The following is a 57,671-nucleotide window of genomic DNA, read 5'->3' on the forward strand; positions in this document are numbered from 1 at the left end:
TACCAATGACCTGCCTGAAATCAGCTTTGCTGAAGGCAACGATGCCGGTGCTGTGACAGAAGACACGGCCCTGAGCATCAGCGGTCTTCTGACTGCGAGTGATGTCGATACAGATGCCGAGCTGACCTGGAGCATCGCTGGCGAAGAAGAAGGTGTTGCCATCGGCACCTACGGTTCGCTGACTCAGGTTAACGGTGCTTGGCTCTACACCCTGAACAACGCCGCCGAGAACGTGCAGGCGCTGGCACAAGGTCAATCCGAGACTGATAGCTTCACCGTCATCGTTACCGATGAGCATGGTGCTGCTGATAGCCAAACTGTCACCATCACCATCACCGGCACCGACGACTTACCTGAGCTCACTGGTGACATTACCGGCGCTGTTACTGAAGATATCAACGACGATGAAGGCAGCCTGTTTGCTACCGGCCGTCTGACCATCACCGATGTCGACAACGATGTTGCCGAATACGACTTTGATGAAGTTGTTACTGCTAGTAATGGCGCGCTGGGTAGTCTGACTATCGATGCTCAGGGTCGCTGGATCTACAGCGTTGCCAATGAACTGCTGCAGTACCTGAAGCAAGACCAGGAGAAGGTTGAAACCTTCACCGTTACCGCTAGCGGTGGGTTCTCGCAGGTTATTACCATTACTATTACCGGCACCAATGACGTGCCAAATATTACTGGCAGCATCACTGGTGCAGTACAAGAAGACACCAACATAGCCTTCGGCACGCTGTTAACTACTACCGGTCTGCTGAACATTACTGATGCGGATGCGGGCGAGGCGTTCTTCCAGACAGCCGTAACCCCGGCTATTGGTGTGCTGGGCAACCTGGCGATCACCAATCAGGGTGCCTGGAGCTACAGCGTATCCAACAGCCTGGTGCAGGACCTCAACCTGAACGAAGCGCGTGACGAGCAGTTCACGGTTCTTTCGCTGGACGGTACGCCTACAGTCATCACTGTCACCATTACCGGCACCAATGATGTACCCGTGATCAGCTTTGTTGCTGGCAACGCTGCCGGTGCCGTGACAGAAGACACCACCCAGACCGTCAGCGGCGTGCTGACTGCAACCGATGCCGATACCACTGCAGTGCTGACCTGGAGCATCCTCGAAGGAGAAGGCATCTACGGCTCTTTGGTACTTGATGGCAACAGCGGCAACTGGACCTACACCCTAGCAAACGGCACCAATGGTGCTGATAACGCTGTACAAGTCCTCAAGCAAGGTGAAGTCAAAACTGAGACGTTCACCGTTCGTGTGATGGACGAAAACGAAACGTTCGATACCCAGACAATTACCATCACGCTGACCGGCACCAACGACGCACCAGTTATTGCAGCGGGTGGCGACACGGGCAGCATCAGCGAAGATGCTGAAGTGTTGACCGTAACCGGCACCCTGACTGCGACCGATATCGATAATGGCGCAGTACTGACCTGGAGCATTGAGGACGCAGTATCAGGTATTGCCGCCGGTACCTACGGCTCGCTGACTCACGTTGACGGCGATTGGACCTATACCCTAAACAACGCTGCCGATAACGTGCAGGCGCTTAACCAAGGTCAACAAGTCACCGATAGCTTCACTGTCATCGTCACCGATGAGCATGGCGCTACTTACGAGAAAGTTGTCACCGTCACCATCACCGGTACCAACGATGCACCTGTTATCGCTGAAGGCGGTGCCACAGGCAGCATCAGCGAAGACGCTAATGAGCTGACTGTAACTGGCACCCTGATTGCGAGTGATGTCGACAGCTGGGCCTGGCCGCCGACCTGGAGCATCCAGGGCGAAGTATCAGGTGTCGCCACCGGCACCTACGGTTCACTGACTCAGGTTAATGGCACTTGGACTTACACCCTGAATAACGCCGGCGCGAATGTGCAGGCGCTGGCAGAAGGCCAACCAGTCACCGACACCTTCACCGTCATCGTCAGCGATGGGCTTGGCGGTACTGACACCCAAACCGTCGAAGTCACCATCACCGGCACCAACGACGCGCCAGTCATCAACGTAATTACGCCGGTTACTTTGAATGAGCAGAGCAACACCGCTGCTCTGACTTCCACGATCAACGTTACTTTCACTGACATAGACCTGACCGACACTGGCCATAGCGCCAGCATCGCGACGGCCTCGGCCAGCGGCGTGACTCATCCGAGCCTGACCGAAGAAGCACTCAAGACGCTGATCAGCGTGGGTGAAGTGAACAAGCAAAGCGGCAGCGCTGAAGGCAGCCTGTCGCTGAACTTCTCGGCTGCTTCGGGCGTGTTCGACTACCTGTCTGTTGGCGAAGTTGTCACCCTCAGCTATAGCGTTGCAGTGGACGATGGCGACACAGGTACGGATACCCAGACCTTCAGCATCACCATCACCGGCACCAACGACAACCCAGTGGTACTTGAGAGCAGTGTCGTTACTCGTACTGTTACTGAGCGCGACGACGGTGCGATTAACGAAAACTCCGGCAACCTGACCGTCAGCGGCAGCATCAACTTTGCCGACGTTGACCTGAGTGACATCCTGCACGGCGCTGAAATCACCGTTGCACCGATAGGCGACGAAGTGCTCGGCACCTTGTTCCTCAATGGCGGCGTGGATGAAGCGGCGGTTAATCAGGCTGCCGACAGCATCGCCTGGACCTACTCGGTCAACGCTGGCCAGCTCGACAAGCTGAAAGCGGGCGAAACCCTTACCCAAGAGTACGTTGTGCGTATCTCTGATGTGCATGGTGGTTTTGTTGATCAAACCGTCACCATCACCATCGTGGGCACCAACGATGCGCCAATCGTCACCCTGAACAGCAGCAGCGCTGTACTCACGGAAGATACGAGTGCTGTGCCCGTTGATAGCATGTTGACGCTTAGCGCAAGCGGCACGCTGAGCTACTCCGATGTTGACCTTGGCATCACCGACGGCGTGAGCCCTGCCGTGGCGGACAGCCACACCATCGCAGACAGCCTGCAAACTGCAGTCTGGGCGGGTGGCGAATCCACTACGCTGAGCCAACCTCAATTCGACGCGCTGGCAGAGGCTTTCACTACCTCAATCAACACGGTCAGCAAGACCGGCACTTGGAGCTTTGCTCTTGCCAACTCGGCAGTACAGTTCCTCGGTGAGGGTGAGACCCTGACCCTGACCTACAGCGTCGCAGTCACTGACAGCTCGGGCGCTCTCAACAACACCGATAGCGAAACCGTCACCATCACCCTGGCGGGCACCAACGATGCGCCGGTTATTGATGTTGAGAACAGCGATCTTAGCGTCGGCCTGATTGAAGATTCTGTTGCTGATGAAGACGATCTGGAAACTCAGGGTGTTGATGAATCAACCCATCTGGTTGCCACGGGTGCAGTGGTATTCAGTGATCTGGATATCAACGATGAGCACGTAGTTACATTGGTTCTGCAGCAGAATGGCATCGTTTATAGCGGTGCCGATCATGAGAGCCTCGAAAACTTCGACGGTTCGCTTGATATCCAACAGGCGCTTCTTGAGGGTATTACTGCTGGTGCTGACTCGAGCGGCTGGAACTTCGCCATCGCCAACTCGGCCGTGCAGTTCCTGGGTGCTGGCGAGACCCTGACCCTGACCTTCGATCTGAGCGTGACGGATAATTCCGGCGTGCTGCTGAGCAACGTAGCCACTGAAACCGTCACCATCGTCATCACTGGCACCAACGATGCTCCGGTCATCGAGGCGGAAACCGTTCTTACCGCCAGCCTGACTGAAGATGCTGTTGCGGCTGACGATGTGGAAACGCCTGTTAATGAATTAACCCACCTGGTTGCCACGGGTGACGTGGTGTTCAGCGATCTGGATATCACCGATGGCCACGAAGTCGCCTTGGTGCTGGAAGGGGAAGGGGTTGGCATCGTTTACAGCGGTGGTGGGTTGGATACCGACGCTCTCGCTGCAATTAACGGTGCCATTACTGCCAGCGCCGGATTGAACAGCTGGAACTTCGCCATCGCCAACTCGGCCGTGCAGTTCCTCGGTGCTGGCGAGACCCTGACCCTGACCTACGCGCTGAGTGTGACGGATGATTCCGGCGCGGAGAACAACGCAGCCACTAAAACCATCACCATCACCATCACCGGCACCAATGATCAGCCGAGCTTGCTGGTAGGTCCCGCCGATCAGTCGTTGACTGAGGATGCAGCTGTTGTTGAGGGTGTGTTGAGTGCCTTTGGCGCCCTGACTGTTACTGATGCCGACATCACCGACACCCACACAATCGAGTTTGCCTTGGCAAGCGCTACCGTGGAAGGCGATGCCCTAACGGTTGAAGCACTCGCGGCCATCGATACGGCCATCAGCACTGAGGCTTTCGATGGCGAAGGCTTGGAATGGCGAGTTGACATTCTCAACTCGGCCGTGCAGTTCCTCGCTGCCGGTGAAGAACTGGTACTGACCTTCAACGTCACTGCGGTTGATGGTTCCGAAACTGACAATGCCACCAGCGCAGTGCAGACCATCACCATTACCGTCATCGGTACTAATGATGGACCGACCATTGTGGAGGGCAACACCGACGCCAGCGCTGCGGTAACCGAGCGACTGGACGGCAGCGATGATGAGAACGACGGCGATCTGACCGACACCGGCACCATCAGCTTTGCAGACGTGGACCTGAGCGATAGCCACACTGCAACTGTTGGGCTTGTCGTCCTTGATGGCGAAGACCACGTGATTGACACCCCGCTCGGCGAGCTGGCCGTGGGTGCTGTTAACCAGGAAACCAACAGTGTCGACTGGACCTTCACCTTGGCGGCGGGCGTCATTGACGGCATGGCCGAAGGCGAGACCCTGACCCAGGTCTACACCGTGACCATCGACGATGGCCAGCTGGGTAGCGTGACACAGGACATCACCGTCACCATCACCGGTACCAACGATGCACCGACCATTGTGGGCATTGAAACGAATGCTGCAGGCTCAGTTACCGAGAGGGCAGACGGTGCCATCGATGAGAACGACGGCAACCTCACTGACACGGGCGTGATCACCTTTGCTGACGTTGATTTGACTGACACACACAGCGCCAGCATCACCGCGACTGTTGCCACAGATGGCGCCAACAACAGCGTACCGGCACGAGGCACTCTGACCCTGGGTGCAGTGGACCAGGTTACTAATACGCTGACCTGGACCTACACTGTTGCAGCTGGCGTCCTGGATAACCTGGGCGAAGGTGAAACATTGACTCAGGTGTATACCGTTACCATCGATGACGGCAACACCGGCGGCACCGTCACTCAGGATGTCACCATCACCCTGACCGGCACCAACGATGCGCCGACTATCACGGCAGCTTCGGCAGAGATTGACAATATAGAGTATGAAAACACCATCCTTGTACAAGCCGATATGGACGGTACGGTTACGGCATTCAGCCTGGGTGGCAACGTAGTCATCGGCGACGTCGATGCCAGCGACGTGTTGACTGTCAAGCTGAGTGCCATCATGGGCACGCTGAGCGGAGGAGTTAGCGAACTGCAGTTATTCGGTACTGTTGAGGATATCAATACGGCCATCGCTAACCTGATGTTCACTCCGGACAGTGAGTTGGGTGCGGGGGCTGCCTTGCTTGTCGAGGTGACCGATGCCTTCGGTGCAACTGATGCTGCTTTCGTTGAGGTAGCAGTCAAAGACTGGATGAGTGAGGAGTACATCACGCCTCTAACAGCGTATGTTAATTTCACCGCGGCCGATGAGAATGAGCAGGATCTGTTCTTGTTTGGTTATCAGGCTGAGACCATCGTCACTATTGGTGGTGTAGGCGTATCGGCCTCCAAGACAACCGTAGAAGTAGACCCATCTGGTACAGTTATCAGCGGCGAGTTTACCGGCTCGCTTACCTTGTTAGGCTATAGCGCCGACCTCGACGGCAACTCGATCCTGTTCGCCGACGGCTCTGTGCTCAAGACCACCAGCGTCAAGGCGACGCTAGTAGGCAGTGCAGTTGAAGGCGGCGACTACCTCAAGGGCAGCGAGTCCAACGACGTGCTGCGCGGCATGGCCGGTAACGACAAGCTGGAAGGCGGTGGCGGTAACGACACCATCTACGGCGGTATGGGTGCCGACATCATCTACGGTGGTGCGGGCAACGACATCCTCTATGCGGGTGATACCACTGCAAACGATAACGCTGCCGACCTGTTCGTCTATGACCTAGTTGGTGGGTATCAGGGTACTGACCTGATCATCGGCTTCGCCAATGGCCAGGATAAGATCGGCTTCGACGGTGCGAGCATGGCCAACGTAGTCATTGCGGCCAGCGTCGGTTCGATCGCGGTGGTCAAGCTGTACGCTGATGTTCAACATACCGAGGAGCTTGCCACCATCAAGCTGTTGGGTATGGCCGGCAATGTCGGCATTGAAGACTTCAATTTTGGTTCTGTGCCCGTCTAACCCCTAGCATTACGCAGTAACCAGGCCCGGCAGATACCCTCTGCCGGGTTTTTCTATTTTCGGGTTGGCCAAAGCCTGGTGTACAGGTATGACCTGGCACTTGGGTGGTGGTTAAACACGGCGGCCAGAAGGCGGCCGATCAGACGAGCCAACCAGACACAAGGAGAGATGCGATGGCCAATTACGTGCCGATTTCACGGGTGAAACACGCCGGCTTGCACTGGAAAAAACCGACCGATTATGGCTTCGCCCGTGGCGAAGCCCTGCAGCCGCTGGTAGTGGCTGAGTTGCCCAGGGTGGCGCAAAACATGCCTACGGCATTTGTCGTCAGCGGTGATACCTATGTGCCGGTGTTGCTGGCCGGTGTGCAGCCCGGCATCAGTTTGCTGGTTGCCGATGACGGCCGCTGGCTGGGCGGTTATGTGCCTGCGGTGTTGCGCAGTCATCCATTCAGTTTGTTCATGAGTGCGGCCGGCGAATGCGTAGTGTGCGTGGATGCGCACAGTCAACACCTGAGCCAGGACGCCGATGGCTTGCCGCTGTTCGGCGCCGACGGCGGTGCCTCCGCAGCCGTCAACCAACTGTTGCCGCTGCTGGAACGCCGCGAGCAATCCCGGCAGCAGACCGAGTTGGCGTGCAAAGCACTGCAACAGCATGGGTTGCTCATGCCCTGGGTTATCCCCGCAGATGATGCGGCGGGCATGCCCGAGATGCGCGGTCTGTTTCGGGTCGACGAGGCGCGCCTGAATGCGCTGGACGATCAGGCGTTTCTGCAATTACGCCAGGCCCAGGCACTGCCGATGGCCTACAGCCAGTTATTGTCCATGCTGCACTTGCCGCGATTGGTCGGGATGCATCAAGCCTGGTCGCGCAACAGGCAGGTGACCGCCAATTTACAAACGGTAGCCGCTGAGCTGGGCGACAGCCTGAGCAGCGCCGGCGGAACCATCAGCTTTGCCGGTCTGTGACGGTTGTTATGCACGCAACTGAACAAACCGCCAACACGGTCTAACCAACACAACAATTCATCGCCATGTGCGTTCGGCTTGCGGTCGCAGTGTTGGGTTACGCCGCCGCGGCGTTGGAAAATACGTGGTCTGCGCGGCTAACCTACGCGGCCCGACCCAACCTACGGTTTGGTGTGTGGCAATGTGCCGATTTTCGTAGGTTGGGTTAGCGGTGCGTCACGCCATGCAGGCAAACCAACGGTTCCGGCCACCGCGTAACCCAACACGGTCTCGCCAGCACAACAATTCATCGCCATGTGCATTCGGCTTGCGGGTGCGGTGTTGGGTTACGCCGTCGCGGCGTTGGCAAGGGTGTGGCCTACGCGGTCCGACCCTAGGGTTTGGGCTGCGGCCTTGTGCCGAAAAGCATCGCGGCTGAAGCCCCTCCCACGTAAGGCAAGGTGCGTTAGGTTGCCTGCGAAGTTATTCGTCGCCTTGCTGCGCAGTGCTTGCAACTGGTGCAAGGGTGCGCTCAAGGATGGAGATTATTTCGGAGTTCATGCTGCGGTGGTTGGTTTGGGCCACTTCAGCGAGGCGCTCCCTCATCTGGGCTGGCAGGCGGATAACTAACTTCACTGCCGGTTGGCTGGAACTCTGCGGATGTATCATTTTTGCCTCATCAAGTTTTCTGGGGCGCTTGTAACCGTTTCGGGTATCCCTTTGCAGCGCTGGCACTAGCTCCTTATTTGGCATCCGGTAGATTTGGCGTCGGAATAATGGCGGATTCTACTGCCTGTTAACAAAAAGTATAGTGCTTGCCGGCGTGGAGAGCCCGAACGTAGGCGAGAGAAATCGCGGTGATGACACACGTTAATAAAGTCAGCCGGGTAGTGCCTAGCGGTTGTCTCGTTGGAATGAAAACGTGCACGTGCGCATGGCTGTTCAGGGTGTGAGTTGACCGCTTTGGCGGTAGGCTAGCAATTTTATGTGTCGCGTTATTGGGTTTATTTGTAGCTATCTGCTGCGATAAATAGGTTTAAGGAAGCTAATTACCAAGATCGCTGTTTATTTTGGCTGTTGTCGAAAGCGCCTGTGGCGCAAGTGTGTCGCCGCGTGGGCATGCTGGGTTGGATACGGGCATATTGGCGATATAAAGCTCTGTGTCTATCGCGTTTTGGCGGCGCATCCCAGAGGCATTCCGGCCCCAGGAATTTTTTGTTTAGGCGGCTGTAAGGGGCGACAGACGCACGCGAGGTGGCGGGGTGTTGGCATCATAATGACACCTCCGTGATATCATCCCGGGCTGTTTTTGTTACTGAGTCTTTAGGGTCCCGCGCATGAAGCCCCCATCCCAGTCTGACCTGAAAGCTGCCTTGCTTGTGTGCAAGGGGGGCTTTTTCTCTGTTGGTTTTTTCAGCCTGTTCGTCAATTTCCTGATGCTGGTCCCCGCGTTCTACATGCTGCAGGTGTATGACCGGGTGATCGCCACTGGCAGCCATTCGACCTTGCTGATGCTGACCCTGATTCTCACCTTGCTGCTGGTTACCATGGGCGTGCTGGAGTGGGTACGTTCGCGCATTATGGTGCGCCTCAGTACGCGGCTGGATCTGATCCTGGGGCCGCGCCTGTATGACGCCAGCTTCAAGCAGGCGCTCACCTCAGGTGGTATGCAGGCCTCGGCCCAGCCCCTAAGTGACCTCACCGGCTTGCGTCAGTTCATTACCGGCAATGGGCTGTTTGCGTTTTTCGATGCGCCCTGGCTGCCGATCTACCTGGCCGTGATGTTTTTGTTCCACCCCTGGTTTGGTTGGTTTGCCGTGGGTTGTGCGCTGGTGTTGGTGGCCCTTGCCTTCCTCAACGAGCGGCTGACCAACGCGGCGCTGCTGGAGGCCAACAAGCAAAACCTGGCCGCCACTGCCTTCACCCAGAAGAACCTGCGCAATGCCGAGGTGGTTGAGTCCATGGGCATGCTGGGGATGTTGCGTGAGCGCTGGCAGGCGATGAACCACCAGGTGTTGTCCCTGCAGGGCGTGGCGAGTGATCGCGGTGGCAGTATTGCGGCGTTTTCCAAGACCTTTCGTTTGTTGGTGCAGTCGCTGATTCTGGGCTTGGGTGCCTACCTGGCGATCGAGCAGGAGATTACGCCGGGGCTGATGATTGCCGGTTCGATTTTGCTCGGCCGGGCGTTGGCACCGATCGATCAGATGATTGGTGCCTGGAAGGGCTTTTCTGCGGCGCGTGGCCAGTATGCGCGGCTCGATGAGCTGCTTGAACAGGTTGCCGCCGAGCCGGAGCGCATGTCGTTACCTGCGCCGCGTGGCGAGGTAAGCGCAGAAAACCTGGCGGTGGTGCCGCCTGGGGCGCAAAAGCCGGTGCTGGTAGGGCTGAACTTTCACGTGGCGGCTGGTGACGCGGTGGGCATTATCGGTCCTAGTGCGTCGGGTAAATCGACCCTGGCCCGTGCGCTGCTGGGTATTTGGCCGGCCGCACAGGGCAAGGTGCGCCTGGACGGTGCCGACGTGTTTGCCTGGAAGCGTGAAGAGCTTGGTCAGCATGTCGGTTACCTGCCGCAGGATGTCGAGTTGTTTGACGGTTCGATCAACGAGAACATTGCCCGCTTTGGCAGCGTTGACCCAGTGGCCGTGGTTGAGGCCGCCCGCCTGGCCGGTGTGCATGAACTGATTCTCAAGTTGCCGCAGGGCTATGACACGGTGATTGGTGCAACCGGCGGTGGCCTGTCCGGTGGCCAGCGTCAGCGCATCGGCCTGGCGCGGGCGGTGTATCGGCGGCCGCAGTTGATCGTCTTGGATGAGCCCAACTCCAACCTGGACGATGTGGGTGAGCGGGCGCTGTCCGAGGCCATCGTCAAGCTCAAGCAGGCGGGCTGTACGCTGTTTGTGATTACTCACCGCACCAGTGTGCTTAATGCCCTGGACAAGCTGATGGTGCTGCGTGATGGCGCGCTGGCGATGTTCGGCCCACGCGACAAGGTGCTCGCCGAGCTGAGCAAGGCCCAGCAGTCGGCAGCAGCAGTGCGTGCGTAACCCTTTAAAGGATGGAAATGGACGTGAGTAATTCTTCCCCCGCGGGCCTTGCGCCATCGCTGCCGTTGGCGACCAACGATTTGCCTGTGCGGCGTATCGGCTATGCCGTGTTGTTTGTGACGTTCGGCCTGTTTGGTTCCTGGGCAACCTTTGCCCCGTTGAACAGCGCGGCCCTTGCGTCTGGCGTGGTCACGGTCAAGAGCTACCGCAAGACGGTGCAGCACCTGGAGGGCGGCATCGTTAAGGCCATTTACGTGCGTGATGGCGACCAGGTGGCCGCTGGTGATGTACTGCTTGAACTGGACGGCACGCAGGCATTGGCCGAGCTGGAAATGGTGCGCAGTCAGCTGATTGCATCGGTCGCGCTGGGCGCACGGCTGGTAGCGGAGCGCGATGGCCTGGATGTGGTTGATTTCAAGCAGGATGCCAGCAGCGCCGATCAGCGTGTGCTTGAGGCGCAGCAGAACGAGGACCAGGTTTTTCAGGCTCGTCGCTCCGCCCGGCTGGGCGAGACCGGTGTGCTGCAAAAGCGTGTGGTGCAACTCGACGAGCAGATTCGTGGCATTAATGCGGTGATCGCCGGCAAACAGAAGGAGTCGGCTTTTTACGAAGAAGAAGTCGGCGACTTGAGTGCGTTGCTTAAAGAGGGTTTTGTCGACAAGCAGCGCTTGCGTGAGCAGCAACGCAATGGTGTGCGCCTGCTGTCTGAAATCGCTGAGTTACGCTCGTCCATTGCCGGCGCGCGCTTGCAGATTGGTGAGACTGAGTTGCAAATCATGCAGCTCAACAAGGATTTCATCGCGGAGGTGGTTACTCAGCAATCCGAGGTGCAAACCAAGATTTTTGATTTGAACGAGCGCTTCGCCGCAGTTGCCGAGCGTGCCCAGCGTATCCGCGTACGTGCGCCTGAGGCCGGCATGGTGCTGGGCATGCAAGTGCATACGGTGGGCGGGGTGATTGCGCCGGGTACGCCGTTGCTGGATCTGGTGCCGGCCAGCGAGGATCTGGTGGTCGAGGCGCAGATCTCGCCGATAGACATCGACCGAATCGCGCTTGGCAAGTTGGCGGATGTGCGCTTCAGCGCATTCAACAGCGCAACCACGCCGGTGATCGAGGGGCGTCTGGCGCAGATTTCTGCCGACCGTCTGGTCAATGAGCAAACGGGTGTTCCGTATTACCTGGGCCGCATTGAGCTGACCGATAAGGGTCGCAAGGCCCTGGGTGACTTGACGCTGGTGCCCGGTATGCCAGCCGAAGTGCTGATCAATACTGGCGAGCGTACGTTATTGAATTACCTGGTGCAGCCGGCGACTAATGCGTTTGCCCGTTCACTGATTGAGGACTGACCCTGTGCGGCATTTTTTCTGTGGTGTGATGCTGCTCGCGAGTGCGCCTTTTTCCGGTGTGGTATTCGCCGCTGTTCCCAGTCAGGAGCAGGTGGTGGATTTATGGCAGTTGTTTCAAGAGGCCGAGTTGGAAGACCCACGTGTGCTCGCCGGACGTGCACGCAGCGAGGGTGGTGCGTGGCGTGAGCGCGAGGCCTTTGGCCAGTTGCTGCCGCAATTGAGCGCCAGCAGTACGCTCAATCGAACTGCGCAGGACAATGACATCACCCGGCAGATTTATAACGGTGAGCGCTACGCGCTGACCTTGAGTCAGGTGATTTATGACGCACAAACCTGGCACAACTACCGCCGTTACAGCGAGCTGGCACGGCAGCAGGAGGCGGAGTACGCGATTACTCAAGAAGAGGCGACGCTTGATCTGATCGAGCGCTACTTCACCGCCTTGGCGGCTGAGGATGAGCTGGCTCTGGTGTCTGCTGAGTTGCGCGCCACTGAGCGTAACCTGGCACGCGTCAATTCGTTGTATGAGCGCCAACTGGCAATGATTACCGATGTGCTGGAAATCTCGGCGCGGGTGGATTCACTAAAATCCCGCGAAATTGAAGCGCGTAACACCGTAGAGGTGGGCCGCGAAGCACTGTCCGAGATGATTGGGCGTGAGATTACCGAGCGCTTGAAACGTGTCGGTGAGCAGGTCGTGTTTCTGCCACCGGAGTATGACCGTGAATACTGGGTGCAGCAGGCCATGACCGAGAGTCCGGTTTTGCAGGCGCGCAACCGTGCGGTCAGTGCTGCGCAGGCTGCCTTGCAACAAGCGGCAGGTGGGCATAAGCCCAAGGTCAGTTTGAGCCTGAGTGGCCAGCGTAGCGACATCGGTTACGAGAACAGCCAAGCGCAGATCACGGATACCTATGTGGTGAGTTTGGGGGTTCAGGTGCCGCTCTACAGTGGTGGCTCGACCCGTGCGCGGGTTTCAGCCGGCGCTTCCGACTTGATGGTGGCCGAGCAAGAGTTTGAACAAGCCAGGCGCCAGGTGGTGCGTGAGACGCGCTCGGCGTTCTACGACACCCAGGCAGGCGTAAGCAAGATTTCCGCCTCCCGCAAGGCCATGGCCTCTTCGGCAAAGGCCCGTGAAGCTGCCGAGCGGGCGTTTGGTTTTGGCGTGATGAACGCCGTGGATGTGTTGAACACGATCAAGGAAGAGTACGCCGCGCGCCGCGCCATGCTGCAGTCGCAGTACGACTTCATCCTCAGTTCGCTGGTGCTACGTCGCTGGAGCGGCTCGCTGGTACGCGATGATGTACGCAAGGTCAACGAGTGGCTGGTGGATGTCGCGCCTGCTGATCGCGGCTAACCTACGCGGCCCGACCCAACCTACGATTTTGTGGTTTGGTCGCGAATCATGGGCGTGCGCAAATCCGTAGGTTGGGTTAGCGGTGAGCCGCATTGCCCCGGTAAGCCAACGATTATGGCCACCGCGTAACCCTACATGGTTTCGCACAATCATCACCCTGTGCAGCCGGCTCGCGGTCGCGCTGTTGGGTTACGCCGCGCCCCGTAATCGCGGCGTTGGCAAGGGTGTGGTCTGCGCGGCTAACCCACGCGGCCCGACCCAACCTACGGTTTGGTGGTTTGGTCGCGAATCATGGGCATGCGCAAACCCGTAGGTTGGGTTAGCGGTGAGCCGCACTGCCCCGGTAAGCCAACGATTGTGACCACCGCGTAACCCAACATGGCCTCGCGGTTTAGCCTGCGCTGTTGTTTTGCTGGATCATGCGGCCGTACAGTTTTTCCAGTTGCTCCCAGGCAGCGATGGTTTGCGCGCTTTGTGGGCCCGTCTGCGAGTGGATAACAACGGTGGCATGGCGCAGCACTGCAAGCGCTTCGTTGAAGCGGTTGGCCTGCATCAATAGCATGCCCAGGTTATTGCAACTTTCCGCCACAAGCATGTGGTTGGCACCTAAGCGCTTCTCTCTGATGGCCAGGCCTGCGCGTAGTTGCTCTTCTGCATCTTGCTTCATGCCCAGCAGGTTGAAGAGCACGCCCAGTCTGTTGTGGATATCTGCAACGCCAACTGATTCCTCGCCTTCGAGTTGCTGGCGAATGCGTTTTACGCGCAGCAGCAGCGGCTCTACTTCATTGAGTTTGTTGGTCTCTGTGAGTTGGGTCGCCAGGTTGAGCAGGGGGGCGCTGACTTCGAGCGTGTTAGCCGCATTTTTGCGTTCGTAGATTTCAATTGAACGCCGGAAATAGGCTTCTGCTTGCGGAAACTGACCTTCTTTTTTGCGCACCACCGCGAGGCTGTTGTAGGCCTTGGCTGTGGCTGTTGCACCGGTAGGGTAGAGCAGTTCGAGTATGCTGATTTGCTCTGCAAGCTGGCGCTGGGCCTTGGCCATTTGGTTGGTGCGGATGTAAAAGGTGGCGAGTGTGCCGTGTATCCTGGCAACTGCCTCCGAGTTCTTGCCCAAGGCTTGTTGCCGCAACTGCAGTGTCTGCAGTAGGAGTTTTTCGGCATCGCCAGGTTGATTAAGCCGTACCAGACTCTCGGCCAGAGGGACTATCGAGCGCGACAGGTTGTGATGGTTCTTGCCGTAGGCGCGGGTTCTGACGGCGAGGCTGGCGCGGTAGTGCGTTTCGGCTTCGCGGTACTGCTGGTTGAGCATGGACAAGCTGCCGAGGTTGTCATGCGCGCGCGCCAGTGTTTCCAGTTGCGCTGATGCGTTGCCACCGGCTGCTGCCTTTTGCGAGGCAAGTGCTTGCGTACAGATGCTTTTGGCGCCGACCAGATCTCGTTTTTTGAGGGCGGTTTCGCAGTCAGAATTGCTTGCTGCTAAGGCTGCGGGGGCGAGGAGGGCCGCAATGAGTGGCCAGGCAATCGTGTAGTGGGCGCGCTTGAGCAATTCGAGAGTCCATGTGGGCTGTGGTCGCAGGGAGCGATCTTCACATGGATGCGACGGGTGAGCAATCGAGGTGTGCAGTGTGTAGTTGTTGAAACGTAAAAGCCCGGCATTGCCCACTGAAAAGGCGATGTACCAATAGCGTGTTGCGTTCAGTTGTCGCCACAGCATTTGAGGTGGTCTGGGTCTGTAGGGTGCGCCGTGCGCACCAGTGTTCGTTGCCTGCGTTGGTGCGCACGGCCTGGGCGGCCCCGCGTCACCCTACCCGTTGCCAGCTATGCGAAAAGGACTTAGGCCTGAATCTCCCAGGCAACACGCTATTGGGACATAGCCACTAAAAAGCCCGCCAAGTGGCGGGCTTCTGTGTGCGGCAGTTACGTTTACTTGCCGTAGACCGGGAACGTGGCGCAGACCGCTTTAACCTGCTCGCGTACGCGGGCTTCAACGGCTTCATCGCCCAGGTTGGCGAGGATTTCGCAGATCCAGCCGGCCAGTGCGCGGCACTCGTCTTCCTTGAAGCCGCGGGTGGTTACGGCTGGGGTGCCGATGCGCAGGCCCGAGGTGACGAACGGCGAACGTGGGTCGTTGGGGACGCTGTTCTTGTTCACGGTGATAAAGGCGCGACCCAGTGCGGCGTCGGCGTCTTTGCCGGTGATGTCTTGCTTGATCAGCGAGAGCAGGAACAGGTGGTTCTCAGTACCGCCGGAGACCACGTCATAGCCGTTCTCGATAAACACGCTGGCCATGGCCTGGGCGTTCTTGATCACTTGCTGCTGGTAAGTCTTGAATTCCGGCTGCAGGGCTTCTTTAAAGCACACGGCCTTGCCTGCAATCACGTGCTCCAGCGGGCCACCCTGGCCACCCGGGAATACCGCGGAGTTGAATTTTTTCTCCAGGGCTTCGTTGGCGCGCGCCAAGATCAGGCCGCCACGTGGGCCGCGCAGGGTTTTATGGGTGGTGGTGGTGACCACGTCGGCGAACGGCACCGGGTTCGGGTACACGCCTGCCGCAACCAGACCGGCTACGTGAGCCATGTCGACAAACAGGTAGGCACCGACTTTGTCGGCGATGGCGCGGAAGCGCGGGAAGTCGAGGATCTGCGAGTAGGCGCTGAAACCGGCAATGATCATTTTCGGCTGGTGTTCAACGGCCAGGCGCTCGACTTCGTCGTAGTCGATCAGGCCGGTGACGTTGTCGATGCCGTACTGCACGGCGTTGTAGATTTTGCCGGAGAAGCTGACGCTGGCGCCGTGGGTCAGGTGACCGCCGTGGGCCAGGCTCATGCCCAGTACGGTGTCGCCCGGGTTGAGCAGCGCCATATAGACGGCGCTGTTAGCCTGGCTGCCGGAGTGCGGCTGGACGTTGGCGTAGTCGGCACCGAACAGCTGTTTGGCGCGGTCGATCGCCAGTTGCTCGACCACGTCGACGTATTCGCAGCCGCCGTAGTAGCGCTTGCCCGGATAGCCTTCGGCGTACTTGTTGGTCAGCACGCTGCCCTGGGCTTCCATCACCGCTGGGCTGGTGTAGTTTTCCGAGGCGATCAGCTCGATGTGTTCTTCCTGGCGCTGGGCTTCTTGCTCCATCGCGGTAAACAGTTCGGCGTCAAAACGAGCAAGATTCAAATCACGGCTGAACATGGCAAATCCCCTGAGAAAACCAGCTGGGCAGTAGAAAGAGGGTGCGAATTCTACCTCATCTCGGCCGGGCAGGGGTATGCAGTGCAGTCATGTGGCAGACAAGTGGGGTTCATGTGCACAGCGGCCTCGAACAACCCACGCTCTGTAGGGTGTCACTCGCCGCAGGCAGTGCACCATGGCTGCCGCGTGCCGAGCGGACGGCGGCTCGGCTGCCCTACCAGCAGGCAGTGTCCCCTGGTTCGCTATTGCCCCCATTCCCAGCTTAGTCGTGTGTAGAAAACCCAGTCATCCTGGTTTGGCAGGATATCAGCCAAGGCATTTGCATAGGTCATATTCACCGAGAACCCTTCAACACCGCTCCAGCCAAGGCCGACGCCTGCGGCCTTGGGCGTCTGCGTGGGGTTTTTTGAAAGCACAGTGCCTATGTCATAGAACACAAAGGGATCAAGCGTTCCACCCAGCGCACTTAGCCCGCTGTAATGGGCTTCGAGACTGGTCTGAATGCCATAGTCACCGCTGATAAGACCTGGCGCATAACCACGTATCGATGTTGGTCCTCCGACGGAGTAAGCCACGGCCCCAGGAATTGCTTCCTCGTTGGTGTACTGATAATCCATCTGCATCAACCCGTACCAAGCGGATTGATGTGGTCGGTAATAGGCGCTTGCGTCTCCGCTCAGTATTGCAAAACTCTGATCAGTCCCACTAGCTGCCTGGTTCTGCGTGCTCACCCAACCAACCAGTTGCCGACCTGATAATTGCCAGCCCGAGCCCAGCCAAGTGAACTGCGCGCCGGTATTGATTTTGTTGATGTCGTAGTCACTGATGGTCTCTCCAAGTACCGACGTTTTCGATGTCGAATACATAGCCGAGCCCAGCGCGTTGAGCCAAAAATTTCTGCTAGAAATGGCTAGCCAGGAAGCATCCAGCGTCAGGCTGGTTGAGTCTCCCTCAACCGCCAGATCCTGAAAATCACCCGCAGTCACTTCCGACTGGTTGACCGAGAGGCTACCGCCAAGCCGCCACCCGCTTGCCTTGATCGGCGCACTGTAGATTGAAGTGAACGCCTGGTTACCTTCCGACACCAGCGTATAGAGCAACCCCCTGTCGCTCCCGGTGAATACACCTTGGCGGCGATAGATTGCACCCACTTCATTTTCACCGGAGCTCTCGTAGCCATAGTTATCGACAAACAGTTGCACATTATTCTGCAGCGGTTCGTCGACGACCATGACTATGTCGGTAAGACCGAAGTCCTTGCCTGCACGCAGCTCGGCCTGCAGTCGTGCATCGTTGACCCGATTGAACTCGAGAATGTCGCTTTCCAGCACCTTCATATCGACCAGGGTCTTATCTTCGGGAAGCGGCACCCAGCCGCGCACGTAGGGCTCGGGCAGATAGCTATGACCTTCAATAAGCACTTCCCCCAGTTTCCCTTCAACCAGACGGATGATCACAACGCCGCCGGTGACATCCTGCTTGGGCAGCAAAGCAGTCGCCGTATAAATTCCTTTTGCCTGATAGGCCGCATTGATCTCTGCGACCATCCGATTCAGGTCGGATAGCCGCGTTTCCTTGTCTAGGTAAGGCAACACAATAGCTTTCAGCTCATCCGCGGTGAGCAACTCGGACTTGGTAAAACGCACGCTGTTGAGGACAAAAGAAGGTCCCGCGTCGGGAGCTTCGACTTCATCATCAGGAGCAACCAACTGCTCATCACGCTGCTGAATCTGCCTGCGTTCTTGCAAGGTCTGCTCACGACGTTGCAGTTCCCTTTCACGGCCCGCTGGGTCGGCAACCGGCGGGAGAGGCAAGGCATACGCATTCGAGATGAGCAGGCTGAGTAAAATGGCTTGTAGCGATAGACGCCGAAAATTCACGCAATATTCCTAATTGATGGACTACCGTCCGTGATCGGTTGGCTATCTGGAAGAAATTTCCAGAAACTTCTCATCCGCCGGCGGTAAGTCAGCGTCCTCGTTTGAGCTTTGCTCTTCAGTGTTTACGGTACTTGAACCAAAGCTCACGGGGCTCGAATAGTTTGAATAGCTCGAATAGTCAGGCGTCTTGAAGCCGTACTCCAATAGCAGAGGCTCACTGAGCCGTGTCTGCATGATGTACTCCGCGCTCAACCGCTGCAGTGAGAGCTGTTGCAGCTCCTGCGGTATACCCGGCTGATAGAAAAACATCACCAGTGGATCGCGGTACCGAGTCGCGAGCGCATTGGTACGCAGTTCATAGCCCTGGGTGTCCAGCCAGAACTCTGCTCCAGGCGACATCAACTGCCCACTCACATTCAGCGGGCGTGGGTCAAAGTTGTTCAGGCTCAGAGTCAGGCTAGCGGTCTGCATGTTCAAGCTTTCCAGCACCAGCGCCTTGTCCAGATTCAAATCGCCATCCACGCTCAACGAGCCCGTCTTTGACTTGTACTTATCGACATTCAACTTGCCGGTGTTGACTACTCGTACATCGATCTGATTTGCGCTGACACCCTCAAACCCGCTCAACGACATATAGGTATTGGCAGCCCCTTTGCTATCCACGCTGACATCAATGGACGGCGCTTCCAGTACCAACGGCCCTCCGCCATTCAAGTCAATCTGACGAATACTCAAGCCCTGTCTGGATGCCAGCTTGCCCTGATTCATGACGATCAAGTCGCCGTCGATGGCGCCGTCTATCCACAAATATGGATTACCGATCAGTTCGCCAAAGGTCAGGTTGCCATTCACCTTCAACTTGATATTGCCATTGCGCGCCCGCAAGAACGGCGAATAGAGGCCTCGCTCTGCAACAATATTGATATCACCATTCAAGGTTTCTGCCGACAACCAGGGCATGTCAATCACCAGCGGGTCACCAATGCCGGTCACGGCATTTAAGCTGCCCTGAGCATTGGTGCCCGTGGCCCGCAGGTGCACAGCAGTATCTGTGCGGCCGATAATCATGCCGCCACTGTTCAAGCGGACAGCATCAGCGCCATCCCATGCAGTTTGCAATGCGGCCAACTGCATATCGCCTTTGGTGGTGATGCTCATCTGTCCAACCGCGTCGAGACGCGAGGCAGCACCCATTGCCAGCGTGTTCGCATTGATTACCACTGATGCCCCGGCATTTATGCTCGCCTGATCAGCCAGTGCGATCTTGTCGGTTGCGTCGAGCTTGATGAGTTGCGCTGCAGCAATGTCGTCACCGAGAAGCATATCGTTGCCAGCCTGGAGCGTCAGGGCAGCGCTGCTGTTGAGCGCCGCCACTGCCATGGAGCCAGAGGTGCGGATATATGTGTCGCTGGCGGACTGCACAAGAGAGCCGTTGCCCATCGTCAGGCTGGCAGCATCCAGATCAACTCGTCCGCCGGATGCAATCATCGTAGTTGCTGCAATGGATACCGCGGCCGCCGCATCAATATCCACATCATCGGCGCTGGTCACTGCGTTGTTAAGTTCCAGGCTGCCTGCACTGTTTACCGTCACCCGACCGTCAGCTACGACGTTGCCCAAGGCAATATCGCCGACACTACTGGTCACCAGGATGTCACCTGCACTGTTCAGCTGAGAGTCGCTGGCCAGTGCAATCCCGTTGCCCGTCAGTGTTATTGCATCCTTAGTCGATGTCAGGTTCGCAACATCTCTGGCCGCAAGGTTGCCGGCACCCGCATTCAGCAGCAGCGAGGTGCCCGTGACCGCTGAGTTCGCGTCCAGGCCGGTAGCGGCGAGCATATCAATGGCCTGGGCATTCACCGGGCCATCAAGGGTGATGTGGCCCTGCGTCGAGTCGACATCCAGATCACCGCCAAAGGTCAGCGCTTGCAGGGATATGTCGCCGATAGCCGTCAGTGTGGCACCGCCACGGCCTTGCAAAGCCGAGCCGCTGTTCATGCTGACGCTCTGCGCATCGGCGATCAGCTCACCCTGGGCATCCACAATCCCCGAGGTACTCAGTGCGCCACCTGCCAGCAAACTCAGGTCACCGTTGGTGGCAGACAAGTCGCCCACGCTTAGCGCGCCGGTAGTTGTTTTCAGCCGCAGCGAGGTACCCGTGACAGCTGAGTTCGCGTCCAGGCCGGTAGCGGCTAGCATATCAATGGCCTGGGCATTTACCGGGCCATCAAGGGTGATGCGGCCCTGTGTCGAGTCGACATCCAGATCACCGCCAAAGGTCAGCGCTTGCAGGGATATGTCGTCGATAGCTGTCAGGGTGGCACCGCCGCGACCTTGCAAAGCCGAGCCGCTGTTCATGCTGATGCTCTGTGCGTCAGCGATCAGCTCACCCTGAGCATCCACGATCCCCGAGGTGCTCAGCACGCCAGCGGCCAGCAAGCTCAGGTCACCGTGGGTGGCAGACAAGTCGCCCACGCGTAGCGCGCCGGCAGTCGTTTTCAGCAGCAGCGAGGTGCCCGTGACAGCTGAGTTCGCGTCCAGGCCGGTAGCGGCGAGCATATCAATGGCCTGGGCATTTGCCGGGCCATCAAGGGTGATGCGGCCCTGCGTCGAGTCGACATCCAGATCACCGCCAAAGGTCAGCGTTTGCAGGGATATATCGTCGATAGCTGTCAGTGTGGCACCGCCGCGACCTTGCAAAGCCGAGCCGCTGTTCATGCTGATGCTCTGTGCATCGGCGATCAGCTCACCCTGGGCATCCACGATCCCCGAGGTGCTTAGTGCGCCAGCTGCCAGTAAAGCCAGGTCACCGTTGGTTGTCGCCAGTTCGCCAACGCTTAGCGCACCGGCTGTCGCTTCCAGCCTTGCGCTTCCGGCACTGATTGCCGCTGCAGCCAGTTGAATGGTGGAGGCTGATATCTCCAGATCGTCAGATACATTAATCTGCGGCGCTCCGCTGGCGCTTAGCGCACCACCCAGATCGAGGCGCAGGCTGGCGGCAGTCAAGTCGCCGGCAAGATCAACAGCGCCGGCTGACTCCAGGTCAAAACGCTGCTCTACCGTCACATCACCCAGGGTGAAGAGAGTGGTATCTCGCACATTCAACCAGGCATTGGCTGCATCCACGGCGAGCGGGTCAGCCCCGGACAACTTCAGATTCAACCGGCTAGCTGCACTGCCCAGATCATTCGAGCCTACATCCAGCGCGATGCCGGAACCCTGCAGGAAGTGGTTGGCGTCGTAGCCGAGGATATCCTGATCATTGGACAACGACAGAATACCGCCGGCACCCACGGAGCCCACCAGCAAGTTGCCGCCACTGTGGCTCAGGTGCAGGTCACCGGCGGCACCGGCCTGACGCAAAGCACCCGATAGCTGCACGTTCAGGGCTTGAGCCGCCGAGCCGATATCACCCTGGGTGTTAGCCAGATACAAATCATGGGCCTTGAGATTGGTCACCCCGGCTTGCGCCGCGATTTGACCATCCACGATCAGGCGGATGTCGTCCGTGGCCGAGGCCAGTTCACCCAGGATCAGGGATGAGGCCGACTCGATATAGATCGAATCGCGGGCAGCCACATTCAGGGCGGCCGAGGTAGCGACCTTGATCGGGTCAACCTGCTTGACCGTCAGGGTGACCGCGCTATCGGTAAGGACAGTGGAGATGTCTCCCGGGCCTGCCGAAAGCAACGCCGATTTCTGTTCATTGGTGATGGTTGCCGTATTGTCACGCGGCACACTGAACACCACATCGGCCAGGTTCTTGCCAACGCTCCCGTTGCTGGCTTGCAGATGAATATTGGAGGAGACGATGTTGGCCTCACGATCCGTCAGCTGCCCCGACGCATCGGCACTCAAGGCCGCAGCAGAGATACTGATATCCAGCTGACTCTGCTTCCAGGTAGAGCCTTCTACCATCTTGGCGTACCAGTTACTGGCGGCATCAATGTCCAACCGGAAACTGTCGTCATAAGTGCTGGTCAACAGCGCGCCGTAGTCGTAGCCGATCAGCGTGCCTTTTTGCGCCTGTCCAATCGCATCGGCCACATTGGCGTAACTATCCGGCGTTGCCACCTGATCAACGAACCAGGCATCCAGTGCCTGATACTCAGCCTTGACCTTGGCCGTCAGCTGGGCGACGTCCGAAGTGTCATAGCGAATTTTCATGGCATCAAGATAAACAGCATCAATCGCAAAACCACTGTCGCTGTCATCAGTCAGGCGCTGCTTGAGCATCCAGTAGGTGTGGTATTTGCTGTTGAACTGATTCTCGTAGGCAGTCACCGCGCGCTCACCGGCAGTACCGTTGAGCAGGTTCAGCGAGTCCCACACCGAGGCCTCATAGGCCAGTTCCTGTTCTGACTTCTGTTGCTGACCAAGGGCATTGGTCAGATTGCCATTGGCCACCCGGATAACCACTGTGTCATTGGCCTCAATGCGCTCAACCTGCAGATCACCGGTAGCCTGGGAAACCACAATGTCGTTGGCGGCGCGTAGGGAAACGGCTCCGGTAGAGGCGATGTTGAGGTAGTTGTAGGTCGTTGGATCACCCAGCGTACCGAGGCTGCCGATGCTGCCCGACAGACTGGTGAGATCGATGGTGTTGGCCGAAATCAGCGTGTTGCCATCCTTGGCGACAATGTTTTTGTCCACCGTCCCGAGAATGTCGTACTTCGCCGACAGTTTATCGATGGTCAGTGACGAACCCATGGCGGTGGCGTTGAAGCCCAACGAGCCATTATCGGACTGCAAGGACAGTTCGTTGGTGGTGATCGACAGCGAATTGCTGGCACTACCGATATCGCCATTGGCCTGAATACGGGTGATACCAGAGGTTATCGAGGAGGCGCTGGATGCCGTGAAGTCGGCATTGGTAAGGATATTGGTGGTCCCGCTCGGGTTGTAGATATTGCCGGTCAACTGAATCGGTGAATGCGAGTCAACACTGATATTACCTTCCGCCACTCCGGTGAACTGGAAGAGGATCAAATGATCCGCCTTGACGTAGGTGTGCGTATCCATGTCCAGCCGCGTGGGGATACGCACATAGGGATCGGCGTCGGTCAGGCCGGTGCCATAGTAGGAACTGTAGCTGAGGCCCCAGCCGAAACCGGCGGTAGACTCGCTGCCGTAGTCATAGGTCTGCTTGAGATACTGTGCTGCAACGCCGCCGGAACAGGCTTCGGGCTTGGCCGCACAAGTGGTGTAGTAGCTGGTTTCGGTGTTCCAGTCAGTGGTGTACACCCAGTCGCCGACTGTGGTCGGGTATTTCGATAGGTAGCCGTCAGCTGGACGGGTGTAGGTTCGACCGACTGTCGCACCTTCGCGGATGTAGAACAACTGCCCGGCCAGCGGGTTGTAAGTCATGCTCGACGTGGTGCCGTTGCCTCCATAGCTGCCCATGTCGACCGACGAGTTGGGGTCAAGATGCGACACCGCCCAGGCATCGGTCTGATACTGGCGGATCTGGTTGCCCGGGTTGTGGATATACCACTGCGACACCGTGTTCGACTTGTTCAGGTCGGTGATGCGAATCACCCCTGTGGCATCGTCGCCAGCGCTCAGCGTACCGACCACCAGCTTGGTGTTGGAATCGTTGTTGATGGCGATTTGACCCAGGCCATCCTTGACGATGATCTTGCCGTCCGCCCCGGTGGAGGAAATAGCCGCACGGATGGCCACGTAGCCACCGCCGCTGACCGGCACCTCATCGATGCCCAGGGTTCCAGAGGCCACATCGTATTTCAGCTTGATTTCCGAGGTGCCCACTGTTTTGGCTATATCAAAGGTGTAGGTTTTGGTCCGGTAATAGGCGGGATCGTAGTCCGGCAGGAAGAAGATCGGTTGATAGTCCGGATTGACCACCCGTAGGTATTTGGTTTCGCCCGGCGTCAGATTGAGGGTGTCACCCGCTGACAAACCAGCATCCTGCACGAACTGCTGAATCTTGGCGTCGAAACCAGCCCCCACGTTGACCGACCAGCTGTTGTCAGTGCCCACCACGATGGTGCCGTTGATGTCCAGGCGCTTGGCGTTGATGATGACTTTCTCGGCAATAATCGAGGTGCTGGTAGCATCCAGCTGGGTTTTAACCTGAGCATAGCTGGCGGTCTTCGTCAGTTTGCTCTGGTAATCCAGCACCGGCTGGAATCTCCATTGAGAGCCGCCGCGTGAGCTGTCATCCGAGTTGAAATAAAACGTCACTGGATTCGCGCCGTTATATTCAGTGCTATCGCTGAAGCCCCAGTTGAAGTAGATATTCATCTGGTTGTAGCGGTAAGGGGCCGACTGGTAATAGGGGTTCTGGACGCCGCCGATACTCAACGCGCGGCCGACAAACCAGTCATTGAATGCTGTAGTCCCTGTAGCTGTAATTTCCGTCGAATACTTGTCGTTCAGATAAAACTGTACGAAGTCGGTGGCGTTCGCAGGCTTCCATTGCTCGGTGAAGTTAATCAGTGCATTGGGGTCGCGACCATAGGTCTGTTCAAGGTTTGGGTTATTCAACAGCAGACTGCCGTTGTCCACATTCAGGTTGACCGCGTTGGCCTGAATCAGCGCCTGCTGAATCAGGTCGCCTTCGGCAACCGAAATATTGACGCTGGAAAGCAGGTTGGTGATGTTGCCGTTGACGATAACATCGGCGCTCTTGAAGTTCGCTCCGGTGGGTGCGTGATTGACGTAAACGCCGGACTGGCTGCCCGCCTGCTCATCGATAAAGGCACTGCCCAGATTGGCGCCACCGGTGATGAACACATTGCCACCGGTCTGGTTGGCTATCTCCAGATTCGCCAGCATCAGGTGGCGGTCGGAAAGATTGTCGATGGTGATATTCGCATTGCCCTTGGCGGTAAAGCTGGGCGTACTGCCAGCGGCCATGTTGATCGAGCCTGCGGTGAGACTGACATTGCCGGCCGAAGCCCTAACATCGGCAACCTTGATCGCGAAATTTTCATCCGGCGACAAGTCATTAACGATGGCGGACAGCAGCACCACCTGGGTACGCAGATCGTTGATCTCGTTGGCGTAGGGGTTGCTGCCGACACTGACGATTCCGGTGCTATCGGTACCGCTACTGCTACCGGTTTCCACGCCGTCACCGTCACCAAGGGTGGTGCCTTCGGTGACCGTCTGGGTATTGTCCCAGGCTTGCAAGGCCGCGATCCGTGCATTCAGGTCATTGATATAAGTCTGCAGTTCAGTGCGCGATGAGTACTTGTCGGCCTGCTGCTCCGCGCTGCCAAATCGATACAGCTGACGGGTGATACCGCCGGCCTGGTTGATACTCACCGACTGATAGGCATATTGCCCGGCGGTCACGCTGCCGCTGCCATTGAAGGTCAGGAGATTGCTCGCGGTCTTGTTGCTGGAACCGAAGGTGTTTTCGGTGCTGAACAGCGCCAGGTAGGGGTTTTTTTCGACGCCACTGCCCTTAGCACTGAGAGCGCCCTCAATCGCGCCAATGGACACATGGCCATCACTGCCAATCGCAAAGTTATCGCCAAACACCACGTTATTGTCGAGAACGATAACGCCCCTAGCTCTGTTGCCTGCGGGGATTGGTATCGCTGTCCAGTTGTAGATATTGCTGCGGGCATCCGCCACCAGTTGGTTCTGATTCAGACCATCGGAGCCTCGCCCGGCAAACAGGCTGATCTGATCATAGGCATCAATCACAACGTTGTTGCCTAGCGTCAGGGTATTGTCGACATCAATATGAACATCGGCGATACCGCCTGCCACACCGGCGATTGCCCATACGCTGACATTGGCCTCCGCCGCCGCACTGCCGCGCGAATAGGTACCTAGTCCGATCTTGCCCCAGGCGTTGCTTAGCTGCACACCGTCGCTCAAAGTGACGTTATTGCGCGTGACGACATCGACATCTGACTCCGCGCCGGCGCCCTGCAAGGCGCCACCGACTTCGATCACTGCCTTGTCGTAAACAAAGAACTCGGTGCCGGCATCCAGCGAGATGCCATTGCGATAGCCCTCATACATCCAAGCCAGGTCGGAAATCTTCAGAATGGCATTTTCGCCGACCTCTACCGCAGCCAGCAGGTGCTTGATGTTCTGGTTGGACAGGGCCGCGGTACCGTTGGCACCACCGCCTCCAGCGCCGTACACACTGGTGGTGTAACTGGAATCCCATGGCGTTTGAATCTGCCTGGCCTGATTCAGTGCATCGATATTAATATCCAGCGCATTCAGGCTGACATTCTTGCCCAACACCACCTTGGCATTGGTATTGACCTCAACATCCGAAACGGCGCCTGAACCGCCAACCACTGAAACGGTGGTCGAGTCAGTGCCGGCAAAGAAGTTGACTTCATTGGTCGCACGAATGATCACGTTGCCGGCGTCGATCGGTATGCTGCGGTAGCCGCTGAACCAGTCATCGACCAGAACCGCTGCCGCATAATTGCCATTGGCGTGATCACCGGCCTCGACCACGGCTTCTGCCGCACTGCCGGAGACAAAACCACCACCACCAGCGGTGGTGAACGACTGGTTTTCGTTCTGGCTGCTGGCATCCAGGATCAGATCGCCAGTGCGCTCCAGCGTGGCATACGGGTCTTTGCCGAACTCAACCCGGGTCGAACTGAACGACTCGGCCAAAGCGACCTGATAGCCGCCGGCAAAGGCGCCGACAAAGTAACCATCTGCATCGGCAATCTGTACGCCGGTATGCCGGGCGTAGACCTCGAAGTTGGCGTCCGGGATGGTTACGTTGTTGCCAACCCTGGCCACCGACTGGGCGTTGTTGCTGGCCCGGGCTTCGGCGCCGGCCACACCGAGCATCAGACCGCCGGAAGCAGCGAATGCTGCAGCATGGGCTGCTTGATAATCAGCATCGGATCCATCGCCAACTTCACTGCGCACGATCACGTCACCGCTGCCGGTGAAGCGTACGCCATCGGCCACGGTCGCATGGGCTTCGGCATCGGTCATGGCATAGGCGAAGGAGCCGCCCATCGAGTAGCCGCCGGATACCGTCACACCGTAGGCGCTGGAATACAGTTCCGGCACCACCTGCGCAGACAGACTTAGCAGCCCGCTGCCGGTACCAATGGTGCCAAACAGCGTGGCGTTGGCGTGGGAGTTGTCGTGAGCGTCAGTGACTACGCCCTGGATACCGGCAGCAATGCCACCGGCCAGCGAAAACGCGGTGCTCTTGACCATGCCTGAACTGTTGGCGCTGACGGTCATGTTGTCGTAACCATCAACCAGCTTGCCGGTCTCGCCCAGCCAGGCATCCACCTGGCTGTCCTTCTTCACGTAACCGTAACTGATGCCAATAGCGGCGCTGCCCAAATTCACGTTCAGCGAACCGTCAGTGGCCGAGTCCGGCCGGCCCGGGTCGACATCGCCAATACGCAGTTCCGTGGTATCTGCCGCAGTGATGACCAGGTTACCGGTATCCGAACCGCTGGCCGCAGTAACACCTGCCACTACGCGGTTCTCTGCACGAATATCGACGTAATTGACCACCACGCTGACGCCGCCAAGACCCACCACAACCGACTTGGATTCACCGGCAGCATCTTCGTCAGACACATTCTCGATGGTGGCGCCCACCACCACATTGTTCGCCGTCAGGTTGCTGTCGACGGTGGCAATGCTCATGTCATACATGCGGGTAATGCCGATCACACCGGCAATACCGACTGCCGAAACCTGTGCTGCACCAAGCAGCTGATTGTTATGCAGCAAGGCACGGCTGTTCACATTCAGGGTATCGACGTCGATCACGCCACCGGAGATACGCGCGGCGGTGACACTTTCACCTGACAACTCCAGTGACTTGCCGGCATCGGTGGCAGTGGTAGTGGCCGGTGCTCTCGTGCGCTCGAGGGTTGCGCCGGAGTCTGCCTCGATGGCGGCAAGGTCGTCAGTGGACAAATGGCTGTTGAATGCGGCCGTATCGGTCGTTAGCACATCGTTTATGACGCTGCGCGAAGCATCGAACTCGTCTTCGGCATCGAACTCGTCTTCGGCATTGGTGCCGTCATCGGCGGTGGTATCACCCTGACCAAACAGTGCGACACCGATACTGACTGCTGCACTGGCCACTCCGCCCGCACCGGCGATACTGGTCAGGTCGGTCTGACGCTGCGAGGTGGCATCGATATCCAGCAGAGTCGCCTTGATATCCGAGCCAACCACTTCGCTGTACACCTGGCTGCGGCCCAGCACGACGTTGGCGACCACGCCAACGCCAACCTTGGCGCCTACGCCAATACCCAGGGCAAACTGCCTGGCGTCGAGGATCTCCTGAGCGCTAAGGGTAACGTTGGAGGTCGCCGTGAGGCCGTCCTTGCCACGGATCTTGGTAGTGAAGCCGCCGCCGCTGGGCTTGCCAAAAATGCCCGCACGGGTCTCGCCACGGAACTCGGTGACATCAATCATTGCCGCCCCGCCAAACCCGGCAGAAATACCGGCACCGAAGGCATGGCTATTAACATTTTCCAGCCGCTGCGCATCCACCGTCAGGTCAGTGACGTTGACCAGCGTGGTACGGGTATCGGTTGCATCACTCAGGTCATTGCCGATCAGCGCCTTGCTGTCACCGCCGACGATGTTCACCGCCATGCCGAAACCGATGCCAGCTTTCCCACCGATTCCCACGGCACCGGCCGCAACGTTGGCTTCCTGACGACGGTCAGAGGCAACCGTCAGGCCGTTAGCTGTCAGCGTACCGCCCCGCAGCCAGGCTTGGGTGTCGCCCAGCTGTTCGGTAATCACCACCGAGGCCGCGCCACCCAGACCACTCCCGCCCGCAGCCACGCCCGCAGAAACTGCCTGGGCAACTTTCGAGCTGTTGGCATCGATGCTGACGGTATCGGCATTTACCGTGCTGTTATCGACTGTGGCTTTGGCCGCCTTCTTCTGGCTGTTGGTGGAGAAGCCACCGACACCCGAACTGTTACCCGAAATGGCCACGCCCGCCGATACCGCGAGACCGGCCTCATGGGCGCTGGCCCGCACCAGTACATCGGCACCGCTCTGGTTGCTGATGCCAGCATTAATCGTGCTGTTCTTGATTTCAGCGGTGGTTGCATCGGACGAGTTGTTGGTCGCCACATTGACGTTGATTGCCAGTGACTTGCCGCCCGCACCACCCACGGTAATCGCACGTTGCTTGGTGCGACTGGTGGCATTCACCGCCAGACCGTCGACGCTTTGCGTGGTCTTATCCAGATTGAGCAAGGCAAAGCCAGTGGTCAGCGTGTCGCGGTCCACCGGCGCGGCATTAGTATCGTCACCGTCGTCCTCAGCCTGACCCGACGTCGATAGATCCGGCAAGGTGCCGTAATTAGCCAGTGCACCGCCGTCCACGTTCATGCTCGCGCCTTTGCCTTCGGCAATCACGTTGGCACTGTTGACGGACGCGGAGGTGCTGCCGTATTCCAGCGCGGTCGCTATAGCCACCGCCCCGGCACCGCTACCAAGACCGATGCCCAGTGCGCCACTGCCAACCAAGTTTTCGCTGTACGCGTCGGCATTGACCAGAACATTGTTCCAGGCCTTGACGCTGGCGCCTTCTGCGATGCGTGCGCTGACATCACCATTAATGATGCCGGTGCTCACCGAACCAGCGAAGGCGCTCTGCTTGGGTGACGCTGCTACCCCGGCGCTGATGGTCAGCAGCCAGTTGTCGCGTGCGGCATCGACGATCAGGTTTTGCACCTTCAGCGTAGTGCTGCCAACCACAAGGTTGTCGCCCAGTACGGCCGCTTTTACGTCCGAATCGACCCGATTGGTCGCCACGGCGATACCGCCTGCCGAGCCGCCGCCGGAACCCGTCCCCATCCAGGCCGTGGAAACGCTGTCGGTGAAATCATAGGCTTGCACGGTGACCGTGCCGCCTTCGGTGGCGCTGGCATCGGTGCTGCGATTAGTGCCGGTATCTTTGATCGCCGCTTCGACCTGCTGATCGACATTGTTGACGCCGATCGCGCCGGCAAAGGCCAATCCGGAGCCACCGGTGGCGCCGATGGCAATGGCATTGCCAACCAGCAGATTGTGATCATTGGAAGCGCCGCTGGTGGCCTTGACCAGCACATTGCCCGAGGCCTGCAACGCCGTATTGGCAATGCGCGCCTTGGTCGAATGCTCGTCGGTACCCACCAAATTCAGCGCGACCGCCAGGCCGCCGGCTTGCCCGGTTGAGCCTGCCGAACCTATTGCCACCGCACCGGCGACGTTGACCATGTCCATATCATTGGTGGCCGTGACGGCAACCGTCCCAGCATTGATGCTGCCACTGTCGGCGCCATCCCAATCGCCGATTTCGGCAACGACACGATTATTCAGCCGGTTGACCGCAACCGAACCGACACCCGAGTATTTACCAGTGCTGACGCCGACGCCGATGGCCACGGTGTAGAGCAGAGAGTTGTCGCGGGCGTTGACGGCCACGTCGGCCGTACTTGCTACGCCCTGATTGACGTTGACATCCGCCATGCGCGCGGAGGTATCACTCTTCACATCGGCATGGGCGTAGGAGATACCCAGATTGCTCTTGCCTGCCTGCACCACACCGGCCACGGCGATGATGCGCTTGCCGGCCGAATTGTAGTTGTAGCTCGCGCCTGTGCCGTCGTCGGCGGTGAACACCTCGGTATTGTCGATGGCATCCGCGCCACTGAAGTCAAAATCGCTATTGATGGTGCTGCTACCCAGGCCATCCAGCAGGGCGTTCAGCGCAGCATCATCTTCGCCACTGGCATTGATGTGCAGGGTCTGCACACCACCGATGTCGGTTTTGCTGATCAGGGCATTGGTATCGGCACCGATTGAGCCCACTGCAAAGCTGCCGGCGAAGCCTTTGGAGTTTTCCACCCCGCCGTTATAACCACCGCCCGCGGCACCAATAACAATCCGGTTCACTGCGCTGGCTGAGACAGTCACGCTGTCAAAATCGGTCAGGGTACTGCGGCCCCCATCAACACCACTGATGACCGCCTCCACCGCGGAGCCACTATAGACGTCTTCGTTATGGGCCGTGCTCAGTACATTGTTTGAGTCTGGGTTGATCCCTGGCAGCATGGCGCTGGGGTCATTGATTTCGGCAAAGGTAATCGCCAGTCCGCCGCCCTGCTTGCCGCCCAGGTAGAGCGAGCCGCCACCCACGCCGACATAGGCGTTGTTGTAGGCAGAAACTTCAAGACTGTCGTCACCGTCGTTGTTGCTGGTGATCGAACTGTTGTCGATACGCGCCGAGGTACCGTCATAGATTTGTGCGCCAGAAATCGACAGCGCGCCATTGTTGCTGTCAGTGGTGGTCTGCGCAGAGCTGGTGATAGCCAGCGCCAGCGCCACCGAGGTGAGTTCACCGCCATGCAGTGCCTGCACTTTTACATCGCCGGCATTGCTTATGGTGCTGTTCTGGATACGCGCAAGCGCATCATTGAAGCTGATCTGGTAAGCAATCGCACCGGCGATGGTGTTCTGGTTGGACGGTGACTCGGCGCCCAGCATGGCCAGGGCCGCACCACCGGACGCGGCAGCTGAAATCACGTTTTCCAGCGCCTGAACCGTTACATTGACGTCTGCAGCATTTTTACCGCTGATGGTGGCGCCATCGATAAACGCCTTGGCATCCAGATTATTGACTGACACCGCGAAACTGCCGGCAGCGGTCATACCGGTTTTGTCGTTACTCACAGCTGGGCTGCTGTCGCCGGCCGGCGCGGACGAACTGCTGGCGCCATCACCGGCGGCATTGCCGATCGAGGCATCACCCGCGCCGGATGATGCGGCGGTGTAGCTGTCCGCCGCACTTGCACTGGGCTTGTTCCACCAGTTTTCAAATTTCTCAGCGATGCCGGGCTTGCTGTTGGGTTCTGTCGTTACCGCGCCGGCCACGGCCAGGGAACCATTGGTGCCAGCACTGCGTGCGCGTACCCTGACTTCATTGGCGATGATTTCGCGCGGATTAGGTGCGGGCGAGGTCGGCGCGGTTGGCGCCGGCTGGCTGTCATTCTTGAACGCCACCTTGGCTGACTCGGTACTGTTGTCGCCAATAAAGGCCTTTGTATCGCCTTGAGCGATGTTGACCGCGATGGACAGGCCTATGGCTGATTCATCTGACTTATTGAACGCTCCGGAGGCAGCCCAATTGCCAAAATCATGGTCAGCCAATACCTCCAGCCCGGAGGTGCGCACATACGCCTGATTGCTCAACGAGGCATGGGTCAGCGACTCACTGTTGAGAATCGCCAGCACACCGTTGAACCCCATACCCTTGCCCATGCCCGACGACGGGGTAATCAGGAAGTGACGCTCATCGGTATGCGCCTTGATGCTGACATTGCCATCCACTACCAGGGTGGATGCACCAATTCCGGCAACCGCAGTGGCGGTCTGTTCGACGAAACTGATACTGGCCCCCACCGACTTACCATTTTGACTGGTGCCGTTGCCATTGGGTATCAAACCCAAGGTCCCCAGGTTACCGGCCAGGTGCACGCTTTCATTCAGATTGTAGGCTTGCACATCCACAGAATTGGCAAAGTCGAAGCGGTAATCGATGGTCTTGAATGGTTTCGTGCTGTCAAAGATGGCCGGCGCTTCGGTGTTACCCGCCACTACCCTGCTGGCAGTCCAATTGCCGGTACCCGTGGTGGTGAGTTTGACGTTGTCACCAATCCACGCCTTGGTGTTCATATCGTTCCAGACCACGTTCAGCGAACCGCCGGTAGCGGTGGTGTCCGCTGACGCACCGGCATTGGCGAAGGTAGTCAAAACATTGTTCTGCATCCCGCCGATGCCATTGAACTTGTTCAGCACATCGGAAAAGGAATCCCATTTGTCATAGCTGGTGCTGATCGGCACTTTTTGCCGAGCCAGGACGCCCACATTGGCCGCCGAGATTTCCACGTGGTCGCCGATTTCGGCTACTGCATCGCCTGTATTGATGGCGAAATTCAGGGCAACCGCCAGACTTTTTTCCGAGGAGCCGGTCTGGTTGCTACCAGCAGTACGATCGCTCGGTGAGGCCACTGCGGCTTCAGCTGAACTGCGCCAGGCCCCCTGATCATCGCCGTGGGCAGCATTGTCATTACCACCGGCGATGGATGCGTTATCCGTACCCAAATCAATGGCGCTGGCCAGCAATAAATTACCTGTGGACTGAATCTTCGGCGCCTCAGCCTGCCCGGCCTTGTTGTTGCCCAGGAACGCATAGGCCTCGTGATCGGACAGGTTCATGGTAAAGGCCAGACCACCTTTGAAAGAGATCTTGCCGTCACTGTCCGTCGGAACTTCCGCACCCGCTGGCTTTTTGGCATTGGTGAGATTGTTCACGCCATCTTGCATTTTCCCTAGATAGCTAACCGGTTTGGCGCCCAAAGTACGCAAACCGGTACTGCTGCCTACCGTAACGCTAGATTTGACCTGCTGGTGCACCGTGCGATCCAGCGCGGTGATGCTGACATTCCCGGTCTTATCGGTGGCAGTACCGAGTGATGCACCCATTTCTGCCGTGGCATTGGTATTAAAGTCGCCTACGGCTACTGCGATGCCATATTCGGTATCCTTCAGGCCCATTGCAGAAGCCGATACCGAGTAGTAATTCTGGTTTTCCGCAGCCAGTACCAAGCTGCTTGCGTCAAGAATCGCACCGCTTTCAATCACCGCGCTGGCATTGACATCTGATTCGCCAACGGCAATGGCCAAGACAACCTCATTGCCGCCATCCGCGATCAGATCGAGCGCGCTGGCCGACAGGAAGGCCTCGTTGTGCGCCGTTACCTTGAGATCGCCACCCGATTGCACGGTGGCGCCGCTCTTGATCCGGGTGGTACTGCTGGCGTCAGCGGTGCTGTAAATGGCAGCTAGTGAGCCTTTGCCGCCTGAAGAAGTGGTGATCTGGCTGGCTTGACTGACTGCATGGGACTCGGAAGCCATGGTGACATTGCCTGCAGCCTGCACATTGGCCGTGCCTTCCACAGTGACTGTCGCTTCGGCATCGGCCGCCATCAGATTGAACCCGGCGCCAGCAAAGGCGCCAGTGGCCATGACCGTTAAGCCGCCAGCCGGCTCTTCATAGAATGATGCGGTCGCCTTGCTCTGCGCCGTGGCGGTCACGTCGTTGGCATGAACTTTACCGGCCAGGGTGACGGACGACTCGGCAAGCGCTACCCCAAAACCAATCGCTTGGGTACTGCTGGCGGTGAGCGTGACATTACCGCTAGTGTTGCTAGTGACTTTGTCGCGGGCATCCAGCACGCCAGTACTGGTGATCTCAATGCTGTTGGCTTCGATGGTGATTCCGCCATCGGCCAGCAGGTCGCCGGCAATCAGCGCAGTGCCAGTGCCAAGGATGCCGTCGGCCACGATGCGAATGGTACCGCCGTCCTTGACCAGCGCCGTGGGCGCAGTGTAGTCACCGGTATTCACCGCTGCCGCTGCCACATAACTGGCATCCAGAGCATTGCCGGCGATCAGCTTGCCACTGCTGGTGACATTGACCCCCGTGCCTTGCAGATCAATACCGTCTTGGGCGTTGATCTTGCCATCGATGGTGATCAGCCCGGTAGACGAGACGGCCAGGGTATCGTCGATCGTCTTGGTGCCTGCAATAAGCTCATCAATGTCACCGCTGGTGGGTGTGCGAACGGTCAACTGGCCAACGTTGACCACGCCCGACGGGCCGACCAGAAAACCGTGGGAGCTGGCAAACACCACGTTGCCGCCGAGGCTGCCGTTCTGGTATTTGCTGTTCAGAATGCCGTGGATTTCCGGCCGGCTGTCTTTCACGATATTGACCAGCTTGGCGGCATTGTCTGGCACTGTCAGGTTGACGGTGTTGGCCGAACCGACGACAAAGTGCTTGAACACGTTGACTGGCACGCCGCCAACGGTGTTGGCGTTCTGGATGGTCTGCACTGAGCCATTGGTGGTGATGCTGGCCGTATTGGCGTCCACCACAATGTTGTGCGCTGGTGCCGCCAGCGCCTGCAGCGAGACGCTAGATAGCAAAGTTCCCCACGCCGCGGTTCGCGCCGCCAGCGATCGTGCAAATGGACTGCAATGACCAATAGCCAATGCCAGTGGATGGCGGGGAAACTTCATTTTTCGGCCCAATCTATTAATGATGATGAAATAACGTCATTCGGCAAAGCCGAGGTGGGTACCGTCAGGTGGGTATAGATAGTCATCCAGTTACCGTGAGACGGTTCTTGGATGATCAGGAACGGGTATTGAGTTGCTCGCTCAAGCGCTGCAAGGCGCCGAGAGAGTGCAGGTGGGCATAAGCCCAGGCAAGGTAGCCCTTACGGAACCAGCTGGTGACAACCTCGTCCTCCAGCGCCATAAGCTTGCTTTCATCTATTACAAAGAGCCCGTCCAGGCGCAATGGCTTTTTGTCTGCCGTTATCACCTGCAAGATGAAAGGCTTGAATACATCCTGTTCGGTTGCCGCCTGACAGAACTCGCGGGTACGCAGGTGCTCCGCATCGAAGTTGGTCACAAATTCGATGATCTTGCCCAAGGTATCTGTATAGGTACCGTCATCGGCAAACAGCAGTTCGCCTTCGCCTTCAGCATCTGCCAGCCCGGCATAGTCAGCATCAAAGCAGACATTCTTGTCGCCGCTCAGCACGAACGGATAACGACGAATGAAGGCGGGCGTATAGTTGCCCAGCCATCGGCCGCTTTCGTCGACTTGTTCGTGCCCTTGATTCTTCAGTGAGAGCAAGACAATCGGAAAAAATGCCCCCTCCTGATCCTGGCTGAACAGCACTGGCAGATCGCGACTTGACTCAAAGAACTCGATGGCCAAGAGAGGGACAGAATTCACGTTACTGGTGAACCCGAAGTCCTTTACCGGAGAAAAGCGCATGGCCTTGTGCGTATCTTTATTCAGGACCGTAGGGCGCTGATAAAACAAAAGTTCAGGCATTGTGATCTCTCAATTATTGGGCTTCTCATTTCTATGCCTCATGCTTATAGCCGCTTAAAGTACTAAAAGACAGGTAAGGATTAAGCAGAGGGCTAAGTATTCCGTAATTGCAAGATCAGTCGGCACTTTACCTCGTATGGTTGAGGCTTTGGCGCCAATTCAAAGTCGCGCCATGGGTATAGCTTGACGCCAATTATCAGGCGGCAAGTGGTGCGAAATATTGGCGCCAATCTTCAGTCCCCCCTATCGGTTGCAAGCATCTGAGCAGAATTGCACTTGTTGCAGTGGATCTCGTATTCCATTCGACCAACCTGCCCTTGCCCTGCTTTCATAGGCGTTGGGTCGGGCAGAAATAGATCAGGCTCCATTTTCATATTAAGGCCGATTATGGGTGCTGGTGTATGCAGAGTATCCGGCCGCGTTGTTTGCTAGGGCCGTATCGGTATCCTCGCCAATAGGCGCTTTTATCCAGTAGGAATATATATTGTTGGTCTGGTGCATCTCAACTGTTGCACTTGCCTTGGTGCTAGTGCTCCTCAGTTATTTATTACTCGTTATATCGTGGTGCGCTAGTCGTGGTCGCGACGTTAAGTGTTTGTCGGCTTGAATGGGTCGGTCCATAGTTGAGTTGATGGGGGCTAGCTGTACTGATATATCAAATATTGATGGATATCACGCAGGGTTTCTTGGGCGCTTCTGTAACTCCGGGCAGGTAACCATTCAGGGGGCCGATTTTCAACCCGCGGAGTACGGGCTTCATCGGAAGTGTCCCCGCAATGTCCCTGGTGACTCATGCTCTGCCGCATTTGATAACGCCACAGCCGCTGGCGAAATAAACCGCTCGCATACAGCGGTCCTTGATCTGGCGATCAATTATCTTGAGCCGTCCGCGTTTCGTAGGTCGTGGATCGTTGGGTTTGCAGTGGCGTGATGTATTCAGGCAATCCGGTGCGGCGTAACCCCGTATGGTTTTGGTGATGAATCATCGCCTTGTGCCTTACGCTTGCTAGCGCTGTATTGGGCCTCGCTGCGCTTAACACCAATAGGCGCTATTGCGGCTGAAGCCCCTCCCACGCAACGCGCACCGAGGGCCTGCAATTTACAGCTTCCCGCTAGCTGAGCATAAACAGCGCAGCGCCGCTGAACTGGGCGGCGAACTGGTGGGCGGGCATGGGGCGGCCGAGTAGGTAGCCCTGCACTTCGTCGCAGTCGTGGGTACGCAGGAAGTCCAGTTGCGCCTGGGTTTCCACGCCTTCGGCGATTACCGAAAGGTTCAGGCTGTGGGCCATGGCGATGATGGCGCGGGCGATTTGCGCGTCCTGTTCGCCTTGTGGCAAGCCGTCGACGAAGCTGCGGTCGATCTTCAGTACGTCGATGGGGAACTGTTTGAGGTAGTTGAGCGACGAGTAGCCGGTGCCGAAGTCGTCGATTGCGATGCACAGGCCCAGGCTTTTCAGGTCGTTGAGGGTGCGCAGGGCGCTGCCCACGTCCTGCATCAGGATGCTTTCGGTGAGTTCCAGCTCCAGGCAAGCCGGGGCGACGCCGTTGTCTTCGAGGATCGTGGCGATGCGCTCAGCCAGTGAACCATCGGTGAACTGCCGGGCCGACAGGTTGACCGAGATCTTCGGTACGCGAATCTTGTCCGCGTGCCAACTTTTCAGCTGGCGGCAGGCTTCGGTCACTACCCAGTCGCCAACCTCCACCACCAAACCGAGTTCTTCCAGTACCGGGATGAAGTCATCCGGTGGCACCAGGCCGCGCACCGGATGCTGCCAGCGCAGAAGAGCTTCGGCGCCGGTCAGGCGTTGGCCGCTACCGGAGAACTGCGGCTGGTAATAGAGAATGAATTCCTGCTGTTCGAGGGCGTGGCGCAGGTCGCGTTCCAGTTCCAGACGTTCCAGGGCGCTGGCGTTCATGTCAGCCTGATAGAACTGGAAGTTGTTTTTGCCGCGCTCTTTGGCGTGGTACATCGCGGTGTCGGCGTTTTTCATCAGTTGGCTGAGTTCGTTGCCGTCCTGTGGGCTCAGCGCGATGCCGATGCTGGCGGTGACGAAGAACTCGCGGCCTTCGAGGACGAACGGTTGGGCCAGGCTGGCGAGGATCTGCTCGGCGACATGGATTGCCCGGTTCAGCGCGATCTCGCGAGTCGCGCATGGCTGCAACAGCAGGGTGAACTCATCGCCGCCCATGCGGGCTACGGTGTCGTCGCTGTCGACGCAGGCCTCAAGACGCACGGCCACGTCTTTGAGCATGCGGTCGCCAGCGGCATGGCCGAGGGAGTCGTTGATCGGCTTGAAGCGGTCGAGGTCGAGGAACATCAGTACCACCCATTCCTGATGCCGCTCGCCGTATTGCAGGGCAGTGTGCAGGCGATCCTGGAACAGTGTGCGGTTGGGCAGCAGGGTCAGGGCGTCGTAGTAGGCGAGGCGATGGATGCGTTGTTCGCTGGCTTTGCGTTCGCTGATGTCGCTGAAGAAACACACGTAGCTGACCAGGTCGCCTTCTTCGTCTTGTACGGCGGTGATCCCGACCCAGGCCGGGAAGCTCTCACCGTCGCGGCGCTTGAGCCAGATTTCGCCTTCCCAGCTGCCGCGCTGATTGAGTTGGCTGAGTACGTAATGCAGGTGGCTGGTCTGCTGGCGGTCGGCGGTGAGCATGCCCGGCAACTGGTCGAGAACCTGGGCCGAGGAATAGCCGCTGACCCGGCTGAAGGCCTTGTTGACCTGCACGATATAGCCGGCCGGGTCGGTCACCAGGATCGCTGCGGTGGAGTGTTCGAATACCGTGGCGGCCATGCGCAGGTCTTTGTCGGCGCGGCGCTGTTGGCTGATGTCACGGGCTACGCCGAGCAGGCCTTTGAAGTGACTGTTCTCGTCCCACATCGGCACCAGGCGTAATTCGACCGGAATTTTTCGGCCGTCAGCACGCAGGCAATCGAAGATGAACAGTTGTGGCTGAAATTGCTCGCGCAACTCAATTATGCGCAGGGGGTTGCCGAGCGCTTTGCGTACGCTAGTGAGCAAGATCGACAGGCCTGCCAGTTGTTGCGGGTTGGCGGCCAGGCTCTGCACGTCGTTGGCCAGGATCCATTGCGGTTGATAGCCGAGCATCGTCACCACTGAAGGGCTGACGTAGTTGAGGCGCAGGCTGCTGTCTGAGGAGAAAATCACATCGCTGGTGCTCTCCGCCAGTAACCGATAGCGCTGCTCGCTGTCGCGCAGCGATTGGCTGCTTTCGATCTGCTCGGTGATGTCCTTGGCTACCCCGATCAGGCGGCTTACGCGGCCGCGGGCATCACGGGCCAACGCTTGTTCGCGGATGCTGAACCAGCGCCAGGTGCCGTCGCGGTGCCGCCAGCGCAGCTGTGACTCGAGCAGTACACCGTCGCCGATGACCTGCTGCAGGTTACGAATGCGCCAGTAATAGTCGCTGTCGTCCGGGTGCAGGATGTGCTCCCAGAAGCGCTCGCCCAATGTCTTCAGCTCGGTCGTGCTGTAACCCAGCTGCAAACCCAGGTGGTGGTTGCTGAACAGCACGCGTTTATTCAGCAGGTCATGCACGTAGAGCGTGTCCGGCACCGTTCTCACTACATCCGACCAGAAGCGCTCGCGCTCGATCAGCGACAGTTCGATACGTTTGCGTGCAGTAATGTCACTGATACTCAGGGTCACTGCATTTAGTTCTTGTGTGCTGTCCGGCAGGCGAATGACCAACCACAGGTGACGTTCATGGCCTTGCGGGGTGCTGATCTGGCGTTCCAGTTCGAGTTGGCCGCTGCCTTCGAGCAGGGCGCTGAGCAGTTGCACGCGGAAGCCGTCGGGGCGCAGTGGGCCGCTGTCGATCAGGTGCTGCCAGGCTTGCTCGGTTGAGTCCACGCCGAGCAGGCGCAGGGCCACCTGGTTGGTCTCGGTGAGGCGCATCAGCTGCAGCAGTTGACTGTGCCGCTGCGGATGGGCGAGCAGCCAGTGCTTGAGGCTTGCATCGTCATGGATGTGCTGTTGTTGCAGGTAATCCGGCAGTGCGGCCAGGTCCAGTACGCAGAGCGCCGTGCCGGTGCCTTCGAATATGTCCTGGTAGCGCCGGCGGGTTTCCCGCAATACCTGGGTCGCCTGCTGTTGTTCGGTGACATCGCGCAGCACCCAGACGAAACCCTGGCGGTTGCTCGGCTCGCCGAGTTCGCTACGGCTTATATCGAACAGGCGGACTATGCCGTCCAGCTTGATTTCCACCAGGTCAGTGTCAAGGTCATGGTGCGCGCTGCTGTCGTGCAGCAGCTGCGGATCGAGTTGGGGCAGCAGTTGCAGCAGATGCCAGTTGTGCGCGTCATCGCTGCGCAAGCCGAACAATTCCTCAGCCTGGGGGTTGAGGTAGTTCAGCTGACCATTGCTGTCAGTGACCAGCACGCGTTCCTCAATGGCTCCCAGCGCGCTCGCCGCCTGGCGCAGCGAGCGCCGTGATGCCGCATTGAGCGCCTGCAGGCTGCGCTGTTCGCGCTGCAGTTGGTACAAAGCGAGCAGGATCAGTACCGAACAGAGGATGAACAGCAGGAACTTGCTGGTCATGGCGGGTAATAGTTGCGCGCGGGCGCTGCGGACGTCGAACAATGCGCGCAGTTGCCAATCGCTGCCTTTGAGTGGCGCCAGAAGAATGCTTTGCTCCAGATCGGCGGCGCTTGTCGAGGCTAAAACGGCACTGTTGGCTGCGAAGTCACCCTGTTGGTTGGCAATTGTGAGCTGTACCCGATGGTCTTCCAGTTGCCAGCGATAGGGGCTCTGGTGGTGTTCTTGCAGCCAGTTGCGCAATGCGTTGGCGGTCAGGCGCACGAGCCAGTAGCCACTCTGGGTATTGCTCTGGTCCTGGCGCAATAGCAGGTAAATCAACCCGCCATCGTTGGGGTTGAATGCATAGTGGTACGCCGAGCCGTTGCTGCGCTCAATCAGCTCAACCAGGAATTGGCCGTCATCTTTATCCGGCTGGGTGTCCGCCAGAATGTTGCCGCGCGGGCCGAGTGAGGCCACGCTACGCAGGCTGGTAAAGACCCCCTGCAGGCTATGCGGCAGGTTGGCTGCGCCAGGGCTTGGCAGTAGGCTGGTTTGGCGCAGCATCGCCAAGCCCGCCTGCGCTTTCAGCTCCATGCTCAGGCTGAGGTGATTGGCCAGCTGCGCGTTAAATTCATGATTGAGCTTGCGCTGGTTGTCGAGCAACTGCCGCGCCTCCTGCTGCAGCTGCCACAGCAGCAACCCCAGCATGCCGAGGACCAAAGCAACCAGCACACCCTTGACCGAACGGCGCCTGGGGGGCGTCAGCGGTTCGCCGGGTGCTTGTGGTAACGACGGAGGTGTGTGGCTTGGCACTTGATGACGATCCTGCGACGACGGCTCGATGAGCGCAGGGCGAGCCGATCTCTGTTTATAGGCACGCGCGAGCGGGGCGCTAGAATGCCACATCCGTGGCGAAGTGCCAGTGCAGCCGACGACTGTCGTTTGCCCTGTACCGCGCATTCCGGTAGTTTTGGCGCACGCGCGTGGGCGCTGTTTTTAGGCGTCTCCGACAGGCTGTTAGAGCCTGGCAGATGCCGCCACTCATGACCCTGCGTTCGTCACGCGACCTGCGCCCTTTTCAGTTTTCAGTCTTAGAACCAAGGTTATTCATGGCTCAATACGTTTACACCATGCACCGGCTGAGCAAAGTAGTGCCGCCGAAGCGGGAAATTCTCAAGAATATTTCCCTGTCGTTTTTCCCTGGCGCCAAAATTGGCGTGCTCGGGCTCAATGGTTCGGGTAAATCGACCCTGTTGAAAATCATGGCTGGGGTCGACACCGAGTTCGACGGCGAGGCCCGTCCGATGCCCGAGCTGAATGTTGGCTACCTGCCGCAGGAACCTCAGCTTGATCCGAGCAAGACCGTGCGCGAAGTGGTCGAAGAAGCCGTTAGCGTGATCAAGGACGCCCAGGCGCGCCTCGATCAGGTCTATGCCGCCTACGCCGAGCCGGATGCCGACTTCGACAAGCTGGCCGCCGAGCAGGCCAAGCTGGAAGCCATCTTGCAGGCCAGCGACGGCCACAACCTCGAACGTCAACTGGAAGTAGCCGCCGACGCGCTGCGCCTGCCCGCCTGGGATGCCAAGATTGCCGTGCTGTCCGGCGGCGAGAAGCGCCGTGTCGCGCTGTGCCGCCTGTTGCTGTCGGCCCCCGACATGCTTCTGCTGGACGAGCCGACCAACCACCTGGACGCCGATTCCGTCGCCTGGCTGGAGCACTTTCTGCACGATTTCCCCGGCACCGTGGTGGCGATTACCCACGACCGTTACTTCCTGGATAACGTCGCCGGCTGGATTCTCGAGCTCGACCGTGGTGCCGGTATTCCTTACGAGGGCAACTATTCCGGCTGGCTGGAAGCCAAGTCCGACCGCCTGGCGCAGGAATCCAAGCAGCAGTCAGCCCATGAAAAGGCCATGAAGGACGAGCTGGAATGGGTGCGCAAAGGTGCCAAGGCCCGTCAGTCGAAGTCCAAGGCGCGCCTGCAGCGCTTCGAGGAACTGCAGTCGCAGGAATTCCAGAAGCGCAGCGAAACCAACGAGATCTACATTCCGGCCGGTCCGCGCCTGGGTGACAAGGTCATCGAGTTCAAGAACGTCAGCAAGGCATATGGCGATCGCGCGCTGATCGACAACCTGTCGTTCAGCATGCCCAAGGGCGCCATTGTCGGCGTGATCGGCGGTAACGGTGCCGGCAAGTCGACCCTGTTCCGCATGCTCATGGGCAAGGAACAGCCAGACTCCGGCAGCATCGAGATTGGTGACACCGTGCAGTTGGCTTGCGTCGACCAGAGTCGCGACGACCTCGACGGCAGCAAGTCGGTGTTCCAGATGATTTCCGACGGTTCCGACCAGATCCGTATTGGCAATTACGAGATCCCGTCGCGTACCTACGTCGGTCGCTTCAACTTCAAGGGTGGCGACCAGCAGAAATTCGTCAAGGATCTCTCGGGTGGCGAACGTGGCCGTCTGCACCTGGCCCTGACCCTGAAAGAGGGCGCCAACGTCTTGCTGCTCGACGAACCGTCCAACGACCTCGACGTGGAAACCCTGCGTTCGCTGGAGGAAGCGCTGCTCGACTTCCCTGGCGCGGCCATCGTCATCTCCCACGATCGCTGGTTCCTCGATCGCGTGGCGACTCACATTCTGGCGTATGAAGACGACTCGCATATCGAGTTCTTCGAGGGCAACTACACCGAGTACGAGGCCGACCGCAAGAAACGCCTCGGCGACGCCGCCTCCCAGCCGCACCGGGTGCGCCACAAGAAACTCGCGTAATAACCGGTAAGTAAAAAAGAGTCTGCACATAGCCTGTGCAGGCTCTTTTTTTTGGCTATGCGCCAAGGGCTAACAGGCTAAAACATAGCGATGTACCTGTTAGCGGTTGCAGCGAAGCCCAGCAGGCGGTGGCGCGTCCGCTAGGCCTAGTCGCGGGTCCTCAGGCAATACAACTTGGCTCATCGCCTCGCCGCGGTTAACGGGCCCCATCAAAAGCTTCGCGGACAAGTCCGTTCCCACAAGGTCACCGCACAACCCTGTAGGAGCTACAACGCCGCCAGCGTCGACAGCTACTTGCGCAAGTCGTGATCAATGTCAGTGTGGGCAGCTCGGGAGTGTCCACACTTGGACGGGCAAACACCTCTTTTTGGAGTTTTCCTATGTCTGCTTTCGATCCTCAAGCGGCCCTCGATATTCTGCTCGCCGAGTACGGCGCGCGGGCCAGCGCAATTCGTCAGGATTTGGCGCGCAGCCACTCGCCGGATTTCGCCGAGCAAGCCCTGCAGCGACAGAATGATGAGGTGCTCGAAGCCTTGCTGGCCGAGGCTGAAAAAGGACTGCGGCAGGCGGGCATGGCCAAACTGCGACTGGCCGAAGGTACTTACGGCGACTGCCTGCGCTGTGGCACGGCGATCAACCTCGCGCGTTTGCAGGTATTGCCAGCCACCGAGTACTGCCTGGCATGTGCGGATCACGCTACAGGTTAGGTTGCGCGCAGGCCCACACTTGTCGGGGTTTCGTCGGGATGTCGAGCCTCCTGTGTGCGGCGCTGCCCGATCCGGGCTGGCGCCTGGCCGGGCGTTTTCACCGCGGGCCGATATCCTTCAATAGTCGCCTGGCGGCGGATTCGGCTGCGTCGTTGTAGGGTTGCAAAACATTGGCAGCGCCGGCATGTTGCAGGGCTTCGGCATCGCCGGTACGAAACGCGCTGAGGGTGATCTGGCCCTTGAACGCCATGTTATGCAATGCCCGCAGCAGAATCGCGTTGACCTCGCGCTGGGGAATGGTGCTGATCAGCGCCCGCGCGCTGGCCAAGGGCACATGCGCCAGGAAGTCGACATCCTCGGCATCGCCATAGCAGACATTCAGGCCTTCGTTGCGTGCCAGCGCCAGCGCTTCGGGGTCGAAGTCGATACCCAGTACGCGCACACCGCCTTGTTCCAGTTGCCCTGCCAGCTGGCGACCGTAGCGGCCCATGCCGTAAACGATGATGTCGGACGGCACGTCTTGCGCGGCGTTATCGTCGGCGTTTTCACGGTGCGGGATATGCCGCTCGAATACGCCGAGCCAGGGTGATAGGCGGGCAAACAGCGGTTGCGCGTAGAGAATCATGTACGTTGACAGGGTGATGGTGATCAGGCCGACCAGCGTGGTCAGGCCCAGGGCGTCCTGGCCGATATGGCCCAGGCCGATGCCCATGGCGACAAAGATGATGGAGAACTCACTGATTTGCGCCACGGTCAGCCCGGCCATGAAGCCGGTGCGCTTGCGATAACCCATCCAGCCCATGATGGCCATGACGATCAATGGATTGCCGATCAGCACAAAGGCCGACAGCAGCAAGGCGTTGCCGATTTGCCCATGGATGTAGGCGAAGTCCAGTTGCAGGCCCAGGTGCAGAAAGAAGAACAACAACAGAAAATCACGCAGGCTGGTCAGGCGGCTGGCCACGGCTTCGCGCAGCGGTGTCGACGCCAGGGAGAAGCCGGCGAGAAAGGCGCCGATTTCCTTGGATAGCCCTAGAGAGTCGGCGCCACCGGCCAGCAGGGTGCCCCAGGCAATCGCCATCAGCATCAGCAATTCCGGCGAGCTGGCCATGATTGTCAGCAGGCGCGGCAGGGCAAAGCGCATCAGCAGGTACAGCACCACCAGGCTGCCGAGCAGGCTGCCCAGCAGGGCCAGCGGGTGCAGGCCGCTCTGCTCGCCGTTACTGGGCTGGTAGAGGTTGAGGCCGAGCATCGCCAGGACCACCGCGATGTCCTGAACGATCAGGAAACCCATGGCGATGCGCCCGTGCAGGGAGTCGATCTCGCCTTTGTCGGAGAGCAGCTTGACGATGATGATGGTGCTGGAAAACGTCAATGCCACGGCGACGTACAGCGCCGTCAGCCACTCCAGCCCGAGCAGGTAGCACAGGCCGTAGCCGAAGACGATAGTGAAGGTCAGTTGGCCCAGCCCGGTGGCCAGTGCAACAGGCCCCAGGGTGCGCACCAGGCGCATGTCGAGCTTGAGGCCGACCACGAACAGCAGCACGGTGATACCGATCTCAGCGAGCAGTTCCAGCGGGGCGTTGTGGCTGCTCAGCCCAAGCACCGCCGGCCCGGCCAGAATGCCGACCAGGATGTAGGCGATTATCAGTGGTTGGCGCAGCTTGACCGCAATGCCGCCGACTAAGGCGGAGAGCGCTAGGAGAATAGCGACTTCCTGAAACAGACTCATTGACTGGGTTCCTTGAATGGCCATGCAATTTTAAAGCATATCGAGATCTTTTCGCTTGCCCGGGATCAACCATATGGCTTGTGGATGACGGCCGATGCGGCCATGCTTTCACCAGCCCACCGTCCAAGGATTTCCAATGCCAGACTCCGTTGCAGCCCATTTGCGGCTGGCACCTGAAGCACTCACTCGTCCCTTTTCGCCCGAGCAATTCAGCTTTACCAGCACCGATGACCTGGAGCCTTTTCGTGGCGTACTGGGTCAGGAGCGTGCGGTCGAGGCCCTGCAGTTCGGCGTGGCGATGCCGCGGCCCGGTTACAACGTGTTTGTCATGGGTGAGCCAGGCACTGGGCGTTTCTCGTTCGTCAAACGCTACCTCAAGGCCGAAGCCAAGCGTCTGGCGACCCCTTCTGACCATGTCTACGTCAATCATTTCGACGAGCCGCGCGAGCCTCGTGCGCTGGAGCTACCGGCGGGCAGTGCCGGTGCGTTTATCGCCGACATTAACCTGCTGATCGACAACCTGCTGGCGACTTTTCCCGCGGTATTCGAGCACCCGTCCTATCAACAGAAGAAGAGCGCTATCGATCGCGCCTTTAACAAGCGCTACGACAAGGCGCTCGATGTGATCGAGAAGCTGTCCCTGGAAAAAAACGTGGCGCTGTACCGCGATAGCAGCAACATCGCCTTTACCCCGATGCTTGAGGGTAAGGCGCTGGATGAGGCCGAGTTTGCCCAGTTGCCAGAAGCCGATCGCGAGCGCTTTCACGCTGATATCTCCACCCTGGAAGAGCGGCTCAACGAAGAGTTGGCCAGCCTGCCGCAGTGGAAGCGCGAGTCGAGCAACCAGCTGCGCCAGCTCAACGAAGAAACCATCACCGTGGCGCTGCAGCCGTTGCTGGCGCCGCTGTCGGAGAAGTACGCGGAAAACGCTGGCGTCGGTGCCTACTTGCAAGCGATGCAGGTCAATCTGCTAAAGACCGTGGTCGATCAGTTGGTCGAAGTGGAGCGCATCGACGCCCAGACCCGCAAACTGCTCGAAGAGCAGTACTGCCCCAGCCTGGTAGTCGGTCACCACGTTCAGGGCGGCGCCCCCGTGGTGTTCGAATCACACCCGACCTATGACAACCTGTTCGGCCGCATTGAATACAACGCCGACCAGGGCGCGCTCTATACCAGCTACCGGCAACTGCGCCCCGGCGCCTTGCACCGGGCCAACGGCGGTTTCCTGATTCTCGAAGCGGAGAAGATGCTCGGCGAGCCATTTGTCTGGGATGCGCTCAAGCGTGCCCTGCATTCGCGCCAACTGAAGATGGAGTCGCCGCTCGGCGACCTCGGCCGCATCGCCACCGTGACCCTAAATCCGCAGGTCATTCCCTTGCAGGTCAAGGTCATCATTATCGGTGCGCGCCAGCTGTATTACGCGCTGCAGGATCATGATCCGGACTTTCAGGAAATGTTCCGCGTGCTGGTCGACTTCGACGAGGACATTCCCCTGGCCGACGATAGCCTGGAGCAGTTTGCCCAGCTGATGAAGACCCGCACCATGGAAGAAGGCATGGCGCCATTGACCGCCGCCGCGGTGGCGCGCCTGGCGACGTTCAGTGCGCGCCTGGCTGAGCATCAGGGGCGTCTGTCGGCACGGATTGGCGACCTGTTTCAGTTGGTCAGCGAGGCCGACTTCATCCGCCAGCTGGCCAATGAAACCCTGACCGATGTCGGTCATATCGAGCGTGCGCTGAAGGCCAAGGCGACTCGCACCGGACGCGTGTCGGCGCGGATCATCGACGACATGCTGGCCGGGGTGATTCTTATCGACACCGCCGGTGCCGCGGTGGGCAAGTGCAACGGCTTGACCGTGCTCGAAGTCGGCGACTCGGCCTTCGGCGTGCCGGCGCGAATTTCGGCCACCGTCTATCCCGGCGGCAGCGGCATCGTCGACATTGAGCGCGAGGTCAACCTCGGTCAGCCGATCCACTCCAAGGGTGTGATGATCCTCACCGGCTACCTGGGTAGTCGCTATGCCCAGGAATTCCCCCTGGAAATTTCTGCGAGCATTGCCCTGGAGCAGTCCTACGGCTATGTCGACGGCGACAGTGCCTCGCTGGGCGAGGTGTGCACGCTGATCTCGGCGTTGTCGCGGCGTCCGCTCAAGCAGTGTTTCGCCATCACCGGCTCGATCAACCAGTTCGGCGAGGTGCAGGCGGTCGGCGGCGCCAACGAGAAGATCGAAGGCTTCTTCCGGCTGTGCGAAGCCCGTGGCCTGACTGGCGAGCAGGGCGCAATCATTCCGCATTCCAATGTGGCGACCTTGATGCTCGATGAGCGGGTGTTGCAGGCGGTGCGGGCTGGGCAGTTCCATGTGTATGCGGTACGCCATGTCGACGAGGCGTTGAGCCTGCTGGTCGGCGAGGATGCCGGTACGCCAAATGCCGAGGGGCAGTTCCCGGCCGGCAGCGTCAATGCGCGAGTGGTGGAGCGCTTGCGCGAGATCGCTGAAATCGGCATGACCGAGGATGACAAGGAGGTGAAGGCCGATGAGCCGGTGGCGCTGCCCAAGGAGAAAAAGCCGCGGGCGAAGAAGCCGGTGCCCGAGGGCTTGTGAGTAACACTGCTGCCGTGCCGTCCGCCAGGCTGTCGATGCAGGGGCGGGCGGCGCTGAGTTTTAGCGGGGGAGAGTGACCCGCAGTGCGGGAGGAACTCCAGCCGCAATTGGCCGTGAAGTTACTGCAAGCATCGCGGCTGCAGACCGGCGTCGAAGGATTTCATCCACACAGTTATCCACAGATTGTCGAGCTGACTGACGGCGCCCCTGAGCCGCTTGCGCGGGTGTAGGCTGAAGGCTGGATCACCTGAGGGTCGCTGGCATGCCGCGCAGCCTCTGTCTCACCCGTCAATGCCTGGGCTTGATTACCCGTATCGAGTGCGTGGTCTTGCCATTGGCTGGCGATAAGGGCCTCTGGACATTGATCTGTGCCGCTGGCTTGTCTGGCGCTCAACCCTCCGCCATCAAGGCGCAAGGCCCATTCTGCGGGCCTGTGGTGGCTGAAGGAGTGCTTGCCGGGATTGCCGAGAGCTTGTTCGTTCAGGGTTACGACGAGTGCAGCGAGCTGCCGATCTGGCGCTTGCACATTCAGGCTGAGTTGCGTCGGCTGAATGGTGATCGTTACAGCCACAAGGGCTTTTTCGAGTTTCAGCCAGATAGCTGAGCGGTGGCTGATCGTCTTTTGATCAGCTTGCGGCAAGGCTGATCCCCGCTGGGGCGAAGGCTTTAATCCAGAGGCTGCCCACAAGGTTATCCACAATTGCTGGGGGGTAAGTGCAATGCCAGGCGCACCTTTGTCTGCAGGGGAACGCTGGGTATACTCGCCGACAGTTTTATTGACCACTTGCGAGACGCTATGGAACGCTTTATCGAGAACACGATGTACGCTTCGCGTTGGTTGCTGGCGCCGATTTATTTCGGGCTGTCGTTGGCGGTGCTGGCGCTGTCGATCAAGTTCTTTCAAGAGGTTTATCACATCCTGCCGGATATCTTCGCCCTGAGCGAAGCGGATCTGATCCTGCGTCTGCTGTCGTTGATCGACATGGCCTTGGTCGGCGGCTTGTTGGTGATGGTGATGCTCTCGGGCTATGAGAACTTCGTGTCTCAGTTGAATATCAACGAGGGCACCGAAAAGCTCAGCTGGCTGGGCAAGATGGATTCCGGCTCGCTGAAGATGAAGGTGGCCGCCTCGATAGTGGCGATCTCCTCGATTCATCTGCTCAAGGTGTTTATGGATGCCAAAAGCTATGAGATCGAATACCTCAAGTGGTACGTGATCATTCACCTGACGTTTGTTGGCTCGGCTTTCGCCATGGGCTATCTGGATAAGATGACCAAATACCAAACGGACTGAAACTCGCGCCTCCAGCCTCACCTGCGCTTGACCCGCCGCCCGGCCGTTGCAAAACGGACGGGCGGTTTGCTTTGTGCCTTGCGTTCTATCGTTCTTGTACAAGAATTGTATTTGTATGAATTTTTGTATAACTTTGTGCGCATGAGGTGATTGCCATGAATATGCACGACCTGTCCCGCCATGCCCACGCCGGGCACATCGACGAACTCAACCTGATTTCTATTGAGGGCGGCATCTATCTGCTCGAAGCCCACATGGACGGCCGCGCTCACCCGTTGAATGACAATGCCGGCAAGACCCTGCACTTGCGTTCGGTGGAGCATGCCCGCGATGTCTTGCGCGAGTTGCCGCAGTTGCCCTTCCACTTGGTGCATGCCGTGGTGCATGACGAGATGTGTGGGATGCAGGACGGCACTCAGGACACGCTACGCGTGCCCATTTCGTTCGGCTCCGCATGGTAGTTGCAGCGTCGACGGCAGTGCGCCGACTGGGTTTGCTGCTGGGCGATCAATTATCTTTCGATCTACCAAGTTTGCAGGCTCTCGACCCACGGCAGGATGCATTGCTGATGGCCGAGGTGGCAGCGGAAGCCGAGTATGTGCCGCATCATCCGCAGAAGATCGCGCTGATTTTCAGCGCCATGCGCCATTTTGCCGAAGCTCTGCGCGAGCGCGGCTGGCGTGTGCATTACGTCAAGCTGGACGACCCTGCCAACAGTGGTTCGTTGCCTAGCGAGCTGCAGCGTTGGGCGGCGCAGTTGCAGGCTGATGAGGTGCACCTTACCGAGTGCGGTGAGTGGCGGCTGGAAGATCAGTTAAGGCGTTGCGACCTGCCGATTACCTGGCATGCCGACAGCCGCTTTGTCTGCGCCCGTGACGAGTTTGCGCGCTGGGCCGAGGGGCGTAAGCAGCTGCGCATGGAATTCTTCTACCGCGAGATGCGCCGTAAAACGGGGCTGCTGCTCAATGGCGATGCTACTCCGGTGGGCGGCGCCTGGAACTTCGATGCAGAAAACCGCAAGGCGCTGCCCAAGCAGATCAAGGGGCCTATGACTGCGCGTTTCCCGGCGGATGGCATCACTCGTGAGGTGCTGGCGTTGGTGGCGGTACGTTTCAGTCATCACTATGGCAGCCTGGAGTCTTTCGATTATCCGGTGACCCATGCTGAGGCTGAGGCGCTGTGGCAGCATTTTATCGATTTTGCTTTGCCGGCCTTTGGCGATTACCAAGATGCCATGGCGCTTGGCGAACCTTTTCTGTTTCATGCCCGGATCAGCGCGGCGCTTAACATCGGTTTGCTCGATGTGCGTCGCTTGTGTGCCGATGTTGAGGCGGCTTACTGGCAGGGCCGTGTCCCGCTAAATGCTGCCGAGGGCTTTATTCGTCAGTTGATCGGCTGGCGCGAGTACGTGCGCGGCATCTACTGGTTGCACATGCCGGAGTATGCCGAGCGCAATTCCTTCGGTAATACGCGGCCGTTGCCCGAGTTTTACTGGACCGGCAAAACCCGAATGAAGTGCATGAGCCAGGCCATTGGTCAGACACTGGAGCATGCCTATGCTCACCATATCCAGCGGCTGATGGTTACCGGTAATTTCGCCTTGCTGGCCGGCATTCAGCCCACTCAGGTCTGTGACTGGTACCTGGCGGTGTATATGGATGCCTTCGACTGGGTCGAGCTGCCCAACACCCTGGGCATGGTCATGCATGCCGATGGCGGCTACCTAGGATCCAAGCCCTATTGCGCCAGCGGTCAGTACATCAAGCGCATGTCCAACTACTGCGGCGACTGCGCTTACAAGGTCACGGAAAGCGTCGGCGAGCGGGCTTGCCCGTTCAATGCGCTGTATTGGCATTTTTTGATGCGCCACCGCGAACAACTGTCAGGTAACTATCGCCTGGGCATGATCTACCGTGGCCTGGACAAGATGAGCGAAGCCAAGCAGCAGGGCTTGTGGCAGCGTGGTGAGCAGTTGTTGGCCAAGCTCGATGCCGGTGAGTCGCTGTGACCAAGGCTGAACTGCCAGTCAAGGTCTGTACGGTCTGCTCCAGGCCATACACATGGCGCAAGAAGTGGGCGCGCTGCTGGGCTGAGGTGAAGTACTGCTCAGAGCGCTGTCGGCGCCATCGTCCAGGCGCAGTGGGCGGTTAGGGCGGGCAGGTGGTTTGTGCTAGGCTGACCGCCCTTTTTTAACTTCCAGCGGAGCCTTCGCATGTCCGAACTCAATTTTTCTACTGACGAAACTCGCGTCAGCTATGGCATCGGTCGTCAACTTGGCGGTCAACTGCGTGACAACCCGCCGCCGGGCGCCAGCCTGGAAGCCATCATCGCTGGCATCACGGATGCTTTCGCTGGCCTGCCGAGCCGCGTCAGCGAAGCCGAGCTGTCAGCCAGTTTCAAAGTGATCCGCGACATCATGCAAGCCGAAGCCGCTGCCAAGGCTGAAGAGGCTGCCGGTGCTGGCCTGGCCTTCCTCGCTGAAAATGCCAAGCGCGACGGCATCACGGTATTGGCTTCCGGTCTGCAATACGAAGTGCTGACCGCTGGCGAAGGTGCCAAGCCGTCCAGTGAAGACAGCGTGCGCACCCACTACCATGGCACGCTGATTGACGGCACTGTGTTCGACAGCTCCTACGATCGCGGCCAGCCTGCCGAGTTTCCGGTTGGCGGCGTGATCGCCGGCTGGACTGAAGCCCTGCAGCTGATGAATGCCGGCAGCAAGTGGCGCCTGTATGTGCCGAGCGAGCTGGCTTACGGCGAACAAGGCGTTGGCAGCATCCCGCCGCACAGCGTGCTGGTGTTTGACGTAGAGCTGCTGGACGTTCTCTAAGCAGCGTTCACGGGTGGATGACGCTCTTTTCATCCACCAGAGCGGCCGGTAGTGGATGGGTGAAGCGTCATTCACCCGACGCTTTGCCCCGTACCCCAGGTGCGGTCCGGGATTGCGTTGCGCGCTTGCTTCACGGCCGCAATGCCCGGGCGTAGCAATAGAGAAACAGATTGCGCACCAGTTCCTTGAGCACTTGTGGCTCGCTGGAATTCAGCTCATGCATGTCTAGACCGCCCTGATCGCGCAACTCATCCAGCGCCTGTTCTTCCAGTAGTGCGCAGACTTCGCCGGTGTTGCGATTGAGAATGCGCAGGTAAGGCTGCGGCCGGTCCAGCCAGGCATCGATCAAATAAGTCATGGCTCATCTCCTTTCAAGTGGTTAGATGAGAATAATTCCTATTAAATATATAGCAAGTATTAATTTGCCGGTCCGGTGAGGGCGTGCGCGGTCTTTTGCTTGCGTAGGGTGGCTGTGTGCGTACGCAGGCTGCACATCCTGGTGCGCACAGCGCACCCTACACATTGCTCCCTGCGGAGCGGCGTTCTGCCAGCCCCCCCCATGTGGCTTTCAAAAGATCCATAGACAATAAAAAGCCCGTCGCGTGGACGGGCTTCTTGTGCTGCCTGAGGCTGTCAGTGGGTGCGGGCGACGGCGAAGCGGCTCAATTCGACCAGGGCGTCGCGGTATTCGCTGGCAGGCAGGACGTCGAGGCAGGCGATGGCGCGTTCGGCGTAGTCGCGAGCTTGCTGGGCGGTGTAGTCCAGGGCGCCTGCGGCTTCGACGGCGTTGCGGATGCTCTCGAGGTTCTCGATACCGCCTTTCTGAATCGCCTGGCGCACCAGGGCAGCCTGTTCGGCGGTACCTTCGCGCATGGTGTAGATCAGCGGCAGGGTCGGTTTGCCCTCGGCCAGGTCGTCGCCGACATTCTTGCCCAGAGTCGTGGCGTCGCCACGGTAGTCGAGCAGGTCGTCGACTAGCTGGAAGGCCACGCCGAGGTTGTCGCCAAAGGTGCGCAAGGCTTCGGTCTGTTCGGCCGAGGCGCCAGCCAGAGCTGCCGCGCTGTGGGTTGAGGCTTCGAACAGCATCGCGGTCTTGCCGCGAATGACCTCCATGTAGGTTTCTTCTGTGGTGCTGGCGTCGCGAATCTTCGACAGTTGCAGCACTTCGCCCTCGGCGATGATCCGCGTGGCGCGGGAGAGAATCTTCATCACCGGCATCGAACCCAGCTCGACCATCATCTCGAAGGAGCGCGAATAGAGGAAGTCGCCAACCAGCACGCTAGGCGCGTTGCCCCATTGTGCGTTGGCCGTGCTGCGGCCGCGGCGCATGTCGGACATGTCGACCACGTCGTCGTGCAGCAAGGTGGCGGTGTGCAGGAACTCGATGGTGGCGGCGAGCAGGCGCAGGTTGTCGTCCTGTAGGCCCAGGGCCTTGCCACTGAGCAATACCAGCAGTGGGCGCAGGCGTTTGCCGCCAGCGGAGATAATGTAGTCGCCGATCTTACCCACCAGCGGTACACGCGAGACGAGCTGTTGACGGATGATGCCATCGACGGCGGTAAAGTCATCCGCCACCACTTGGTAGAAAGCCTGGGGTTGCATCAGCGGCACGTGCTCTTCAAAGGTTGCGCGGCATGCTATGGGGCAAGGGGGGGGCTGTCAAGGCGAGTGGTGGTTGGCCTTGCGCTGTGGAGATTGCTTGCGTACAATCGCGCACCCTGAACTTCCCCCTGGGTATTTCCCTGACTTACGCAATTGCAAGGGTGTCTTATCCGGCCCCAAGCAGCCATGCCAGCCTCTAACTATTTCTATAAAGCGCTGGGTGAGCAGGATTAACGGAGATTTACCATGTACGCAGTGATTGTTACTGGTGGCAAGCAATACAAGGTCACCGAAGGCGAGTACCTCAAGATCGAAAAGCTTGAAATCGCTACTGGCGAGGCCGTTACTTTTGATCGTGTGTTGTTGATCGGCAACGGCGACGACGTGCAAATCGGCGCTCCAGTTGTTGAAGGCGCCAAGGTTGTGGCTGAGGTCATTGCCCAAGGTCGTCATGACAAGGTCACCATCATCAAGTTCCGTCGTCGTAAGCACCACATGAAGCGTCAGGGCCACCGTCAGTGGTACACCGAGATCAAAATCACCGGTATTCAAGCCTGATTCGTTTCGGCCTGATCCTCTAATAGGAGTATTGAACTCATGGCACACAAAAAAGCTGGCGGTAGTACCCGCAACGGTCGCGATTCAGAAGCTAAACGCCTTGGCGTGAAGATGTATGGCGGCCAGAAAATCATTCCTGGCAACATCATCGTGCGTCAGCGCGGTACCCAGTTCCACGCCGGTTACGGCGTAGGCATGGGTAAAGATCACACCCTCTTCGCGAAAATCGAAGGCGTGATCAAGTTTGAAGTAAAAGGCGCGTTCAACCGCCGTTACGTGAGCGTCGTTGCCGCTTAATAGCGCGACTGCTGGGAAAGCCCCGTCCATGCGACGGGGCTTTTTTGTTTCTGTATTCTTGGGGTTCTTGCCAAACTGTCCTGGGTGTAGCGTTCGATTTGAATGCAGGTCAATTTTGCAAGAACCTGGTTTTCTCGTTAGAGCCTGTTCAAGGTCTCGCGAGCTAGAGCCCTGCTTTTGGTGCGGCAGGGCCGGCGCGCAACAGACGTTGAGCTGGTTCTTAGATAACCCGCTTTGCTGCGGGAGGCGTACTTATGAAATTCGTCGATGAAGTATCGATTTCTGTAAAAGCCGGTGATGGTGGCAACGGCATGATGAGCTTCCGTCGTGAGAAGTTCATCGAAAACGGTGGCCCCAACGGCGGTGATGGTGGTGATGGCGGCTCGATCTATATCGAGGCGTTTGCGAACCTCAATACCCTGGTGGACTACCGCTATACGCGCCGCTTCCAGGCGCCGAATGGTGACAAGGGTGGTAGCACTGATTGCACTGGAGCCAAGGGTGAAGATCTGATCCTGCCGGTGCCGATTGGTACCACCGTGATCGATGCGGGTACCCAGGAAGTGATTGGTGACCTGGTCCGGGCGGGCCAGCGTCTGCTGGTTGCGCAGGGCGGCTGGCATGGTCTGGGCAACACGCGCTTCAAGTCCAGCACCAACCGCGCGCCGCGGCAGACCACGCCGGGCAAGCCGGGCGATGCGCGCGACCTTAAGCTGGAGTTGAAGGTGTTGGCGGATGTCGGTCTGCTCGGCTTGCCGAATGCTGGCAAGAGCACCTTGATCCGTTCGGTGTCCGCGGCCAAGCCGAAGGTCGCCGATTACCCGTTCACCACCCTGATACCAAACCTGGGTGTGGTCAGTGTTGATCGCTACAAGAGCTTCGTCGTTGCCGACATTCCCGGTTTGATCGAAGGTGCCTCGGATGGTGCCGGCCTGGGCATTCGCTTCCTCAAGCACCTGGCGCGCACCCGTCTGTTGTTGCACCTGGTGGACATGGCGCCACTGGATCTGACCGATCCAGCGGAGTCGGCGGCCACCATCGTCGACGAGCTGACCAAGTTCAGTCCTTCGCTGGCCGAGCGCGAGCGCTGGCTGGTGCTGAACAAGGCTGACCAGATTCTCGACGAGGAGCAGGAGGCGCGAGTCGCTGAGATCGTCGCGCGGATCGACTGGAAGGGGCCGGTGTATGTAATTTCCGCCCTGGCGCGCGAAGGTACTGATCAGCTGTGCTACGACATCATGGACTTCCTCGAGGCGCGTGCTGAGCGTATCCAGGAAAACCCGGCGTTTGCCGCCGAGCTGGCCGAGCTGGATACGCGCATCGAAGATGAGGCGCGCGCTCAGTTGCAGAAGCTGGACGACAAGCGCGTGCTGCGCCGTACCGGGGTCAAGCCGGTTGGTGATGTCGAGGAAGATGACAGCTTCTGGGATGAAGAAGATGATGCGGATGGCCCGGAAATCATTTACGTCCGGGATTAAGCAGTTTGAGAGCGCCGCTTAATTGCGGCGTTCTTGTCTTGTGCTCAGGGAATGTGAAAATACGCAGCCTTGCTGCAATCGCCGGGAGATGCTCTCGCGGCGGCGCTCGATATCTTCATGGCCTCCAGGTGATTGGGGTTGCGAGCGCAGTGGCTTCCGTTGCGTTGGGTGGTTTCTGCCGAGGGTTGGATGATCATGCGTGACAAGGTAACCAGTGCGCGGCGCTGGGTGGTGAAAATCGGCAGTGCGTTGCTCACCGCCGACGGGCGTGGCCTGGATCGTGCCGCCATGGCGGTGTGGGTCGCGCAGATGGTCGCATTGCGCGAGCAGGGCGTGGAGCTGGTGCTGGTGTCTTCCGGTGCGGTGGCGGCGGGCATGAGTCGTCTTGGCTGGACCGCGCGACCGAAAGCCATGCATGAGTTGCAGGCGGCTGCGGCCATTGGGCAGATGGTGCTGATTCAGGCTTGGGAGTCGAGTTTCGGCGAGCATGCGCGGCGCACTGCGCAAATTCTCCTGACCCATGACGATCTCTCAGACCGCAAGCGCTACCTCAACGCGCGGAGCACCTTGCGCACCCTGGTTGACCTGGACGTGGTGCCGGTGATCAACGAGAACGATACGGTGGTCACCGATGAAATTCGTTTCGGTGATAACGATACGCTGGCGGCGCTGGTAGCCAATCTGGTCGAGGCCGATCTGCTGGTGATCCTCACCGACCGTGACGGCATGTATAACGCCGATCCGCGGCATAACCCGGATGCAGAGCTGATTTACGAGGCGCGTGCCGATGACCCGGCGCTGGATGCCGTGGCCGGCGGCGTGGGTGGCGCGCTGGGGCGTGGTGGTATGCAAACCAAGCTGCGCGCGGCGCGGCTGGCAGCCCGTTCCGGGGCTCATACGGTGATTGTCGGTGGTGCCATTGAGCAGGTATTGGCGCGGCTCAAGGCGGGCGAGCGTTTGGGTACGTTGCTGGCGCCTGAGCGTGGTCTGCTGGCTGCGCGCAAGCAGTGGCTAGCCGGGCATCTGCAGACCCGAGGCACCCTGGTGCTGGACGCGGGAGCGGTCAAGGCCCTGGCGACTGGTCGCAAGAGCCTGTTGTCGGTTGGAGTCAAGGCGCTTCAGGGCAGCTTTCGGCGTGGTGAGATGGTGGTCTGTGTCGATACTGAG

At 58.8% G+C, this 57,671-nt stretch carries 27 protein-coding genes and 1 pseudogene (2 of these 28 running past the window's edge); 18 read left to right on the plus strand and 10 right to left on the minus strand.

Going from position 1 to position 57,671, the window contains the following annotated elements:
• Positions 1–6,427: the 3' portion of a VCBS domain-containing protein gene (locus Q8K09_RS10355; protein WP_305254888.1), read on the plus strand. The gene continues 1,346 nt to the left of window position 1, outside the view; 6,427 of the gene's 7,773 nt are visible here — the last part of the coding sequence; its start codon lies off the left edge, out of view; the stop codon is at positions 6,425–6,427.
• Between the two features lie 173 nt (positions 6,428–6,600).
• Positions 6,601–7,395, plus strand: a complete 795-nt coding sequence (locus Q8K09_RS10360) for a SapC family protein (RefSeq protein WP_305254889.1) — start codon at positions 6,601–6,603, stop codon at positions 7,393–7,395.
• A 501-nt stretch (positions 7,396–7,896) separates the two neighbouring features.
• Here Q8K09_RS10360 and Q8K09_RS10365 read toward each other — a convergent pair.
• Positions 7,897–8,043: pseudogene (locus Q8K09_RS10365) on the minus strand (Arc family DNA-binding protein); the annotation flags it as partial.
• 668 nt (positions 8,044–8,711) lie between these two features.
• Between Q8K09_RS10365 and Q8K09_RS10370 the strand changes: the two are divergent.
• Genes Q8K09_RS10370 through Q8K09_RS10380 form a run of 3 tightly spaced genes read left to right on the plus strand, consistent with a single transcriptional unit; the run spans position 8,712 to position 13,118 of the window.
• The gene (locus Q8K09_RS10370; protein ID WP_305254890.1) at positions 8,712–10,418 is read left to right on the plus strand and encodes a type I secretion system permease/ATPase; all 1,707 of its coding nucleotides are present in this window, start codon (positions 8,712–8,714) and stop codon (positions 10,416–10,418) included.
• Positions 10,419–10,435: 17 nt separating this feature from the next.
• Complete coding sequence (locus Q8K09_RS10375; protein WP_305254891.1) at positions 10,436–11,764, plus strand: HlyD family type I secretion periplasmic adaptor subunit; 1,329 nt, start codon at positions 10,436–10,438, stop codon at positions 11,762–11,764.
• Between the two features lie 4 nt (positions 11,765–11,768).
• Positions 11,769–13,118 (plus strand): TolC family outer membrane protein, encoded by a 1,350-nt coding sequence (locus tag Q8K09_RS10380; protein ID WP_305254892.1) that lies wholly within the window; start codon positions 11,769–11,771, stop codon positions 13,116–13,118.
• 391 nt (positions 13,119–13,509) lie between these two features.
• Here the strand turns inward: Q8K09_RS10380 and Q8K09_RS10385 are convergent, their stop codons facing one another.
• From Q8K09_RS10385 to Q8K09_RS10410, 6 genes are all read right to left on the minus strand, one after another.
• Positions 13,510–14,832, minus strand: a complete 1,323-nt coding sequence (locus tag Q8K09_RS10385) for a tetratricopeptide repeat protein (protein ID WP_305254893.1) — start codon at positions 14,830–14,832, stop codon at positions 13,510–13,512.
• A gap of 209 nt (positions 14,833–15,041) precedes the next feature.
• The gene (gene glyA, locus Q8K09_RS10390; RefSeq protein WP_305254894.1) at positions 15,042–16,298 is read right to left on the minus strand and encodes a serine hydroxymethyltransferase; all 1,257 of its coding nucleotides are present in this window, start codon (positions 16,296–16,298) and stop codon (positions 15,042–15,044) included.
• 242 nt (positions 16,299–16,540) lie between these two features.
• Entirely contained in the window at positions 16,541–18,178 is a 1,638-nt protein-coding gene (locus Q8K09_RS10395) for a ShlB/FhaC/HecB family hemolysin secretion/activation protein (protein ID WP_305254895.1), read from the minus strand.
• Positions 18,179–18,220: 42 nt separating this feature from the next.
• A complete protein-coding gene (locus tag Q8K09_RS10400) occupies positions 18,221–35,167 on the minus strand; it encodes a leukotoxin LktA family filamentous adhesin (protein WP_305254896.1) in 16,947 nt (5,648 codons plus the stop codon).
• Between the two features lie 208 nt (positions 35,168–35,375).
• Positions 35,376–36,089 carry a SapC family protein gene (locus Q8K09_RS10405; RefSeq protein ID WP_305254897.1) on the minus strand — a complete coding sequence of 238 codons (714 nt, stop codon included), beginning with the start codon at positions 36,087–36,089 and terminating at the stop codon, positions 35,376–35,378.
• 1,112 nt (positions 36,090–37,201) lie between these two features.
• A complete protein-coding gene (locus Q8K09_RS10410) occupies positions 37,202–41,338 on the minus strand; it encodes an EAL domain-containing protein (protein WP_305255060.1) in 4,137 nt (1,378 codons plus the stop codon).
• A 401-nt stretch (positions 41,339–41,739) separates the two neighbouring features.
• Here Q8K09_RS10410 and ettA point away from each other — a divergent pair, with 401 nt between their 5' ends.
• Both ettA and Q8K09_RS10420 read left to right on the plus strand, forming a co-directional pair.
• Entirely contained in the window at positions 41,740–43,404 is a 1,665-nt protein-coding gene (ettA, locus tag Q8K09_RS10415; protein WP_305254898.1) for an energy-dependent translational throttle protein EttA, read from the plus strand.
• 380 nt (positions 43,405–43,784) lie between these two features.
• Positions 43,785–44,111 (plus strand): TraR/DksA family transcriptional regulator, encoded by a 327-nt coding sequence (locus Q8K09_RS10420; protein ID WP_305254899.1) that lies wholly within the window; start codon positions 43,785–43,787, stop codon positions 44,109–44,111.
• A gap of 97 nt (positions 44,112–44,208) precedes the next feature.
• Here Q8K09_RS10420 and Q8K09_RS10425 read toward each other — a convergent pair whose 3' ends face one another.
• Positions 44,209–45,843 carry a cation:proton antiporter gene (locus Q8K09_RS10425; protein ID WP_305254900.1) on the minus strand — a complete coding sequence of 545 codons (1,635 nt, stop codon included), beginning with the start codon at positions 45,841–45,843 and terminating at the stop codon, positions 44,209–44,211.
• Between the two features lie 136 nt (positions 45,844–45,979).
• Between Q8K09_RS10425 and Q8K09_RS10430 the strand changes: the two genes are divergently transcribed.
• The 7 genes from Q8K09_RS10430 (at position 45,980) to Q8K09_RS10460 (ending at position 52,569) form a co-directional block, all read left to right on the plus strand.
• The gene (locus Q8K09_RS10430; RefSeq protein ID WP_305254901.1) at positions 45,980–48,445 is read left to right on the plus strand and encodes a Lon protease family protein; all 2,466 of its coding nucleotides are present in this window, start codon (positions 45,980–45,982) and stop codon (positions 48,443–48,445) included.
• A 262-nt stretch (positions 48,446–48,707) separates the two neighbouring features.
• A complete protein-coding gene (locus Q8K09_RS10435; RefSeq protein ID WP_305254902.1) occupies positions 48,708–49,049 on the plus strand; it encodes a hypothetical protein in 342 nt (113 codons plus the stop codon).
• A gap of 192 nt (positions 49,050–49,241) precedes the next feature.
• Complete coding sequence (locus Q8K09_RS10440) at positions 49,242–49,739, plus strand: TIGR00645 family protein (RefSeq protein WP_305254903.1); 498 nt, start codon at positions 49,242–49,244, stop codon at positions 49,737–49,739.
• Positions 49,740–49,894: 155 nt separating this feature from the next.
• Positions 49,895–50,200, plus strand: coding sequence for a DUF6482 family protein (locus tag Q8K09_RS10445; RefSeq protein ID WP_305254904.1), 306 nt, complete (start codon positions 49,895–49,897; stop codon positions 50,198–50,200).
• Positions 50,194–51,747, plus strand: a complete 1,554-nt coding sequence (locus Q8K09_RS10450) for a cryptochrome/photolyase family protein (RefSeq protein ID WP_305254905.1) — start codon at positions 50,194–50,196, stop codon at positions 51,745–51,747. Before Q8K09_RS10445 ends, Q8K09_RS10450 begins: the two co-directional genes overlap by 7 nt.
• Positions 51,744–51,890, plus strand: coding sequence for a DUF2256 domain-containing protein (locus Q8K09_RS10455; protein WP_305254906.1), 147 nt, complete (start codon positions 51,744–51,746; stop codon positions 51,888–51,890). Before Q8K09_RS10450 ends, Q8K09_RS10455 begins: the two co-directional genes overlap by 4 nt.
• A gap of 61 nt (positions 51,891–51,951) precedes the next feature.
• Positions 51,952–52,569 (plus strand): FKBP-type peptidyl-prolyl cis-trans isomerase, encoded by a 618-nt coding sequence (locus Q8K09_RS10460; RefSeq protein ID WP_305254907.1) that lies wholly within the window; start codon positions 51,952–51,954, stop codon positions 52,567–52,569.
• Positions 52,570–52,699: 130 nt separating this feature from the next.
• Here the strand turns inward: Q8K09_RS10460 and Q8K09_RS10465 are convergent, their stop codons facing one another.
• Together Q8K09_RS10465 and Q8K09_RS10470 are read right to left on the minus strand one after the other, a co-directional pair.
• Complete coding sequence (locus Q8K09_RS10465; RefSeq protein ID WP_305254908.1) at positions 52,700–52,927, minus strand: hypothetical protein; 228 nt, start codon at positions 52,925–52,927, stop codon at positions 52,700–52,702.
• A gap of 275 nt (positions 52,928–53,202) precedes the next feature.
• A complete protein-coding gene (locus tag Q8K09_RS10470; RefSeq protein WP_305254909.1) occupies positions 53,203–54,171 on the minus strand; it encodes a polyprenyl synthetase family protein in 969 nt (322 codons plus the stop codon).
• 246 nt (positions 54,172–54,417) lie between these two features.
• Between Q8K09_RS10470 and rplU the strand changes: the two genes are divergently transcribed.
• The 4 genes from rplU to proB form a co-directional block, all read left to right on the plus strand.
• A complete protein-coding gene (rplU, locus tag Q8K09_RS10475) occupies positions 54,418–54,729 on the plus strand; it encodes a 50S ribosomal protein L21 (protein WP_305254910.1) in 312 nt (103 codons plus the stop codon).
• A gap of 39 nt (positions 54,730–54,768) precedes the next feature.
• Entirely contained in the window at positions 54,769–55,026 is a 258-nt protein-coding gene (gene rpmA, locus Q8K09_RS10480; protein ID WP_003176049.1) for a 50S ribosomal protein L27, read from the plus strand.
• A gap of 254 nt (positions 55,027–55,280) precedes the next feature.
• Positions 55,281–56,504 carry an Obg family GTPase CgtA gene (gene cgtA / locus Q8K09_RS10485; protein ID WP_305254911.1) on the plus strand — a complete coding sequence of 408 codons (1,224 nt, stop codon included), beginning with the start codon at positions 55,281–55,283 and terminating at the stop codon, positions 56,502–56,504.
• Positions 56,505–56,699: 195 nt separating this feature from the next.
• Positions 56,700–57,671, plus strand: partial view of a glutamate 5-kinase gene (gene proB / locus Q8K09_RS10490; RefSeq protein ID WP_305254912.1) — the 5' portion only. It continues 147 nt past the right edge of the window; only the first 972 of its 1,119 coding nucleotides appear in the window; it begins with the start codon at positions 56,700–56,702; the stop codon falls past the right edge of the window.

This window comes from Pseudomonas sp., assembly GCF_030683065.1.
Taxonomy (GTDB): domain Bacteria; phylum Pseudomonadota; class Gammaproteobacteria; order Pseudomonadales; family Pseudomonadaceae; genus Aquipseudomonas.

Excerpts from the sequence above, each read along its gene's own strand:
- Q8K09_RS10425 (WP_305254900.1), bottom strand. The coding sequence starts at position 45,843 with ATGAGTCTGTTTCAGGAAGTCGCTATTCTCCTAGCGCTCTCCGCCTTA.
- rpmA (WP_003176049.1), top strand. The coding sequence starts at position 54,769 with ATGGCACACAAAAAAGCTGGCGGTAGTACCCGCAACGGTCGCGATTCA.
- Q8K09_RS10465 (WP_305254908.1), bottom strand. The coding sequence starts at position 52,927 with ATGACTTATTTGATCGATGCCTGGCTGGACCGGCCGCAGCCTTACCTG.
- ettA (WP_305254898.1), top strand. The coding sequence starts at position 41,740 with ATGGCTCAATACGTTTACACCATGCACCGGCTGAGCAAAGTAGTGCCG.
- Q8K09_RS10410 (WP_305255060.1), bottom strand. The coding sequence starts at position 41,338 with ATGCTGGGGTTGCTGCTGTGGCAGCTGCAGCAGGAGGCGCGGCAGTTG.
- Q8K09_RS10430 (WP_305254901.1), top strand. The coding sequence starts at position 45,980 with ATGCCAGACTCCGTTGCAGCCCATTTGCGGCTGGCACCTGAAGCACTC.
- rplU (WP_305254910.1), top strand. The coding sequence starts at position 54,418 with ATGTACGCAGTGATTGTTACTGGTGGCAAGCAATACAAGGTCACCGAA.
- Q8K09_RS10375 (WP_305254891.1), top strand. The coding sequence starts at position 10,436 with ATGGACGTGAGTAATTCTTCCCCCGCGGGCCTTGCGCCATCGCTGCCG.
- Q8K09_RS10460 (WP_305254907.1), top strand. The coding sequence starts at position 51,952 with ATGTCCGAACTCAATTTTTCTACTGACGAAACTCGCGTCAGCTATGGC.
- Q8K09_RS10420 (WP_305254899.1), top strand. The coding sequence starts at position 43,785 with ATGTCTGCTTTCGATCCTCAAGCGGCCCTCGATATTCTGCTCGCCGAG.
- Q8K09_RS10405 (WP_305254897.1), bottom strand. The coding sequence starts at position 36,089 with ATGCCTGAACTTTTGTTTTATCAGCGCCCTACGGTCCTGAATAAAGAT.
- Q8K09_RS10435 (WP_305254902.1), top strand. The coding sequence starts at position 48,708 with ATGCCGCGCAGCCTCTGTCTCACCCGTCAATGCCTGGGCTTGATTACC.
- Q8K09_RS10360 (WP_305254889.1), top strand. The coding sequence starts at position 6,601 with ATGGCCAATTACGTGCCGATTTCACGGGTGAAACACGCCGGCTTGCAC.
- Q8K09_RS10470 (WP_305254909.1), bottom strand. The coding sequence starts at position 54,171 with ATGCAACCCCAGGCTTTCTACCAAGTGGTGGCGGATGACTTTACCGCC.
- Q8K09_RS10385 (WP_305254893.1), bottom strand. The coding sequence starts at position 14,832 with ATGCTGTGGCGACAACTGAACGCAACACGCTATTGGTACATCGCCTTT.
- Q8K09_RS10440 (WP_305254903.1), top strand. The coding sequence starts at position 49,242 with ATGGAACGCTTTATCGAGAACACGATGTACGCTTCGCGTTGGTTGCTG.
- glyA (WP_305254894.1), bottom strand. The coding sequence starts at position 16,298 with ATGTTCAGCCGTGATTTGAATCTTGCTCGTTTTGACGCCGAACTGTTT.
- Q8K09_RS10370 (WP_305254890.1), top strand. The coding sequence starts at position 8,712 with ATGAAGCCCCCATCCCAGTCTGACCTGAAAGCTGCCTTGCTTGTGTGC.
- Q8K09_RS10450 (WP_305254905.1), top strand. The coding sequence starts at position 50,194 with ATGGTAGTTGCAGCGTCGACGGCAGTGCGCCGACTGGGTTTGCTGCTG.
- cgtA (WP_305254911.1), top strand. The coding sequence starts at position 55,281 with ATGAAATTCGTCGATGAAGTATCGATTTCTGTAAAAGCCGGTGATGGT.
- Q8K09_RS10445 (WP_305254904.1), top strand. The coding sequence starts at position 49,895 with ATGAATATGCACGACCTGTCCCGCCATGCCCACGCCGGGCACATCGAC.